Below are 50,888 nucleotides of genomic sequence, written 5' to 3' on the forward strand. Positions count from 1 at the left end.
ACGATTGCAGATTCTTTCAATGAAATTCAGCCACTATTACCGATAAAGTATTCACCGTTTCAAGACAATGCCAATGGAAATCAAGGCTATCTCTTTCCATGCAACGAAGAACTGACGATTAAACTTGTCAAACTAATCGCGGACTTTAACATCTATGAAATTGATGAAGAGCAATTGGAATTCGTTATGGGAACAGTACAGAAAACGGAACACCATTTCCTTACCCCACACCTCGCTGAAACCGAAGCAGAAGAGAAAACTAAAGTACGACTAGGACATCAACGATTCCGAAACGAACTCTCGCCATTGTGGCACAATCAATGCGTACTGTGCGAAATCGAGCTGCCTGAACTACTGCAAGCTAGTTACGCAAAACCGTCTAAAGACAGCACGACTAATGAACGCAGCGATCCAAACAACGGCATCCTACTCTGTCGTAACCACGACGCACTTTATCATAACGGCTGCATGGCAAGATTAGTGCGAATCGGAAGAAGTGTAATAAGCCTTCTTTGAAATGGCATAAGAAGCATGTGTATAAGGAGTAGAGAGTTTTATTCTAAGTCCACTAGCGTGTAGTTGCTAGTGGATTTTTTGTAGGGTTTTGGCTGAAATGGGTCTGAGTTCCGTGAAAAGCTAGGGAGTTATGCGGAAGTCTGGCTGTGTTGCATGCATAGCTATCTCCGTCTGTGGGGTGCACGCGTGTATAGTAGACGATTGACAGAAATAAAATGATAGCCTTCATTCATCTACTGATGAACTGTTTCCTTTATGGGAATGGAAGCAGACAATAGAAAGAATCATCGATTGCGCCATACCTAATTTTTACAAACCAGGCTGTTAAGGCTTTAGAAACATCTGTTAAACAACCGCTCGCTCTATGGATAGGCGGTCCTGTTTCTTTACCTTGTTTGCATTGTAATCAAAAAGTGGACGTCCAAATAGTCTTTGAAAAATGACTTACTGTGACGGTCACATTTGCGTTCTCATTGTAAGTTCATATAATTTGGCTTGCTACACCGACGCATTATACGACATTTCTCCATTAATCTACCGCTTAAGAAATCAATTTCAATATCCAAAAAAGAGCATCAGATTTTTGTTTTTCCGATCCTGCTATAACCGAATGGGTATAACATTAAGTTTTGGCTCCTTATAAATTTTGGTTATACCCACATTAGCAAACGGTATTTTACATTACATAAAGTTCTAGATAATATTAAGGTAAGTTAAGAGTTCGGAAGATATAGAAAATTCCGAATGACCTTTCTCTTTGAAGGAGTTTTTAAAATACAAGTGGAGGAGTGCATATTGTGATAACTAAATTGAAAGCAAAAAAGGTTCAGTATACAAATCCAATCTTCAATCAAATGACAGGGGAAGAAATAAAAGAATATCAATTTAAATTATTGAAGAAACAGTTAAAGTACGCCTATCGCAATTCCGTGTTTTATAAAGCTAGATTTGATGAAATTGGTGTACGACCAGAGGATATTAAAACGTTCGATGATTACTACAAGCTTCCGGTATTTATTAACAAAACGATTGAAAGAGAGACGCAAAAAGAGTCTATGGAACGATATGGACATCCATTTGGTCTTCACTTATGTAGCTCACCTGATGAAGTGGTCTTTACTGGGACAACAAGTGGAACGTCGGGTAATCCGACGTTTACGTACACATTCACAGAACCAGATATAAACTTTTTAAATCGTTATATTGCTCACATGTTAGACTACGGGGGTATTCAAGCAGGTGAGAGGTTATTATTCAGTCACTCTCTGGGGATTTATGCCACATCCTCTATCCTGTGGGGTATACGATCTCATGGAGTGCTACCAATAGATGTAGATGTACGAGCGGGAAGTAAAATGATTTTGGAATATGCAAAAATGACTAAACCAACTGCAGCGATGATGACTCCTTCGTTGGCTGAACATCTAATCGATAAAGCGCCTGAGCAAATTGGTATGGAAGTAGGCGAATTAGGATTACAAGCTATTTTTACAGTAGGAGAAATCGGTGTAGGTGTTCCAGAAATTAAGAAGAAAATTGAAGAAGCGTACGGCTGTCGCATTTATGATTATTTAGGTGAGCTAGGATTTTCATGTGATTCGGACGAATATCATGGCATTCATTGTGTGGCCCCGGATTTAAGTTTATTCCCGAATGACTTAATTGACCCTGAAACAAAACAACCTATTGAAATCTATGATGGCGTAGTAGGTGAGTTAATCGCAACAGAATTTAATTTGAAAGCGCTACCAAGAATTCGATATTCATCAGGAGATATTGTACAAGTTTTCACCAACGAATGTCCTGGATGTGGATTCACTGGAAAAAGGGTGAAATTCATAGGGCGTTCTGACGATATGCTTATCATTAAAGGAGCTAACGTGTATCCATCGGCTATAAAAAGAGTTATATCTAATTTCATACCAGAGATAACAGGTGAATTAAGAATTGTTCTTAATAATCCACCACCTCGAGTTGTGCCACCATTACTAGTAAAACTGGAGCATGGAGGAATTACTGATAGTAAAAAGCTTGAAGATCTGGAGAAGAGAATAAAAAGCGCACTTCATAATGAAGTTAGAGTCACTCCCCATATTATATGGTGCGAACCAGGCACATTGGAAAAGGCTTTAACAAAAACGCCAATTTTTGAAGCGAACTATTAAAAACTAGCATAGTAAAGGTGGAGATTCAGTTGATTATCGATTGTTCAAACACATTACCTGAGTTTCAATTTGAGAGTTCCTTAGAAATTAACCATAAAAATGAAGAGTACAGAAAGTTATTTGGTCAACGATGGGCACGATTAGCAGGATGGTCAAAGGAAGAGTTTATGGAAAAGGCTTCATTAAAGCCTGCGGAAGAAGTTCTGAAAGAAGTCTACGCGAAGTTAGAAACAGACTTCTCAATGGATAAATTTTTAAAAATGCTAAGTGATTCAGATATTGCTTATCATGCCATTCATAATATGGACTACGGACGAGATAGTACAGAAGCTCCGGTTGATCACGACTATATTGCGGGAATTATAAAAAAGTATCCAAATAGGTTCATAGCTTACGCTGGTTTTAATCCGCATAAAGGAATAGAAAGTTTGAAAGTCGTTAGAAAAGCGTTAACGGAACAGGGATATAAGGCTGTAGTCATACCCCCGTATGAACATGGTTTAAAAGCTGATGATAGAAAGTATTATCCGCTGTATGCATTATGTGAAGAATTGGATATTCCGATTTGGATTCATACTTCTATTAATTATTATAGAGAAACATCTGTATTTATTGACCATCCATCAAATTTAGAGGCACCGCTAATGGATTTCAAAAATTTGAAAATTATCGCTGGGCACGGTGGTTGGCCTTGGTTACCCGACATGATGGCGATGCTATTGAAATACAAAAATCTACATGTAGATACTTCTGCTTTTAGACCACGTTATATTGCGGAACCAAATACGGGATGGGACATGTTCCTTCATTATGCTAATAGCTTAATTCAAGATCAAATTGTATTTGGATCAGATTGGTTAACTTTAGGTATTCCAATTAAAGAGTTTATGGCTGAGGTTGAAGAATGGCCATTAAAGGATTCTGTACGAGAAAAGTATTATTGGAAAAACGCAAGTAAATTATTCAAACTTGAATTACCAGTAACTATAACTAGTGGGGGGAATAATGATGAATCATATTCAAAGTAAAGAGCAGTATACGGAGTTAATAGCAAATAAGAAAGCGACGGTCCTATTCTTTTCAGCAGATTGGTGTCCTGACTGTAACTTCATTGATGGGTTTTTCGATGAAATTATGGAGAAAAACAAGGAAGACTTTGATTTCTATAAAGTCAATCCGGATACACAGCAAGAAGTATGTGCAGCAGCTAATGTAATGGGAATTCCAAGCTTTGTAACCTATCAAAATAGTACTATCATTGCTGATATGGTTGGCAACGATAGTAGAACAAAAGAAGAAATTGAAGCGTTTTTAGAACGTTCTAAAGTAGCAAAATAACGAAAAAGTTACATGCTCGATGACTAATAGACTTCGGTTTATTAGTCATTCTTTAAAAGATTCTAGTAGACGGAGGGATTTTATGAGAAGAGGACTATTGTCGGTAGTTGCTGTAAGCTTACTCTCGTTTTTACTTGTTGCATGTACTAATGAAGGAGATTCAAATGCTGGTGGAGAAAGTACTAATAACACGGATGGTAAAGAAAAAACTTTAGTGTTTGGTCGAGGCGCAGACAGTTATACATTAGATCCCCAAAATTCAAATGAAATAGAGACCTGGTTAGTAACAAAGAATATTTATGAGACATTGGTAGAGTTCGAAAAAGAAACGACTGACATTGTTCCAGCGTTAGCTGAAACGTGGAATGTTTCTGAAGACGGAAAAACATGGACCTTTGATCTCCAAGAAAATGTTAAATTCCATGATGGTACAGACTTTAATGCCGATGCAGTTGTGTATAATTTCGAGCGTATGATGGATAAAAATCATCCCAATCGTGATGGTGGGGAATACTCCGTATATCGTGCAATGTTCAATGGTTTTAAAGGAGAAGGAAGTTCAATTGAAAGTGTTTCAGCACTTGACGAAAATACTGTTGAGTTTAAATTGGCAGAACCTCAAGCAACTTTTCTTACAAATTTAGCAATGCATGCATTTGGGATTATTAGTCCAGAAGCATTGAAAAAATATGGTCAAAAAATTAACGAAAATCCAGTGGGTACAGGTCCATTTACATTCGTATCATGGAGCCCAAATGATAATATCACTATTGTAAAAAATAAAGAGTATTGGGTATCTGACTTACCTAAATTAGACAAAATTATTTATAAGGTAATACCAGATAATACAGCTAGATTTACTGCCATGAAAAATGGGGAGCTAGATATTATGGTAGGGTTAAATCCTTCCGACTTAAAATCTGTTGAAGCGAATGCTGATTTACAAGTAACACTACGTCCACCACTTAATGTTGGTTATATGTCAATTAACAATATGAAAGCTCCTCTCGATAATGTAAAAGTCAGACAGGCGATCAATCATGCCGTAGACAAAAAAGGGATTGCGGATGCTTATTTTTACGGTCTTGCAAATCCAGTCAAAAATCTACTACCTTCAACTAGTTGGGCTTATAACGATGAGATTAGTGGTTATGATTATGATTTGGAAAAAGCTAAAGCACTTTTGACTGAAGCGGGATATCCAAACGGGTTTGATCTTGAATTTTCGGTAACATCAAACTCACGGATCTATATGCAGCAACCGACAAAAATGGTTGAAGCAATCAAATCTAGCTTTGAAAAGATTGGAATTAACGTTAAAGTGGTCACGCTAGAATGGGCAACATATCTCGAAAAAATAAGAAGTGGCAAACATTCTGTGGGATTAATCGGATGGGTTGGTGACAACGGAGACCCTGATAATTTCCTTTATTCCACACTTAGCAAAAATAATACGGTTGTAGGATCGGCACAAAACCATATGTTTTATAAAAATGATGAAGTCAGTGATCTATTGTTGCAAGCAAAGGGGATTATGGATCAAGAGGAAAGAACTAAGGTTTATAAAGATGTTCAGAAAATCGTACATGAAGATGCACCCTTTGTTCCATTGGTAGAAGTGAAAGAGGCAGTAGTTAGTGGACCTAATGTGCAAGGGTATTTCCCACATCCAACAGGTGCTGAGAGCATGTTGAATGTTACGCTAGATTAAAAACGATGGAATTTAATAGGAGGGATGAAGGGGATATGACTGCTAAGCCGTTGGAAAACTTGAAAGTACTTGATCTTAGCTGGGTATTCTCAGCTCCGTACGCCACGCTAATGCTCCAGGATTTAGGTGCAGAAGTTGTTAAAGTGGAAAGACCTGTTACGGGAGACCGATCTAGATTTTTACCTCCATTTAAAGAGGACGTAAGCGCTTACTTCTTTATGTTAAACAGAGGGAAGAAGTCAATTTCTTTAAATTTAAAAAGTGAAGAAGGAAAACAAATATTTTTAGACTTAGCTAAACAATTTGATGTTATTGTTGAAAACTTTGTAGCTGGAACGCTAGAGAAGCTAGGTTTAGGTTATCAAGCTTTAAAAGAAGTGAATCCAAAGATCATCTATGCCTCACTCAATGGGTTTGGTAGCGATGGACCTTATTCGCATCTTCCAAGTATTGATGGAATTGCTCAAGCGATGGGTGGTCTTATGAGTCAGAATGGTCTGGAAGGAGGTCAACCATTAAAAACAGGTCCAGCTGTAGCGGATGCTTTATCGGGCGTGTACTTGGCGAATGGAATCTTAAGTGCAATCATCCAAAGAAATAATACTGGGGAAGGTCAACGTATTGAAGTCAGTATGATGGATAGTGTGTTTTCTATTCTTGAAGAGACCGTAATAAAAACGAGTATGACTGGTGAAACGACTTCTGCCCGGGGAAATAAAGACCCTTTCGGTGCACCATGGGATGCTTTCCAAACAAAGGATGACAAATGGATAATTGTTTGCGCAAGTGGTGAAGACCGATTTACGAATATTTTTAATGAAATAGGAAGAGCAGATATTGTGGAAGAGTACAAAGGTGGAGATGCTACCGCAATGTCAAAAAGAGCTCAAGATCTTGATTATTTAAATGAAATTTTTGCGGAGTGGGCACTTGAAAGAACGTCCGATGAAGTTCTAACCTTTTTAAGTGATTTACATGTCCCAGCAGGTGAGGTTAAAGATGTTAAAGACCTCATTAATGATCCTCATTTAATTGGAAGGAATATGGTGGTAGATGTAAAACATCCAAAACTAGGAGATGTTAAATTACCCAATTTCCCAGTTAAGTTCTTTTCTAGCGATATCGGACTTAGAAATGGTGACACACCGATCGAGCCGCAAATAGGTGAGCATAATGCATTAGTCTTACAAGAAATGCTTGGGTACAGTGAACAAGAGATTAACCATTTAGAGTCTAAAGGAATTATTTACACTAAATAATAATGGGGAGATTACACACTTATTTTTCTGGTTATTCAATATTTTGCGCTTTGAATTTTGTTTTATTAGTGAAAAATAAGGATGTAATGCAACTAGAACTGAAAAATGCAGCATTAGAATGTATTTAAAAACTCAACCTAGTTATTAATGCTGTAGGTAGAACTGTTCCTAAACTAGCAGAGGAAGATATCAGAAGGGGGATTCCAGATAGTTATTTCTAAGGAATTCCTCTTCATTTAAAGTAATTACGGCAAATTTTTTATATATAATGCTTCATTCAAAATCATCATCTAACTTGTCTGAATATAAAAATGAAGAGGTTGATAAGTTACTAACTTCAGCTCAACAGACGATGGATCAAGAGGAACGTACGCTTTATATAAGAAAGTACAAGAATTGGTACATGAAGATGCACCTACAGTTCCACTAGCACATATAGAAAGTGCAATGGCTGGTGCTGCTTATGTAAAAGGCTATATTCCACATGCGATAGGCTATGAAAGCTTACAAGATGTCTATATTGAAAAATAAGACTATGAATAGGGGGGCTGTTACATGAAAACATTGCTATCCGTTTCTAATCTTAAGACCCATTTCTTTACAAACGAGGGAGTCGTTCGTTCTGTTGATGGTGTATCGTTCACAGTAAATGAAAGTGAAACAATTGGTATCGTGGGAGAATCTGGATCTGGAAAGAGCGTAACAGCTCTTTCCATAATGAACTTACTTCCTTATAAAAAAGGTAAGATTGTCGAGGGAAGTATAAAGTTTGGAGAACAAGAGCTAGTAGGGCTAAAACCGAAGGAAATGCGAGCGATACGGGGCAATGATATTGCAATGATTTTCCAAGAGCCTATGACAAGCTTAAATCCAAGCTACACAATAGGAAATCAAATTGGAGAAGCAATAAGGCAACATAATACTATCAAACGCAAAGAAGCTAGAAAACGAAGTATAGATTTATTGACAGAAGTAGGGATTCCGCACGCTGAAAGAATGGTAGACGAGTATCCTCATAAGCTTTCAGGGGGTATGCGTCAAAGAGTAATGATTGCTATGGCACTAGCCTGCAAACCAAAATTACTTATTGCTGACGAGCCTACTACTGCTCTGGATGTAACGATACAAGCACAGATACTTGAGCTGATACAAAAGCTGAAAAAGGAAAGTAATACTTCCATACTTATGATTACACATGACCTCGCTGTTGTATCAGAAGTGTGTGATCGCGTAATGGTTATGTATGCAGGTCGGATTGTGGAGGAGGCCAGTGTGAAGGAAATCTTTGAATCACCTTCACATCCCTATACAAAAGGTCTAATTGAATCAATTCCCTCTATTGATGAAGAAGTTGAATGGTTGAAAACGATTCAAGGGAATGTTCCAATTCCGTCACAGATGCCAATGGGTTGTAAGTTTGCTCCAAGATGTCAGTATGCAATTGAACGGTGTAGGCAAGAAGAACCCGAATTAATGGTTTTTGAATCAAGTCAGAAATCTCGCTGCTTTTTAGCAAAGGAGGTAAAAAATGAAACGACCATTATTAGAAGTGAAGAACTTGAAGCTGCATTTTCCGATTGATAAAGGTTTATTAGAAAAGGAACAAAAATATGTAAAAGCAATTGATGGTGTAAATTTCTCGATTTATGAAAACGAAACATTCGGTCTTGTTGGAGAATCTGGATGTGGAAAGTCAACAACTGGCAAGGCAATTATGAAATTGATAGACCCAACTGATGGGGAAGTGATATTTCGAGGCAAAGATATCTCTAAGTATTCAAGAAAAGAAATGCGAAATGTTTATAAAAATATCCAGCTTATTTTCCAAGATCCGTTTGCTTCACTTAATCCAAGAAAATCCGTAGGTAAAATAATAGAAGAACCGTTAATTGTTAATAGTAATTTGGACTCAAAAGCAAGAAAACAACGAGTCCATGAACTTTTAGAGTTAGTAGGATTACATGCTTATCATTCAACGCGTTATCCACATGAGTTTTCAGGTGGACAGCGGCAACGTGTTGGAATTGCACGTGCATTGGCCCTAAATCCTAAAATCATTATTGCGGATGAAGCTGTATCTGCACTAGATGTATCTATTCAATCGCAAGTTTTAAATTTACTACGTAAATTGCAACGGGAGCTTGGGCTAACCTACTTGTTTATATCTCATGATCTAAGCGTAGTCAAACATATTAGCGATAAAATCGGTGTCATGTATTTAGGTAAAATAATTGAACAAGGCACAAAGGATAGTGTGTATGCAAAACCACTACATCCATATACGCAAGCCTTGTTATCAGCATCACCAACGATTAGTTCAGAAAATCGACAAGAAAGAATTGTACTTAAAGGGGATATGCCAAGTCCAGCAAACCCACCCACTGGATGTGCATTTCATCCAAGGTGTTTCGCCGCTAAGCCAGAGTGTAAAATGGTTCAACCTGAATTGCGAGATGTAGGAGATGGGCATTTTGTGGCCTGTCATTTATATAACGAACAGGTCTAAAAAAGGAGGTGTTTGTAAATATGAAATCCTATATAACACGCCGTTTATTACAACTCATTCCAGTTTTACTTGGAATGTCTATTGTTGTATTTGCTATAATCCATGCCATTCCAGGGGATCCAGCAACAGTTATATTGGGAGACCAAGCGACACCAGAAGCCGTTGCGGAGTTGAAAGCTGAGATGGGCTTGGATAAACCAATTACTACACAATATGCTACATACGTAAAAGACATAGTAACTGGTGATTTAGGAACATCCTTAAAAACGAAGAAGCCGATCTCAGAAGAAATAACACCCTATTTAATGGCAACGGTTGAGTTAATGATCATTAGTATGGTTATAGCGATTATTGTTGGGGTCAATGCAGGTATTTTAGCGGCTTGGAGAAGAGCTTCATGGTTTGATTACTCTGCTATGTTGATTGCATTAATTGGTGTGTCTATGCCAGTCTTTTGGCTAGGTTTAATGGAACAATGGATTTTTGCAGAAAAGTTAGGCTGGTTACCGTCGACTGGTCGCATAAATGCAAGGGAACCAGTTGAGGTCATTACAGGAATACTTTTGCTTGATACGACTATTCGGGGGAATTGGCCAGGATTTGTAGATGCGTTTAAACATTTACTATTGCCAGGAATTGCACTTGGAACCATACCTATGGCTATTATAGCTAGAATTACACGATCCAGTATGCTTGAAGTATTAAATGCTGATTATGTTCGTACAGCAAGGGCAAAAGGATTGTCAGAGTTAAAGATTTTATATAAGCATGCATTAAAAAATGCGTTTGCACCTGTACTAACTATTATAGGAATGTTAGTAGGCTTGTTATTGGGAGGCGCAGTACTAACTGAGACTATTTTTGGTTGGCCAGGTATCGGTCGTTATATATATGATGCGATCGGTTCCAGAGATTACCCAGTAATTCAGTCCGGAATCTTAATAGTATCAACCATTTTTGTGTTCGTAAACTTGTTCGTAGATTTACTCTATGCACAATTAGATCCGCGTATTAAGTATCGTTAAGAAGGGAGGAAGGACTGTGGAAACTTCAACAAAAGAAATTCAGCCCTTTGTAATAAAATCTTCAAAAAAACCGCTATGGTTAAAGGGATGGAATAGAATTAAAAGGCAGCGTGCCGCTATGTTTGGTTTAGCGATTGTTCTATTTTTTATTATGGTAGGTATTTTAGCACCGCTTATTACATCGTATCCATTTGATGGTTTTTATCCAGAACGAACATTAGTACCACCTAGTGCAGAACATTGGTTTGGAACGGATGACCAAGGTAGAGATATTTTTAGTAGAATCGTTTACGGTGCAAGAATATCACTTTGGATTGGATTTTTCTCTGTCATCGGTTCGATAATAGTAGGTTGTCTATTAGGACTAATCGCTGGATTTTATGGAAAATGGGCTGACTCCGTTATTTCTCGCTTTTTTGACATTATGCTTGCTTTTCCTAGTATTCTTCTTGCTATTGCAATTGTTGCTATTTTAGGACCTAGTTTATTTAATGCTTTAATAGCGATCGCGATTATTAATATACCTACGTATGGACGTTTAATCCGTTCACGTGTATTAAGCGTGAAAGAGGAAGAGTATATTATGTCTGCAAGATCAACTGGAATGTCCGATATTCGGATTTTATTTCAACACATACTTCCGAATTCAATCACACCAATCATTGTTCAAGGCACATTAGGGATTGCAACTGCAATTTTGGAGGCTGCGGCCTTGGGATTCCTAGGTCTAGGTGCACAACCGGGAGAACCGGAATGGGGTAAAATGTTAGCGGATTCAAGACAGTTTTTAACAGTGGCACCTTGGACATTACTATTCCCAGGCTTTGCAATTATGTTAACTGTTGTTGGTTTTAATATGTTTGGAGATGGTTTACGTGATGCATTGGATCCGAAGATGAAATAAAATCGTTCACTGTAAATATTTCTACGACTGGATTAGATCCAATTGTAGAAATATTAACGTATCACCGACTATAAATACTACTCTAATACATTTCTTTAAACTTTGTATCAAAGGCATTAATAAGTGTATTTACTTCAATAGAAGCAGATTGATTTTTCAATTCAACTAAACCTAAATAGTTACTATCGGGCATATCGAATTGGAAGGGGATGGGAATTATTTCACCTGTTTTAACGAATGGATTATTCAACAGTTCTCCTTCTGTATCTATGGTAATTGCTAATCCTTTTCTAACAGACTCCCTAATAGTTTCAATATTGTTTGAAGTAAATAAAACATCAAAAGGACCAAACTGATTATTAAATTTTTCGAAATACCAATTCATAAACTCAGCATTATACATGACAAATGTATGGTCTTTTAAATTATAAGGAGATATCGACTCAAAAGAGGCTAAAGGTGAATATTGATCTACAAAAACAAAAAATACAATTTTGTAAAAATTGCGAAATTTAACGATATTTTGATGCCTTAGTGTCTTTTCATAAATTGCCAGAATGCCAATATCAAGTTGGTTATTAATTGTAGCTTCAAGAATTTTTAATGAACTCATTTCACGGAATGAAACTTGCTGGTTAGGAAATTTATTTTTTAATTCCGATAATATATCAGGCAAAAATGGTAGATGTAATCCCGATACTAAACCTATTTTTAATTCTTTTTTCTTTAAGTTTTTGAAACTATCCGCATTGAGCCTTAGTTCATCCAACTTAGTCAGTATATCTACAGCATTTTGAATAATTACCTTTCCCTCAGTTGTTGGATTAACGCCTGAAGAAGATCGTTCGAAAATATTAATACCTAATTCGCGCTCTAATCTTATTATCGATTGACTAATGGCGGGTTGAGATACGTGTAACTCCTGTGCGGTTTTAGAAAATGAATTCGTTTTTGCTACGGACGAAATGTACTCTAATTGTTCTATCCTCAAATGATTCCACCTCACCGGAAATTATAAGTTAACCCTTATCTTACCATGCAAATAGTGTCATAGGTAACTAAGTAACTTACAAAGATCATTAAAAAGCTTACTTATAGGTTTTTAGACTAAATTTTGAAGGAGAGATTGAAAAATGGATTTTACACACACTGAAGAGCAGAACATGTTGCGAAGTACAGTTAAGGGAGTTGTTGATCAAGAGATTATGCCCCATATAGGAAAATAGGATCGTGATGGTAAGTTAGATCCAAATATTTTGAAAAGACTGGCTGACCTAGGCATGATGGGTGTTTGCATTCCGAAAAGTTATGGCGGTAGTGGAATGAATTATAACTCCCTGCAATTGTTTGTGAAGAACTGGACCATGGAGACACGACTTTCCGTACTGCAGTATTTGTTCACATCGGGTAAAATAGCCTGTCTATTTTACAGTGGGGAAATGAAGAGCAAATGCAGAAACATTTAGTTCCACAAGCAAAGGGAGAGAAAATCGGTGTGTTTTGGTTAACTAAGTCAGGTGCAGGATCTGATGTAGCCTTGATGCGAACGACAGTTAGAAAAAATGAAGATCATTACATCTGCAGGAGTCGGAATATTTTGATTCCTATATGTGGCATTGTAAATAACTTTTTTAGTATTTGCATACACGGGTGACAAATCGCTAAAGCATTAAGGTATATCAGTATTTACCGTTTACGTAAATTGGGATAATATCTCAAAGGCACCTGGTATCTATGAAGGAACCTGTGAAATACACACTGTGATGCGGGCGGAATTTGTGCTTGGCTACCGAGAAGATAAAATATTAAATAAAATGATGCCTACTTGGAGTTATTATTCATAAAAAAATTTAAAGTGAGGGATAGTTATGTTTATTACAAAGGATCCGGAAGTTGAGCAAATGAAAATGATGGTAAGAAACTATGTTGAAAAAAAAGTAGAACCATATGCACAGCAAATTGAAGATGACGATAAAATTCCTCAACATGTAATAGATGAAGCTAAAGAGCTTGGATTATTTGGTTTAAGTATACCAGAAGAGTATGGAGGCATAGGGTTAAACACAGTTGGTAAAGCCATCATATTAGAACAACTGGGTCGAACGCATAATGGGTTTGTTAGTTTAATTAGCGCGCATACCGGCATTGGAAGTACAGGACTAGTTCAATTAGCTTCTCCTTATTTAAAAGAAAAGTTTTTACCATCATTAGCTTCTGGCAAGAAAATTGCTGCGTTTGCATTATCCGAACCAGGTGCAGGATCAGATGCAACTAATTTATCTACGAATGCAGTAAAGCATGGAGGAAAATGGTTAGTTAACGGAACTAAACATTTTATTACAAATGCACCGATAGCTGATGTGTTTACCGTATTTGCAGTAACTGATAAGGAAAAGGGAGCAAAAGGTGGAATTACTGCTTTTCTTATTGAAAAAGGCTTTCCAGGTTTTACGGTTGGGAAAGTGGATAAAAAAATGGGTTTAAGAGGCTCTTACACTGCTCAGCTCATATTTGATAATTGTGAAGTACCTGATGAAAATGTGATTGGCGAAGTGGGAATGGGTTATATGTCTGCCTTGAAAATATTAGGTGAAGGACGTGTGGGCTTAGCTGCAAGGGCGGTAGGTTCATGTGATAAGTTGATTGAAATGTCAACAGCATATGCGAAAGAGCGTATTCAGTTTGGTAAGCCAATAGCTGATAACCAAGCGATTCAGTGGATGCTTGCAGATATGGCAACTGAAACAGAAGCTGCTCGAATGCTAACGTTAAAAGCGGCGCATATGATCGACAATGGGGAGAAAGCGATAAAAGAAGCTTCAATGGCAAAGTTATTTGCTTCGGATGTTTTTAATAGAGTTGCCGATAAAGCCGTACAGATTCATGGTGGAATGGGCTATGTCGGGGAGTATCCAATTGAAAGATTTTACCGTGATGCACGAATAACGAAGATATATGAAGGAACAAATGAAATCCAGCGTTTGATTATTGCGAGAAAGTTATTGGAAGCATAATTACTCACTAACTGGAGTGTGATAGAAATGGAGAAAGTAGTGAATAAGCCTTGGTTACAGTGGATGACTGAGCGTCCAACATCAACTGAATCTTCAAGATCTATCTATAATTTACTTGAAAATACAGCCGCTACGTATCCTGAACGTACCGCTATTATCTTTCAAGATGAGTTAATAACCTATTCAAGTTTAAAAAAATCAGTAGATAAATTAGCTGGAAAGTGGCGACAAAGTGGATTGAAAAAAGGGGATCGAATCGGTCTAATGATGGCTAATCATCCTCTGTATATAATCACTTACTATGCTGCACATGCATTGGGGCTACTTGTTGTACAGGTTAATCCTTTATATACCACCCGTGAATTGATGAGAATTATAGAGGACTCTCACATGCAGTATATGGTATTTGATAAAACAGCTAGTACAACAGTTCAATTAGTAAGTAAGGAATATACATTTACTCAATGTTTTACAATCGAAAACGAACAAGAAGAATTGGTATCAATTTATTCCTTAATCGAATCGGGTGCCGAGATCCAGACGGTAGAAACAATTAATCCCGATGAGGATGTAGCAGTTATTCAATATACGGGCGGTACTGGCGGTGAGATGAAAGGTGTCATGCTTACCCATTCCAATCTTACTTCCAATGTTGCTCAAGGGTTTGAAATGTATGGTAAAGAAATTACTGAAGAAGAGGTCATTCTAACAGCGACACCTCTATACCATGTCTATGCCATGACAAGTGCCATGAACTTAGGTATTTATATAGGCGCTGCAATACTTTTAATTCCTACGTTTGATGTTCGAAATGTACTTGAAAACATACAAAAGTATAAACCTTCATTCTTTCCGGGCGTACCTAAAATGTACAATGCGCTCATAAGTTACCCTGACGTTCATCAATATGATTTAAGTTGTTTGAAGAATTGTACTTGTGGATCCGCTCCGTTACCTATTGAAATTATTAAGCGGTTTAAACAGTTAACTGGTGTGGTTATTGCTGAAGGTTTTGGTTTATCTGAAGCTTCACCGACTACGCATCGCAATCCACCAGTAGGAAATCCAAAAATAGGTAGTATAGGCATTCCAATACGAGATACGGATTGCAAAATTATAGATGAAAACGGTCAGGCATTAGGTTGCAACCTAGTGGGGGAGCTACTCATTAAGGGACCGCAAATTATGAAAGGTTATTTGAACAATGCAAGTGAAACAAAAAAAGTACTGCAAAATGGTTGGTTACATACCGGTGATCTAGCATTGATGGACGAAGATGGATACTTTTTTATCGTCGGTAGAAAAAAAGAACTCATAATAATCGATGGATTCAATATTTATCCGCAAGAAATAGAAGAAGTCTTATATGAATTTCCTGGCATTCAAGAAGTAGCCGTAATTGGCGTACAAAAATCAAACACTGAAGAACTAGTGAAAGCATTTATTGTACCAAAAGAAGATACAACACTTGATATGGATGCGATTATAGAATACTGCTATCTAAAATTGACGCGCTATAAAGTTCCCAAGCAATTTGAAATTATTGGGGAGCTACCTAGAAATACAGTTGGAAAAGTACTTAAAAGACTACTTACGTAAGATAGTCAGAAGTGGGGGGATGAAATGGAGTCTAGCAAATATGCGCACTATAAATATATTACAGTCCAAGTTAAAGATCGCGTAAGTGTAGTGAAACTTAATCAGCCAGAGGTTAGGAATGCACTAAGTCCAGAAATGAGGGAAGAAATCAGAAGTTTTTTTACGGAAGTTAAAACTGATTCTGACGTAAAAGTAATCGTTCTGACAGGGGAAGGAAAAGCATTCTCTGCTGGTGGTGATTTACGTTCATTAAAAGGAATTACTGCAGAAGCAGGGAGAAAAAGATTGCAAGCAGGCCACGATATGATTTATTCGGTTTTAAATTTAGAGAAACCAGTGATTGCAGCTGTTAATGGGGTGGCAGCAGGTGCTGGTGTTAGTTTGGCATTAGCTTGTGACGTGGTGATCATGTCAGATTCAAGTACGTTTATTCAAAGTTTTGTGAAGGTCGGTTTGATTCCTGATTTAGGTTCTCTTTACTTTTTACCTAGTTTGATTGGTCGACACCGCGCATTAGAGTTGATGCTTACTGGTGGAAAGTTAACGGCAGATCAAGCGTTAGACATGGGAATCGCAAATCATGTGGTGCCTAGTGAAAAATTGCAAGAACAGGTGCAATCAATAGCTTCCGAGTTAGCAAAAGGACCCGCACTTGCAATGGGTCTGACGAAGAGGGTAGCAAATAGAAGTGTGCTGGATGAAATCGGAAAAACGCTAGAACTAGAAGGTTTTGCACAAGCGATGTGCTTTGAATCAGTAGACTTTAAAGAAGGAACCGATGCATTTTTCGAAAAACGTACCCCAGTTTTCAGCTAAGTACATGCTAAAAGAGTGTCCCAATGAGCAAAGATATATTTTCAAAGGTTCATTCAGATATGCTCATTCCTAGTATAGAAAATGAAGGAATTAACATTAAAGCATTGAAAAGTTATCTTACGGCAATAATTTTGAAAATCGTAAGTTAGTGGCATGATAAAAATATTTGATACGCGGGACACGGTGTAGGCGGAATCGAAGAAATTACTGCTACTGTTATTAACCAATTAAGACGAGACTATAAAGAATCGCTATGTAGTAAAATTGCTAAAAAATAATCTAATGAGATGGAGTGGTTTAAATGGGAGAACGTAAAATTAATCAAGTAGCAGTTGTTGGGTCAGGTGCAATGGGGTCACAAATTGCAATGGTTTGTGCATTGGCAGGCTATCCAGTTACTTTGCAGGATATTGAACAAACGAGCATTGATAAAGCGAAGAATTTTCTCAAGGGACAGATGAAAAAGCGTGTGGAGAAAGGAAGATATACGCGTGAAGAAGTTGATCATGCATTTGATAGACTAATTTTCACAACTGATATTCAAAAATTATCAAATGCCAATATTGTTATAGAAGCGATTGTTGAAAAACTAGATGCCAAACGTGAGCTTTTTGAGAAACTGGACAAGATTATTGAGAAAGGAACCATTTTAGCGACGAATAGTTCCACCATTGTGAGCTCAAAGTTAGCAGACGTAGTAAGTCATCCGGAAAATGTTTGCAATATTCACTTCTTTAACCCGGTGCTTGTAATGGAAATGGTAGAAGTGGTGAAGGGTCCACACACATCTGATGAAACCGCATCTGACAGTATGAAGTTTATTGAGAGCATCAAAAAAACTCCTGTGCTATTAAAGAAAGAAATCTCTGGTTTCGTTGCTAACAGAATTTTAGGGAAGTTGATGGATGAAGCACTTTTCCTATATGAGAATGGCTATGCTACAGCTGATGAAATTGACATAGTTTGTAAAAAGGCTTTGAATCACCCAATCGGTCCTTTTGCTCTACTTGACTTAACTGGACTGGATGTAAATTATTTTGTACGCCAGCAACGTTTTGAAGAAAGTGGAGATGAAACTGATCGACCGTCTAAAGTGATTGAGGAAAAAGTAGCAAAAGGCGAACTTGGAAGAAAGTCTGGTAAAGGCTTTTATGAATATGATGAAAATGGAAAGCGAATTGAAAAAAGGGCCATTCATAATACTTGAGCTCGACTAGATGGGAGAATTGCTCTAACATGCATACAAGCTGGCCAGAACAATGCATTGTGCTTCACTAGTTTAATTTAAAGATTGTATCGGGATGCCAGAATTACAAGACTTTATGAACGAACATCGGAAATCGCAAGAGGTATGGGAACATTTTAACTAATAGAAAGTAGGTAAATTAATGGGAAATCCTGTGATCGTATCAGCTGTTAGGTCTGCTATTGCAAAGCAAGGGGGGGCGCTTGCATCCATTCCTTACTATAAGTATGGTGCTGAAGTGCTTAAAGAGGCTATTAGAAGGATTGATCTGGAACCACAAGAAATTGATGATGTGATACTAGGAAACTGTCTGAGTGGCGGAGGTAATGCCGCACGAAGAACGTTATTGGAAGCAGAGTTTCCTGTAGCTGTACCTGGTTTGACGATAGACCGACAATGTGGATCATCAATAAATAGCGTGGCTCTTGCTGCGGATTTAGTACGGGCGGGTCGTGGAACGATATTTTTAGCGGGTGGTGTGGAAAGTATGTCCCGTTCTCCTTATTTACTTATGCCCGCCGAACGTCCGTATGACCGTAAACCTCCAAGTTTCGTAAATAGATCGCTTTCCTCTGATGAAATTGGGGATCCGCCAATGGGGATCACGGCAGAAAACCTAGCAGAGAAATTCAAAATCACTCGAGAAGAACAAGATGACTATGCAGCGGAAAGCCAACGAAGAATGGGGCATGCTATAGAAAATGGATATTTTGATGAACAGATTGTCCCGTTGGAAGTAACTTCAGGAAAAGAGACATGGTCATTTTCTCGTGATGAACATCCGCGTCCCGGTACAACAAAAGAACAGCTTGGCAAATTAAGGCCCGTTTTTAAACATAATGGTTCAGTGACAGCTGGAAATTCTTCGGGCGTTAATGATGGGGCATCCGGACTGATTGTTATGTCTGAAACAGAGGCGGGAAAGCGTGGTTTAGAAGTAATGGCGCATGTTGTCGACTCGCAAGTTGCCGGTGTTGATCCGAATATTATGGGGATTGGTCCTGTACCCGCAGTAAAAGCTTTATTAGAACGTAATCATTTGACAATAGATGACATTGATTTTGTGGAATTAAATGAAGCATTTGCAGTACAAGTGCTTGCCTGTAATCTGGAACTGAATATTCCACGTGAAAAGTTAAATGTGAATGGCGGGGCAATTGCACACGGTCATCCAATTGCCGCAACGGGTGGAATGCTTGTGACAAAAGCAGTATACGAAATGAAAAGAACAGGTGCTAAACGTGCAATCGTATCAGCTTGTATTGGTGGAGGACAAGGGATAGCGTTACTACTAGAAAAAGATAATGGGGTGGGTAAATGAGAACGTATAAAAGTATTTTAGTAGAAAAAAATGACCAACTGGCTTATATCATTATTAACTTACCAGAACAGCGTAATCCATTAAGTAAAGATACTCTAAAGGAAATGAAAGATGCATTAGAAGAGTTAAAGCATGATGAAGAGACGAAATGTATTATTTTTACTGGTCAAGGAGATAAATCATTTGCAGCAGGTGCGGATATCAGTCAGCTAAAAGATCGTGTGCCGTTGGACGTGTTATTACCAGGTAGTATGCAAGAAACGTATGACTATATCGAAGCTTACGATAAACCGACAATTGCGATGATTAACGGATTTGCACTAGGTGGTGGGTGTGAATTAGCTATGGCATGTGATATCAGAATTGCATCGGATAATGCTAAGTTTGGATTACCGGAATTAAATCTAGGGATCATTCCAGGTGCAGGTGGAACTCAACGGATGGCACGTTTAATTGGTAAAGGAAAAGCGATTGAACTCATCTTAACGGGAAAAATTATATCGGCAATTGAAGCTGAAAAAATTGGGTTAGTCTCAGAAGTTGTGCCGCTCGAACAGTTAAGAGGAGCTGTTGAAAAAACGGCTGGGCAAATTTTATCTAAAGGTCCGTTAGCAGTTAAACTTGCTAAAATGGTCATTCACACTGGATTTGATACGGATATAAAAACTGGCCAAATAGTAGAAAAGTTGGCACAGGCAATCTTGTTTTCAACTGAAGATAAAAATGAGGGGACAAGTGCATTTTTAGAAAAGCGATCAGCAGAGTTTATATCTAAATGACCTAATAATTCGCGAATTTCCACTTGTTAAAATGAACGTTCGACAGTTGATTTCAGCGGGGGGAATGATGTCAACAAACAGTATGCAAATTAGAAACAATTCAAGATCGTAAGCGAACTAGCTTAGCACAAGATTTATTTTATATTCCCTGCTTAAGTGTCACATATATACCTCCCATAAGACAATAAAAAATGGATTAGGCATCTTTCATGCCCGATCCATTTTTCATTTTCAACACCAGCCTATATTATGACTGAATTTTACCAGATGGATGGGATGCAAGTACGCCTTGGTATTGTTCCGGTATTGTTTTTGACTAGCTTTCAATTGCCGGTGTAACTATTTCCCATTTCATCTCACTCGTAGGCTTCCTTCGTTTCGCCAAGCGACTGCTTCAGAACTTGGGACTCTGTTTAAGAGCCGTCACACTCAATCAGCTACCATTATTCTCCTGAATATGATTTACTAACTGTATAACCATTATTTTCAACTCTCCTTTACTGGTTGCGTGCGTTTGAGAAGTTCTATGATTGGTACTTCTTATATACACTGAAAACAATGGTTTCTTGTGTTTTCTTCTCTCTATTAACATACTACGTACGGGATTTAACTAGTTCAGGCAAGATCGAGGGCAGTCATGTTGCATAAGTATCGATAACATGTGATTGAATTGTATTTTATTAAAGGAGGTATTTGTATAAAACTTTCGAGGAAGAGTCTATTACCTGTATTTTTTGCCATTTTATTTTTCGCAGGAATTATTCTAGTATCATTAAAGTCGTTTGTTTGGGGTCTATTGCCACTAGTATTATTACTTTTGTTCTTTATGTTAACTACTAAATATCGTTCAACCATTTCTTTGTTTATATTCTTCTTGATTGGTTTATTCCTGTTTCAAATGACAACCCTTTTTATCAATGACTGGGATATTTCCGCGGAATCAAGGATCTTACTAAACAGAAGTTTACTTTTGTTTATACTTGGCGGAACAATAATTTCACTCATGTTATCTAAGCAGAGTATATATTTCTTCACCAAACGACCAGATTGGCAACAACGCATAAAGATGCCATTTCATACAATTAAATTATCAACTTTTTTACTTATTGGGCTATTTGGTTCTAGTACAATATTTGTATCCGTACTTACACCTGAAAAAATAAGTTATTTAAAATCAATTGTAATTTTTGCTATATTGTTCGCCATCCTAAACGCCACGCTCGAGGAACTAATTTGGAGAGGTACTATGTTATCGAGTTTAAAAAGAAATGTTTCCACATGTTACGCAGTTTTAATAACTAGTATTGGATTTGGGTTACTTCACATATCCATTGGAATTCCTGTAATCATAAGCTTACTTTTTTCATTTGGTGGATTTTTCTATGCGATGGTAGTATTAAAGTCTAAGAGTATATACCCATCCATACTTTTCCATATCATTATCAACCTTGGGATGGTTTTCAATGGTTGGATAGTATGAACTTCAAAAAAGGTAGATAAAACTTGTAACTAATGATTGTAGTCAAGGGGTAAGAATTATAGAGAATTTGGGTTACGGCGGTGTAGGAGCGGGATTAATTTATTTCTTAGGAAATAACGTCTTGAAACCTAGTTTTTGATAAAAGGTACTAGGACCCGAAACAATTACTCTCTATAAACATTATAACACCATCTACTTCTTATTTACAGACTACTTTTACACCAACCCATATCTTATACTGTTATAAGCAAGTCAAAGAATATAAGGAGTGTATTTATATGAATGACAACAAAAGTATTTTAGATCCTGGTCCGTTCTTTCATGGTACTAAAGCAAAACTGAAAATTGGTGACATGCTTGAACCTTTGCATTTATCTAATTATCAAGATAAAAAATCTAATTATATATATTTCACTGCAACATTAGAAGCTGCTAAATGGGGTGCTGAATTAGCAAAGTCTACGGAAAAAGAGAGGATTTATATCGTTGAACCATCAGGTGATTTTGAAAATGATCCGAACGTAACTGACAAAAAGTTTCCCGGAAATCCAACACGTTCTTATAGGTCAAAATCTCCTTTGAAAATAGTAGCTGAATTAAGTACGTGGGAAAGACATTCTGATGAAGAGATAAATCATATGCTTTCATTTTTAAAAAAGTTAAGTGAACAAGGGGAAAATGTGATATACGATTAACTTTCTTATTATCAAAACTGTTGCAAAAGGACAGATAAAAAAGATGCCAGGTATCTATCACTATTCCCAAAGTGAGAGTGTTTAATGGATTCAGCGCCATTGCGTCTATGTCGCAAACGGGCATTTATGTTGAACTGGTGATAATTTAAATAGCCAAAGGTTTTGGAGCATTTCTTAAACATTAGGAATGCTTTTATTTTTGTCTAAATAAAATAATAGCAATTCTAAAAATAAATTAATATTCCAAATGGATATATATTTATTGTTAAACAATAAATTATGTAGTAAGATTATCGTGACGATAAATTAAGAGAGGGGATTTCTTTATGAAGAAAGGAACAACAATCTTTTTAAAGATAGCTGTTTTCCTTATTGCGGTTACGGTTCTTGCATTGTGTATATTTTGGTTGCCTTGGTTAGCAAATAATACGGCAGAAATGTATCCAGAGTTTGATTATTTGCAGTATCCAGTTTTGATTAGCCTGTATATAACGGTAATACCGTTTTACCTTGCTCTATTTCAGGCTTTAAAAATTTTAAATTACATTGAAAATAACAATGCTTTCTCAGAACGATCAGTAAATGTTTTAAAGTATATAAAGTACTGTGCAATTACGATAAGTATAGTATATGTGATAGGGAATATCTTTCTTATAACACAAAATGCTTTACACCCAGGAATAGCGATTATTGGATTTATAATTATTTTTACTTCTGTAGTTATTGCGGTCTTCACTGCGGTTCTTCAGAAATTATTAAAAAATGCTTTAGATATAAAGTTAGAAAATGATTTAACGGTCTGAGGTGAAAGTAATGGCAATTATAATCAATATTGATGTCATGTTAGCGAAAAGAAAAATGAGTGTAACAGAACTAACTGAAAGAGTTGGAATCACAATGGCTAATATTTCTATCTTGAAGAATGGAAAGGCAAAAGCGATTCGCTTATCAACTTTAGACGCTATTTGTAAGGCTTTGGACTGTCAACCTGGCGATATTCTTGAATATCAAAGTGATAATGATATTTAAAAAAGGTACCAGGTCCCGAAACAATTTAGAATTGTTTTGAGATCTAGTACCTTTAAGGGCATGCCTATCTACCACGCAATATACCTTTTTCCCGTTTTCGTTCTTTCAATTAGGGTGATAGAAGTCATTTATGCTTATTAAGCAAACGGATTCTTTTGTTCTTCAAATAACCTCTCCTAAAAAATTATTTATAGTATGAATAGTTTATATTTATAGAGCATTTCTATGTAATCAGGAATGCTTTTTGGCTTTTTCTAAAATGAAAAGAATAATTTTTTAACAAGTAAAATATAATGGGTAACGACATATATTTATTGATATTCAATAAATTAGGTGTTAAAGTAATGTTTGCATTAAATAAGTTGAGTGAGGTGTCTTTTATGAAACTAGGAACAACACTATTTTTAAAAATTGCTGTCATTTTAATTGGAATTCCAGTTCTTGCTTTGTGCATATTTTTGTTGCCTCAGTTAGCGAGTGAAGCAAAAGAAGCTGCGGAAAGAGGTTGGGATTTTGCTAATGTGATATACGGAATTTTAATGGTCATGTATATTTCGGTGATCCCATTTTACTTCGCTTTGTATCAAACTTTTAAGCTATTAAGCTATATTGACAAGAACCAGGCTTTCTCAGAGTTATCTGTAAGAACGCTAAAGAAAATTAAATACTGTGCTGTCACAATCAGCGGCTTGTATGTGGTAGCCCTTCCACTCGTCTTTATCATAGCGGAGATAGACGACGCCCCAGGTCTGGTAATAGTCGGAATGATTCCTATATTTTCTTCCATTGTGATTGCTGTCTTTGCGGCTGTTCTTCAAAGACTTTTACAAGAAGCGATTACCATAAAGTCAGAACATGATTTAACGGTCTGAAAAATAGGTACCAAGTCTCCAAACAGTTCAGAAATTTCCTGGGATCTGGTATCTTTAATTAGGTTAAAGAAAGCTTAATGTGTTTATGCTAAATATAGTGTAGAATATCGTTTACTTTACGTTTCACCATCTAGCCATTTTGTTTAGTGAATATTGAAAACTTAAGAATGAGGGGTACGCTTTATGAAGATCCGAAGCATAGATCATGTGGGTATAATCGTCAATAATCTTCCCGTCGTGCAAGCTTTCTTTCTTGACTTAGGTCTTGAAAAGATAGGTGTAGAAAAAGTGGAAGGCGAATGGATGGTACGGATGAAAGAGCTTCATGACGTTAAAGAGGAAGTTGTAACGTTGGAAATTGCAATGTTGCAAGCGGTGGATGGTGAAGCGAATATAGAACTAGTAAAATTTCACACAGCATCAGATAAAAATGACATAAAGTATCCTTTGTCAAATACGCTAGGTATCCGGCATATTGCTTTTGCTGTTGAAGATATTGACGCCATTGTTACCAAATTAAAAAAGAAAGGCGCAGAACTTATGGGTGAGATACAAACATTTGAAAACGCGTATAAATTATGCTTCGTACGTGGCCCAGAAGGAATCATTTTGGAGCTGGCTGAGAACATCAAATGAAAATTGAGGTAGAATTTGAATTGACTTCAATCTCCGAGTGGGTAAGAAAGCTTTTATACACAACTTTATTGCATTGAACTTCAATCATATTGGCAGTATCCATTTAAAAGAAACTTTAATGTTAAGCGAACGGGCACGTTAGTTTAAGAAGAGATCATCACTCGATGGTCTTTTTTTGCACAAAAAAAACGTACTATCGCATGGTTTTAGTGACATATGGTGTAAGAATAGAAACGAAAGGATAAGGAACACCTTTAGCATACTAAGTTGCTATATTTACCATTCGTAACGGGAAGGATTACATAACAACTATGTAACCTATTTAATACTCAACCGTTTAACATCGTAATGAGATAAAACTAATCAATTAGACCCTTTCTTCGAAAGTTAAATTCATCTCCCACTACAAATTATAGACTTGGTTGAATAGTAAAAACCTCGAACTAGAAGGTGTGAATTGTTGATTAGTATAAAATTTGCATTGGAGGTGTAGTAATGGGATTTTTTATAGCTAGCATTGGACTTATAGCAATAATTATAGGGGCGATTGGATTTATTGTTTTACTGATTTTGAAAAAGCCTAAGAAAGTGGCCGCAATAGTAGTCATCATAGGTGTTTTATTGTATTTGATCGGCGCGGTGATTACTCCTCCCGATGAACTTGGGAAATCAGAAACGCTAGAGACAACAGTAACTACACTGAGATAATTGTCTTGGGACCTGGTACTTTTAATTATTACGAGTCTTAGAAAGAAATATCAACATTTTTTCTCTAGTAAAATAAATGAGTAACAAATTTATTCGCAAAATCTATTAAAGTTAATATACAGTTAACTATATTCAAACTATTCGGAATAATATTGACAAATATTTTTTTGTAAGTAAAATGAGAGTTAGTAAAGATGTTCTTGTAATTAAATGCTGGTAAAGAGTCTCCTAAAAGAGCAACACATAAGATACCGAAAAAATAAGCGTTTATTTAGAATGAAGAACGAGTAACTTATGCACGAATGGATGAAAAGGTAACGCATCTAGCAGATTGGTTATCATCTTAAGGAATAGAAAAGATCGATAAAGTAGGCTTTTTCTTAGAGAATGGCGTTACTTTTGTGTAAGTCGAAAATAAACATAACTTTAAAAGAATCTAATTAAGGATCATGCGTAATTTTCAAGAAAATTACCGGATGAAACTCTTTAATTGTAGATTTTGAATTTCACTACTCCTTAAAAATATGATGAGGTGATAAATGATGAATTATAAAAAAATTCTAGTAGAGAAAACGGGAAAGCTTGCCTATATTATTATTAACTCACCAGAGCAACGAAATGCATTGAGTAATGAAACGCTTAATGAAATAAGAGATGCACTGGAGAAGCTGAAAATAGATAATGATGCAGAGTGTATTATTTTCACTGGTAACGGAGAACAATCATTTGCAGCAGGCGCAGATATTAGTCAACTGAAAAATCGCATGCCGTTGGATATACTTGAAAATGGCAGTATGCAGAACCTATATGATTTTATCGAAGCATATGATAAACCAACAATCGCCATGATCAACGGATATGCACTAGGCGGAGGATGCGAGCTTGCTATGGCGTGTGACATTCGAATTGCTTCTGAAAATGCAAAATTTGGCCTTCCAGAATTGAATCTCGGTGTCATTCCAGGTGCTGGTGGAACCCAACGAATGGCTAGATTAATTGGAAAAGGAAGAGCCATTGATTTAATTTTAACAGGAAAAATAATTTCTGCTGAAGAAGCTGTAAAAATAGGGCTGGTTTCGGAAACTGTACCCTTGAATCAATTAAAAGATGCTGTTGAAAGAACAGCATCCCAAATTTTGGACAAAGGTCCACTGGCTGTAAAGCTCGCAAAAGTGGTTATTCATGCAGGTTTTGATACCGATATGAAAACTGGTCAATTAATTGAAAGTTTGGCAAAAGGCATTCTTTTTTCAACAGCAGATAAGAATGAAGGGGCTACTGCTTTCATGGAGAAACGCACTCCGGAGTTTACGTCAAAATAGACTGTTTTTATGTAAGCTTAAAATATAAAACACAAACCTCTTCAGTATATATAATAAACAGCCGCCTTTGCCGATTTTTTCAATCGCAAAGACGGCTGTTTTTTTGGTTTGCTACACATTGCTTGTATGGTCTATGGCCTTGGATGTTACTAAGTTTTTGTTACGTACCTTTCAATTTAGCGGAATACGTTTTCAGTAGTCAGGTTGAGGTGCACAGTGTCCTCGTCGAAATACTGTACCCCTAAGTAATACTTATCTACTCGATAGACATCCAAATGGTTGCCGTAACTTAACACTTCTTTGCCAAATTGTTTTCTGAAAAATGGTCTTAATGACTTTCTATTTCCGTCGAGGTCAGAGGTTCGGAAGATTCCTCGTACTTTGGCGTTTGGTTTTATTGCATAACTTGAATTACTATTATGATAGAATCCATAATTACCAAGCTCTGAAAAATAGAAATTATAGTGTTCGGCTATATCTTGGTAGGCATAAGGATCTTTAACGACTGATTTTAATTTGGAGAAAGACATGCCGAGCGCTCCGGGTACCCATTTCAACTGCCCTTTTTTAGCTAATGAAGCGAACGTGTTGTCAAAATAAGCGACTTCTTTAGCGGAGCCATTTATATACAACTGATAAAACTTCGACTTAAAAGAGCCTGAATGTTTACTTGTAGTAGATCCATCATAAAAGGGACTATATTTTTCTATCCCAATTTCTATAATACTTGGGGATATAAACCGGGAATGCATACTCGCACCGTCTCCATAGAACATCCCATCCATGAATATATCTCCACTTTTGGTAACACCAACCACTTCAACTGATTCCGTCCCTTCTACCCCAGTCTTGTGATAGAAATATGTATCACTGTTTTTGGTAACTGTGAAACTGATCTCATGACTCATTATTCCTCCGTGACCTATCCAAAGTACACGACCATCTTTTTTAATGACCGGTTCTTTACTCGATGTCACATCAATGACTAATGAGTTGCTGAGTTTGATCGGAAATTTTGATTTTTCAGACGACAATGAGTATGCCTTATACACTTTCTCATTACTTTTGGCACTAGCCTTGTTTTCTGTAAGAAACATTAGTAATGTAATGGCGAAAAAACACACTGCCAACATTTTGCTAATCTTATTCATAGGATTCTCCTTCGTAAAACACATTTTAATTGTGATCGTTGAAATTACTTGAACTTTGAGTATTACTTTAACTAATTTCTATGCCGTTTGAAAAATTATACAACTGAATAACCACCTCTTTTCTCCTGATTCAATTATACTACGTTGGATTGAAAAAAGTACCTGTGCATCAAAATTTTATGAATGTTTAAACAAACACGAAAGGTTGACGCGTAGGTACCCTACACTAGGATAAAATCTATAAAATTAAAAAAGGTACTAGGGTCCAAGGCAATTCAGAATCATTTAGGAACCTGTACCTTTAATAAAAGAAACATACTATCAATTTGCATTAATGCAAAAGAAAATGCAATGCTGCAATGGGTGAGTATTATTCCGATTAATCAGTATATTCGAAATCATTCGATTAATAATTGCGATTTTGCAATTAAAAATGTTTGAATTAAGACGTATGCATTGTTATGAGGGGATTTCAAAAGCTGGCACGGTTCTTGCAATGTAAATAGCTACCACTTACGAGGAGGAATAGTATGAAATTATTTGGCGTAGACGTCGGGGGAACATTTACAGACGTATTCTATAATGACACTGAAAAGCAGCATACTTTTATTCATAAGCTTCCTACTACATTAGCTGATCCAGCAATTGGGGTTATAAAAGGAATGATTGAGTTATCAGAAATGAATGGAGTAGCTGTACATGAAATCGATCATATATTTCATGGCACTACAATCGGGACGAATGCAATATTGGAATTTGATGGAGCTAAAACAGGGATGATTACTACAAAAGGGTATAAGGATATTCTGCATATAGGAAGACACCAAAGACCTCAAAACTATTCAATCATGCAGGATATTCCGTGGCAGCATCGTCCCTTGGTTCAAAGAAGAAATCGAAAAACAGTGAGTGAACGAATGGGCCCAGCAAAAGGTGAAATAATCGAACCGTTGAACGAAGAAGAAGTCATCGCAGCTATTCACGAATTAAAAGAACTGGGTGTTGAATCTATTATTGTTGGTTTTCTATTTTCTTACATTAATCCAGAGCATGAAGAAAGGGTAGTGGAATTAATAAAAGAGGAATACCCGGAAGCATTTATAACGACATCTTCAGGTGTGTCTCCTCAGTTTCGAGAGTTCGAGCGATTTACCACAGCAAGTCTAAATGGATTTATAGGTCCAAAAGTGAAAGGCTACATTGATAATTTATCATCAGGTTTAAAAGAAGCGAGCATTACTGCAGATTTGCATATTATGTGCTCAAACGGTGGGGTTGCTACCCCAGAAAACATTGCAGAAAAACCTGTTAATACACTGTTGTCCGGTCCCGCCGCTGGAATCTTGGGAGGAGCCTATGCCGGTGTATTATCCGATCGGAAAAAGCTAATTACTTTTGATGTTGGTGGAACCAGTGCCGACATCGGGATTGTGACTGAACAAGGATTTGGAGAAGCATCGGCTCGGGATACATGGATTGCCGGATATCCGGTCATGGTTCCGATGATAGATATCCACACAATCGGTGCTGGTGGGGGAAGTATTGCCTATATAGATGAAGGCGGGCTATTCAAAGTAGGACCAAAAAGTGCAGGTTCAGTTCCCGGTCCGGCTTGTTACGGGCATGGAGGTACCCTACCAACGATAAGCGATGCAAATGTTGTATTAGGTAGATTAGATCAAGAGAACTTCCTAGGTGGGGAGATGAAGCTTCATGTTGAAGCGGCACATAAAGTCATAGCTGAACTGGCCGAAAAACTAGAGATGACAAAAGAGGAGACAGCAGAAGGTATTTTAACCATTCTAAATAACAATATGGCGAACGCGATTAGAGAAAAAACGATTCAAAAGGGGGCAGACCCTAGAGAATTCTCTTTAGTTGCATTTGGCGGTGCTGGCCCGCTCCATGCTATTGATGTGGCAAGAGAATTGAAAATCCCGGAAATAATTATACCCGCATATCCAGGGATTAATTCTGCAACTGGGTTGCTAACTACAGACTTGAAATACGATGTAATTAAAACCGAATTTATGCTAAGCGACTCTTTAAATCTCTCTATTCTAAATAAGGATTTTCAATCTTTAGAAGAAGGTCTCAAGAAGCAGCTATTGAAAGATTTAGTAGAAGAAGAGAACATTTCAATGCAGCGTTTTGTAGAATGCAGATATATCGGTCAAGGATATGAACTGAGAGTGCCCTTCCCATCAGAAGAATTGACAAATCACAACATTATTGACTGTTTTAACTTATTTCATGAAATTCACAAAAACGAATACGGTCACTCTTTTGAAAGTACTCCCATTGAAATTGTAAATATTCGTGTTGTGGGTACTGGTAAAATGCCTAAGCTAAGAAAAGAAAAAGTGAATGGAAGTAGTGATTTAGGGGCCGCTATTGTTAAAAAAGAACATGTGCTATTTAGACATAAAGGGGAACTTCAAAAAATGGAAACGCTCCATTATCAGCGTGAGTTACTTCCTGCTGGAAAATGGTTGGAAGGACCAGCAATCATCCTTCAAAAAGATACGACGACAGTTATTCCACCAGGCAATCAATTTGTAGTAGAGGAATATGGAAATCTAATTATTAAGGTGGGTGAACAATCATGAGTACGAAGATTAGCAAAGTAATAGATCCAGTTACCATGCAAGTAGTTTTAGGAGCATTGGAGAATGCGGCTATTGAAATGGGACATAAGCTAGCCCGCATGTCCTATTCCAGTATTATTCGCGAGTCAGAAGATTTCGGATGTGCGTTGGTTGACATAAAAGGTCGACAGCTTTGTGAATCTACTCATAGTACTCCGCTTCAATCGGGTCCGATTCCAGGATATGTGAAGGGAATCAGACAAGTTATGGAAGAGAGAGGGGATCAGTTTGAGCCTGGGGATGTTATTTTGCATAATTCAACATACCATGGCGCATCGCATGGACCTGATTTTGGATTGTGTATACCGGTATTTTATGAAAAAAGCTTAATTGGTTTTTCTGTAACTACTGCTCATCATTTGGATGTCGGTGCTTCTACCCCAGGAAGTTGTGGGATTGTTGATGCTGTGGATGCATATGCAGAAGGACTTCAATTTAAAGCGATTAAAGTATATGAAAAAGGAAAAAAGAATACGTTTGTGTGGAATATTTTAGAGGATAATATTCGAAGTTCGGACTTGGTTGTTGGAGACATTGGGGCACAAATAGCAGCGGCAAGAATTGGGGTCGAACGCTATTTGGAAATCATCAATAAATATGGCTTAGAAACAGTAGAAGCTACAGCGGAAGGGTTGACTAACTACTCCGAGAAAATGATGCGCAATGCTATTAACAAGCTTCCAGATGGAGAGTATTACGCAGAAGGATTAATGGATGGCTATTTAGATAGTGATGATCCTACGAAAAAAGATCTAAAGATTGCAGTCACTTTGAAAGTGCAGGGAGATCAGTTGGTTGTCGATTTAACTGGAACATCGCGGCAAATCGATGACAAGCCGATTAATATGCCTTTGGAAGGAACGGTAGATATAGCAATCTATCTAACATTGCGCTCAATTTTATTGGATTCGGAGGATTATGGGAACTTCCCTCAAAACACAGGATTAACACGGCCCATTACAATAATTGCACCAGAAGGAACACTCTGTAACCCTATTTTCCCGGCACCTACAATTGCACGATTTTGCCAAGGAAATGTAGTGGCGGACACTTTAATGAGGGCGTTAGCTGAAGTTGTTCCAAAACAAGTAAGCGCTGGGGTGGGAAATCTAAAGGTATTAGCCATGAGTGGAAAAAAAGGTAAGGACTACTGGGTGTACATGGACATCATGGAAGGAAGCTATGGTGGGCGTTATGGAAAAGATGGGATGGATTCAGTAGACACGCTGTATGCAAATACTAGAAATAACCCAATTGAAGATATTGAATCACATTATCCATTACGCGTAACGAAATACGAGTTGCGCAATCATGATTGTGCTCCGGGAAAATGGCGTGGCGGTATTGGTTCGATAAGAGAAATAACTTTTCTTGAGAATGGAAGCTTTTCACTTGAAGGCGATGGACATAAATACGAACCATGGGGATTTGCGGATGGAAAAGACGGAAAAGTCGGTGATCTTTCCATTCGATATCCTGATGGGACAGAAAAGAAATTACCTTCGAAAATTTCTAATACTACTGTGCAAAGTGGCAGTTCTTTAAAAATGACGGGACCATGTGGGGGCGGTTACGGTAACCCATTAGAAAGAAGTCCCCAAGCTGTCTACGAGGATTATTTAGATGATTATATTTTGATTGAACAAGTAAAAGAAGAATATGGCGTCGTCATTACCGAGGAGGGTACGTTGGACTTAAATGAAACTGATAAACTGAGAAAATCATTGTCTCGGTTATACTAATCCAGTTAAACGGTTATTAAGAAAGGTGCAGTAGAGCTAACCCGAGTCAAGTAAAGACTGTTCCCATTAAGTTAGGATAAACAGTACTACTGCACCGTGAATAACTGCAATTTATTAGTTGGGGTAACTTCTCGCTCTCATATTTTCTTCTTCATTCACCACCAGACGAAAAACGTATTTTCTTATGTGAACGGTCAATCGTCCTCCAGAAATGCCCTGAAAATATTTGGTTTCAGATTCGGTTAAGATCTTTGCACTGCTCAGATTGATCCGAGAATTACCACGTGATTACATGTTGGCAAAGGAGATGATGGTATTGAAGGATAAAGAAAAAGGACTTAGTTTATCCGGTAAAGATATAATGCCTACAACGGAGAAAGAGAAAAGTATTTCAACTTTTGCCTTTTTATTATTATGGATTGGTATTGCCGTGCAACTCGTAACGTTTATAGCAGCTGCACAGTTGTATCCGGCTTTGTCTCCGACTCAAATAATAATAGCTTGTATTATTGGGAATTTGATAGTTGCCTTACTCTTAACATTACTCGGAGATATAGGGATTAAGTACGGTATTCCTTTCGCTGTTTATATAAGAGCTTGTTTTGGATATTTAGGTACACATATTCCTGCTCTTTTAAGAGCACTTCCCGCCATATTCTGGTTTGGATTTCAAACCTGGATGGGGGCCTATGCTTTGAATGTGATTATGGAAATGGTAACCGGATATTCTAATTTAACATTGCTCATTATCGTATTTGGTGCAATCCAAATAATTAATACAGCCATGGGTATTAAATCCATTACAAAGTTTCAATGGCTGGCTGCCCCAAGCATTCTACTAATAGGAATCTATCTTCAATATGTTGTGATGAAAAGTCATAATTTATCATTCACCGAAATATTTTCAAAAAGTGGAGAAGGAGGTTCCTCCATGGGCTATGCGGTCGTTGTTATGATGGGAACCTATATAACAATGGCTCTAAATGCTCCGGACTTTACCCGATTCTTAAAAGTGAATGCCATAAAAGGTGAAAATAACTGGTGGAAATTAAACAAAGGTAGTCTAATTGGCCACACATTCGGTCTAGTTGGGGCTATGTTAATGTTTACAATATTAGGATTAACGAGTGGGGTTGCAACCGGGAATTGGAATCCTATTGATGTAATGGTAGCAACAATTGGAAAAGATAATCCCTTCTTATTAGTAGTTTGTCTACTATTTATAATACTGGCGCAATGGTCGACCAATATTAGTGCTAACCTTTTACCACCGGGATATATAATTGTAAACTTTTTCCCTAGGAAGATATCTTTTGCAACGGGCGCGATTATTGCAGGGACTGTTGGATTATTAATGCAACCGTGGAACTTCGCTGAATATATACCACAAATATTAGTCCTTATCACGGCAGTACTAGCACCAATTGTTGGGATCATGTTTGCAGATTATTATGTATTGAGAAAAAGAACATTAAATATTGATGAGTTATATAAGGTGGACGGACAATATAAATATTGGAATAATGTTAATCCGGCAGCAATCATTGCGTATATACCAGCTGGATTATCGGTCATTCTGTTTCCGGAATATGGATTCTTTACAGCGTTGATTATTGCAGCAGTATTGTATTATGTACTTATGAAGTTTTGGATTTGTAAAATCTATGACCAACCAGAAATTACAAGAAAAGACTTAATTCCATTAGTCCCTGATTTAAACAAAGTGAATGAAATTGAATAGAGGCCATAACTAAAAAACGATTTGGTGATTGACCGAAATAGGCTCTGATTCTTTGTTTACTTAGCAAGTAGCAATGAAGCGTATTTTTGAATAGGGGGAAAAACGATGAGAATTAAAGTTATTAATCCAAATACTACACTAGAGATGACAAAAAGTATTGAACAAGCAGCAAAACATGGTGCTCGAGAGGATACAGAAATACTTGCTGTCAGTCCAAAAATGGGGCCGATTTCTATAGAGTCATATTATGACGAGTATTTGAGTATACCCGGGGTTTTAGAAGAGATAAAAAATGGTGAAGAAGAAGGTGTAGATGCGTTTGTAATTGCATGTTGGGGAGATCCCGGTCTACATGCAGCTAGGGAAATGACAGATAAACCTGTTGTGGGGATTGCGGAGGCATCGTTATATCTCGCTTCTATGCTTGCGGCAAGATTTTCAGTAGTTACAGTATTACCGAGAATCAAAACCATGTTGGAAGAACTTGTAGATTCTTATGGGATGGGTAAAAAAGTCGCGAACATCCGAACAACACCTTTGTGTGTAATAGATTTTGAAAAAGATCCCGAAAGAGGAATGGCCATGTTAAAAGAGGAAGGCAAGAGAGCTATTGAAGAAGATCATGCGGAAGCGATTCTTCTAGGATGTGCAGGAATGGCAGATTTTGCAGATAGTCTAGAGAAAGAGTTCGGTGTACCAGTAATTGATGGAGTAGTAGCTGGCGTTAAATTTGCCGAAGTACTGGTGGATTTAGGTAAAAAAACAAGTAAATTAAAAACGTATAAGTACCCAGAAAAAAAGGAGTACACGGGGATACTAAGTCAGTTTACTCAATAAAGAAGCATGGTTGGTAGAAGAACTAGTAGCACGGTGAAAAGGAGAGTGCACAAAATGCAAACTTCACAAAGGATAAATTCTTTTCGATTATTTCAAAGAGTATTAGCGTTAGGTGAAGTTGGGAGAACGGAAAAGGGTGGAGTCACTCGGAGGGCATTAACTGAAGAAGACAAAAAAGGGCACAAACTCGTTTCACGATGGATGAAAGAAAGTGGAATGACTGTCCGCTATGATAATTTCGGTAATTTAATCGGTTGTAAAGAGGGAACAGAACCGGGATTGTCACCCGTGATCATCGGGTCGCATATTGATTCAGTAAAAAATGGCGGCCGATTTGATGGGATTATCGGTGTGTTGGGTGGAATTGAAATCGCGCAAGTTCTTAAGGAAGAAAATTTCACGCACAAAAGGTCTTTAGAAGTTATTGCTTTTTGTGAAGAAGAAGGTTCGCGTTTTAACGATGGTCTATTTGGAAGTAGAGGCGTCGTCGGAAAAATAACCCAAGAAGACTTGCGAAAAACAGATGAAAAAAATATTACACGTTATGAAGCGCTTTTGAATTTTTCTGATGAGATAGACCCGCAGAAGATCGATCAATCCATCTTGAGCGTGAAAGATGTATTTGTATATTTAGAAATGCATATTGAACAGGGGCCTTTACTTGAGGAAGAGGATTGTGCGGTAGGAATTGTAACGCATATTGCAGGTCCACATTGGATGAATTTCACCATAACTGGAGAAGCGGGGCATGCGGGCACGGTTCCTATGCATTTGAGGAAAGATCCAGTTCCGGCAGCATCGGAAATTATTCTTTATATTGAAAATGTCTGCAGTGATCCCAACATGAAAGAAACTGTTGGAACTGTAGGTATCGTCGAAGTTGAACCAGGAGGAAGCAATATCATTCCAAGTAAAGTGAGATTTTCTCTTGATTTACGGGATATTGATTTGAAGAGAAGAGAAGATCTTTATGAAAAAGTGTGCGGAAAAGTACATGAGGTGTGCGAGAAACGTCAGTTGCAGTGGCGGGTTGATGAAGGAATGAGAGTCCCTCCAGTATCATGTGCACCAAGAGTAACCAATCAGCTGTTAAAAAGCATGGAGTCTTTAGGGTTGCCACAAAAGACAATGGTCAGTGGCGCCGGACATGATGCCATGTTACTGGCGGAGATAGCGGAAATGGGAATGGTTTTTGTTAGATGCAGAAAAGGTATAAGCCATCATCCTGACGAGTGGGCAGATCAGGATGATATTGCAAAAGGTACGAATGTACTCTTGGAATCCGCAAGAGTATTTCTAAATGAATAGGAAAAGGGAGAGTGGAAATATGACTTCACCATCGTCAGAATTGACTCAGGATTCAAGAAGGAATTCCATGGATCCAATTCCGAATAATGAACGAATATTTGGCTTGCCTTCCTACATTGCAATGTGGGTTTCTTCCATGGTAGTAATCCAAATTTTCATTGTAGGGCAATCATTTCTTCCGCCAAGCGGTTCGCTAAATGTTTTGCAAGCGGTCTGGGTTACTATCATATCAGCAATAATTTTATGGGTGTTGTTTGTTTTAAATTCTGCACCTGGAATAAAATATGGGATTCCCTTTATTGTGCAAGCTAGAACATCCTTCGGGTATAAAGGCGCTCGTATTGCCTCTTTGATTCGTGTCATCCCGGCAATATTTTGGTATGGAATCGGCTCGTGGATTGGAGCAAGCGCAATGGTTTTCATCACCGAGACGATTTGGGGGTGGGGGAACATTTGGTTTTTCTTTATATTGTTTCAAATTGCGCAGTCAGCGATTGCCTACTTTGGTATAAAATCTATTAAATGGTTTGATTCAGTGTTATCTGTCGTTGTATTGGGCTTTTTAATCTATATTATGTATCAGATACTCCAGCTTGATAGTCTAAGTTTAACTGAAAATTGGATGTCATCGGGAAGTTGGGGAAAGCCCTTTTTTGTAGCCATCACAGCTTCAGTTGGTGTACTGATAACTGCTTCCATCAATAATGGGGATTTAGGTAGATTTTTAGAAAATAAACCGAAAAATAATTGGATTGGCCATTTTTTCGGAATCGTACCGATGTTTATTTTGATGTTATTAATTGGGGTTTTATCTGCTGCGACCACAGGAATATGGGATCCTATTCAGGCACTTGTTTCTGTCATACCGAGTCCGGCAGTAGCGGTTGCGATGATGATATTTATTGTAGTAGCTCAATTTACAACGAATTTGACGATTAATATCAAACCGCCGGCACTTGTCTTAGTTGAAATGTTTGACATGAAATGGGGGGTGGCTGTAGTTGTTGTTGGCGTGTTGAGTATCGCGACATTCCCATGGTTACTCCTTTCAAGTACGGCCTTTGGTCAGTTTATCGCCTTCTACTCCGCTTTTTTAGGGCCGTTATTAGGCATACTTTTAGCTGACTATTACCTTGTAAGAAAACAGAAGATCGATGTCGAAGAGTATTATAGTCAACAACAAAGCTATAATTGGTTGGGACTTGGCGTGTTGCTAATTAGCGGAATTATAGGTATTATCTTTTTGCCCATCTCATGGATGGTAAGTCTTCCATTAAGTATTATCCTTTATTGGGGTGGTTGCCAACTGAATCCTATTCATAAAAGAACTGAAATGCTCAAACAAGCCAATGAATAGTCCTGAAGATACTACGATTCAACTGAATACAAAAGCATCACCCCAGCTGCATCCTATTGGATGTGGTTGGGGTGTTTTTGTGGCAAGCCAACATAGGGTGGATGCAATTACATCGAGGTGCAATGTATTAAAGTTTAGAATTATGTGAATCTACGGACAATTGATATATAATTATTTGTAATTACTTAACAAGTGGAGGTCGAAATATTGGAGACTTTTATACTAGATTCTGCTGGAAAGAGCTATCGGGCTGACATAAAAAAAGCGGGGGAAATCAACTGTGAAGAAGCAAAGGAACTTGCCCGACTAATAGAAGACAAAGAAACACAATTAGTGAATACCGAGGGAACGAATAGTACGTATTTTATTGGGAATATGCAAAAGAATTGTACAATTGTCTCTAAAATTGATTCGGAACATGCGGAGGAATACATCGTTTCAAGTAAAAGGTACAAAAATTTAAAAGAAGATCTAGAGTCAATTATGAATTCAAGTGGAGAGCTAGTAACCATTGCGAATAATCAAGGGGTTATTGAACGAGTTAGCTCAAACTGTAAAAAAATCATGGGGATTGAAGTGAATGAATTTGTCGGTAAATCAATTTTTGAGCTGGAAAAATCGGGAGTCGTTACTCTGTCATCTACAAAAAAAGTGTTAGAAACATTGAGGGAAGTGACGGTAACCCAACAAACAAAAGGCAATAAGCGTTTATATGTACGAGGGTTCCCAATTTTTAATGAAAATGGTTCACTAGGGAAAATCCTGAATATATCAAAAGATGTAACTGAAGAATCGATATTACGGGAAAGGCTGAAAGAAGCTGAACGCGAAGTAGAACTTTTAATAGAAGAAGTCCATAAAGGACACAAGAACGACAATAGGATCATCGTCAAATCAAAAAAGGTAGAAGAAATATATTATTTATTGAATAAGGTAGCAAAAACGGATGTGACTGTTCTCTTTCTAGGGGAAACCGGAGTGGGTAAAGGCGTTTTCGCCCAATACTTACATGAGACTAGTAATAGAAGGGATTTCCCTTTTATTAATGTGAATTGCAGTGTACTACCAAAGCACTTGATCGAATCGGAGTTATTTGGCTATGTGAAAGGGTCTTTTACGGGGGCAAATCCTCAAGGGAAAAAAGGATTGATTGAAGCAGCTGAAAATGGGACGTTATTTTTAGATGAGATTGGTGAGCTTTCCTTAGAGACTCAAGCAAAGTTATTGCATGTTTTGCAGGAAAAAACATTTACTCCTATCGGAACAACGACGCCAGTGAAAGCGAATGTAAGATTTATTGCGGCTACGAATAAAGATTTAACTACAATGATAGAAAAGGGACAGTTTCGCAGTGATTTATATTACCGTCTTAATGTAGTACCCATTCAAATGCCTACACTTAGGGAAAGAAAAGAAGATATTCCTTTCTTTCTACAGCATTTTTTAGAAGTTTTCAATACAAAATATCAAAAATCCCGCTCCCTATCTCCTGAAGTTATAGATCAATTAACGTATTATAATTGGCCTGGTAATGTAAGAGAGTTGCAAAATATGATGGAAAGATTAATCATTACTTCGTCAAAAAACACAATAGAAATGACGGATTTACCTGCATCAATAGTAGACCAGCAGCATTATGTAAGTATAGAGGCTCTTGAAAATAATTCTTTAAAAGAGAGAATGGATCAGTTTGAAAAACAGATTTTAATCAAAACTTTAGCAAAATCAAAAAACTTAAGTGAAATGTCAACTAGTTTACAAGTGGATATTTCAACTATTAGCAGAAAGTTAAAGAAACACAACATTGCTTTGCGTTAATGCAAAAAAATGCAATATTGCAAAAGGTTGATTCTATGCTTACTAACAATTAAATTCAAAAATTTTGAGAACTTTATTGCATTAATGCAATTTAAAAATAATTGAATGAAGAGGTATGTATTGTTATGAAAGCGTTTTAAAAGTTGGCACCATTCTTGCAATATAAATAGCTAACACAGAAAAGGAGGAATAGTATGGAACTATTTGGCGTAGATGTCGGGGGGCACTACAACAGCCGATCGGAATGATCGAGTTATCAGAAATGATGAAGTTTAAGCTACGGGAAACAGTTATAAGCAATCATTGATTAAGTAGGAAAAAATTGTAATTCAGAATACTTGTATTCCCTCGATCACTTGTAAATTTAATTCAATAGTCATATTACGGTAGGTATTCTCAGGCGCCTAGCATTCTTAGAAAGATTCTTTATTTCAATAAATATAGTTATAAAATGCATGGTAGATAATTGAAATACGAATGATATGTACTGAAAAAATACTATTGAGGTGATTTCGATATGAATAAAGTTCATGAACATAAAAATGAAGAGTCCATCGTTTTTTCTATACTTAATTCAGATGGAGTGATCGTAAATAAAGCTGCTGAACCTAAACTTAATGACAGTGAACTAAGAACCTTAATGAAGAGAATGGTATTCACCCGTGTGTGGGATGAACGAGCCATTAAATTAAACCGTCAGGGAAGGCTTGGATTATGGGCACCTGTTTCTGGTCAGGAAGCCAGTATGGTCGGAAGTGAGGCCGCGCTACGTAAAGAGGATTTTATTCTTGGAAGCTACAGGGATATTCCTCAAATGGTTTGGCATGGGTATCCTTTGTATCAGTCATTCCTTTATTCTAAAGGTCATCAACATGGGGGCCAGATACCGGAAGATGTACATGTACTTATGCCACAAATTATTATTGGGGCACAAATTATTCAAACGACAGGGGTAGCGATGGGCTTTAAACTTCGCAAACAAAAAAATATTGCAATTGCTTATATTGGTGATGGTGGGACTTCGCAAGGAGATTTTTATGAAGGTATCAATTTTGCAGGCGTGTACAAGGTACCGGCTATTTTCTTCGTACAAAACAACCAGTATGCCATTTCTGTTCCGTTAGAAAAACAGACAGCGGCTGAATCCATTGCGGCTAAATCAGCTGCAGCAGGGATTCCTGGAATTCAAGTAGACGGCATGGATGTATTGGCTGTCTATCAAGTAGTTAAAGAAGCTGCAGAAAGAGCTCGGAATGGGGAAGGACCGACTCTAATCGAAGCATTAACCTATCGCTATGGACCCCATACAATGGCAGGCGATAATCCTTCCCTTTATCGAACGAAAGAGGAAGAAGATGAATGGAAGAAAAAAGATCCACTCATTCGATTTCGATCCTACCTGATGAATAAAGGAATTTGGACAGAAGCGGATGAAGAAAGCGCTAGAAAAGAAGCGGAACAAGCAATTTCTGATGGCCTTAAAAAGGCGAATGAAACGCCAAAAATGACGGTTCCAGACTTAATTGACAGTATGTTCGAATAAACACCAGCATATTTGGAAGAACAAAAAAATCCGTTTTCGGCGAAAGGGGGAAAATAGTATGTCTCAAATGACAATGATTGAAGCCATTACAAATGCAATGGACACCGAACTAGCAAAAGATACCAATGTGTTAGTTTTTGGGGAAGATGTTGGCCTTAACGGAGGCGTATTCCGTGCAACGAGCGGGCTTCAACAAAAATACGGTGAAGAGCGTGTGTTTGATACCCCCCTAGGTGAATCGGGAATTGGTGGCTTGGCAGTTGGTTTAGGCCTACAAGGGTTTCGTCCCATCGCTGAAATTCAATTTTTCGGTTTTGTTTTCGAAGTATTTGATTCGATTGCTTCACAAGCTGCACGAATGCGTTATCGCTCCGGGGGAAGATTCACGAGCCCGATTACTTTTCGTTCGCCTTTCGGAGGAGGAGTGAAGACGCCTGAAAATCATGCGGATAGCTTGGAAGGATTGATGATGCAAACGCCTGGATTGAAAGTAGTAATCCCTTCGAATCCGTACGACGCAAAAGGACTGTTGATTTCATCGATACGGGATAACGATCCGGTCATATTTCTGGAACATATGAAATTATATCGTTCTTTTCGAGGTGAAGTCCCTGAAGAAAGTTATACCATCCCACTTGGTCAAGCGAGTGTGGTTCGGAAGGGTAATGATGTGACAATCATCACATATGGTGCCATGGTTCACACCTCATTACAGGCAGCCGAAGAAATTGAAAAAATACGGGGGACTCAGGTTGAAGTGATCGATCTTCGAACAATCCAGCCACTAGATATCGACACGATTATGACTTCAATTGAAAAGACAAACCGAGCGATTGTTGTTCAGGAAGCACAAAAAACTTCGGGAATCGCGGCCGAAGTTATTGCACAAATCAACGAGAAGGGGATTGACCTCTTGGAAGCTCCCGTTTTACGTGTGGCTTCACCGGATACCATCTATCCATTTGCACAGATTGAAGACGAGTGGATTCCTAATCCCGCCCGAGTGATTGAAGCATTGAATACTGTTTTGGATTACTAATTCGACGGATTGAGAGAATCGGAGGTTGGTACATTGGGGACGTTAAAAATGAAACTACCCGAACTTGGCGAAGGGATTTTTGAGGGAGAAATTTTAGAATGGCGTATAAAACAGGGAGACTCCGTAGTGGAGGATGACATTATAGCAGAGGTTCAAAATGATAAAGCAGTAGTTGAACTCCCTTCACCATTCTCCGGGAAAGTGGTAGAAATCAAAGTAGCAGAAGGAGAAGTTTGTACTGTCGAAGATACCATCCTTGTACTGGAGGTTAAGGACGTAACGAACGCAACTTCAGAAAATGTGGTAGAAAATAAAGAACCAGAGCAGGATATGGCTTCAACTACAGTAACATCGGCTGCTGTACCTCCATCTTCAGAAGGTATTCAAGGTAAGCAAACGATAAAAGCTACCCCAAGTGTGCGTAAATTGGCTCGGGAAAAGGGGGTTTCTTTACATTTACTTACACCCACTGGAAAAGATCAGCGAATTACCCGTGAAGATGTATTGGCTTTCGATAAAAATGAACAGAATCGCATTGCTACTACCGACATTGACGATGCGCCTATTGGAAAAAATGAGATAAGTAAAAAGGAACAAAAAATTCCTTCATCGCTTCCTAGTCTGATGGAAGAAGCGTTGGAGGAAAGGAGTCCAATCCGTGGAATTCGTAAGGTTATAGCCAATGCAATGGTGAAATCAGCGTATACAATTCCACATGTAACCATTATGGATGAAGTAGAAGTAGGGGGATTAGTAGCTATTCGTACGAAAGCAAAGTCTTTTGCAGAGGAAAAAGGTGTGCAACTTACGTATCTTCCATTTATAGTGAAAGCTCTCATTGCAGGATTGACCCAGTTCCCGGTGTTGAATAGCTCAATAGATGAAGAAACAAATGAAATTGTTTACAAAAAGTATTACAACATCGGAATTGCAACAGACACGGATAACGGTCTTTTAGTTCCAGTCATCAAATCCGCAGAACGAAAAAATATATGGGCGATTGCTAGTGAAATAAAGGATTTGTCTATGCGCGGACGGGCAGGGAAATTGAATGCAGACGAATTAAAAGGAAGTACAATTACAATAACAAATATTGGCTCAACGGGAGGAATGATATTTACCCCGATTATCAATTATCCTGAAGTTGCCATACTTGGCATTGGGCGCATAACAGAAAAGCCAATCATAAAAAATAAAGAGATTGTTGCAGCCTCTATGATGAACCTTTCGTTAAGCTTTGATCATCGCATCATTGATGGGGCTACGGCACAAAAGTTTTTAAACTATATTAAACAATTATTGGAAGACCCTCGATTGTTAGTGTTGGAAGTTTAGTATAAGGTACCAGGTCCCGAAACAATTCAGAATTGTTTTGGACCTGGTACCTTTAATTATGTGTTCATTTTATTAAAAAGGTACCTGTGTGTGTGAAACAATCATGAATGTTTAAACACACGCGAATGTTTGACACACAGGTACCCAATATTATATTTTAAGATAGTAAGTTAAATAAGAGATATCGTATAGATTTAGAATGAAATTGGCGGGTATACTAAATAAAAAAGTATTATGGAAACATTCATTCGAAAAAAGTACAAGAGGCTTTTTTCTTCTAGCGAGTAGTAAGGAGTTTCGCACGATAAATCCGTCATTATACCACTTCAGGGGGACGAATAAAATGGAATTAGAAAAAAAGCAACTTGAAAAACGAATTTTAGTATCGCAACGGAAACAGCCGGCGGATTTCATTTTACGTAATGCACAGGTTGCTGATGTTTTTTCCCTTCGGTGGATCCAGGCAGACATCGTAGTGACTGATGGAATTATTGTCGCAATAGATGAACACGGTTTATTCGAAGCAATTAATGAAGAAGATGCAGCAGGACGATATGTGATTCCGGGGTTAATTGATGGACATATACACATTGAATCTTCCGTTGTTACTCCGTCTGAATTCAGTAGAATCCTACTTCCTCATGGTGTAACAACTGTCATTACGGATCCACATGAAATTGCAAACGTAGCAGGTGGTAAAGGAATCCAATTCATGATTGAGGATGCTGCGGGTTGTGAAATGGATATATTCTTCATGCTTCCCTCGAGCGTCCCTGCAACCACATTTGAACATGCGGGCGCTGTTTTGCGTGCGAAGGACTTAGAGCCTTTTTTGTTACATTCTTCGGTCTTAGGCTTAGCCGAAGTGATGGATTTCCCTTCCGTTCTAGGTGCACAATCAGATATGTTAGACAAACTTCTAATGGCGCAGGGGGCTAATGTAAAGATTGACGGTCATGGTGCTGGCCTAAATTCGGAGCAAATCCGTGGGTACCGTGTAGCGGGGATTCAAACAGATCATGAATGTGTCACGGCTGAAGAAGCGCTGGATCGTGTCACACAAGGCATGTATGTATTGATACGCGAAGGTTCCGTTGCTAAAAATTTACGTGACGTGCTGCCTGCGGTTACACCTTATAACGCTCGGCGCTTTTTGTTTTGCACGGACGACAAGCATTTAGACGAATTGCTGGTGGATGGAAGTATTGATCATGCTATTCGTCTCGCCATTCAAGAAGGGATGGAACCACTTCAGGCTATTCAATTAGCTACGCTCAATGCAGCGGAATGCTACGGGTTGTCTTCTAAAGGGGCACTAGCCGCAGGATTCGAGGCAGATTTAGTAGTACTAGACGATTTAGAGAGTTTTCAACCAGTGGCGGTGTGGAAGAACGGTGTGAAAGTTGCGAAGGATCAACGTATGTTATCGAAAAAAACAATGAATCCGTCGCCTTCATCCAGTATTACACAAACAGTTAGCCTTCCTTCATTAACCGCAGATGATTTTGCAATCCCTTTTACAAATACGGGATTGGCACATGTAATGGAAATTATACCGAATCAATTAATGACAAATAAAAGAGTTATACAAGTCCCTGTTGAAAATGGAGTATTTATTCCAACTGTCAAAGAGGATTTGTTGAAACTGGCTGTAATAGAAAGGCATCATAGTTTAGGCACGATTGGATTAGGTATTGTACACGGTTTTGGATTGCAAAGTGGAGCGGTTGCGACAACTGTAGCCCATGATTCGCATAATGTAATTGCACTTGGAACAAATGATCGGGATATGATTGTCGCATGCGAAGAGTTACAACGAATCCAAGGAGGATATGTAGTCGTACAAGACGGAAAAGTACTCGCGTCACTTGCATTACCAATTGGCGGGCTTATGACCGATCGTAGTGCGATAGAAACCATTGAAGATTTAGAACGGTTGCATACTTCACTGCATACTCTGAATCCAGCTCTTGACTTTCATTTGTTTGTCACGTTATCTTTTTTGAGTTTACCCGTCATTCCTGAACTGAAGTTGACGGACACCGGTTTGTTTGACGTCAATCTGTTCCGACACATTCCGATTCAGGCGGGCTCTATGGATTGAAATGCGTGAATAAAGGTGCCTGTGCATTGAACTTTCATGAATGTTTAACTAAACACGAAAGTTTACCGCACAGATACCCTATAACGTGGAGGAGGCAACGACTAGATGTCCTATGTGTTATTACTTATCGGATTTGTTTTATTAATAAAAGGAGCTGACTTTTTCGTAGACGGTTCTTCTAGTATCGCCAGGTTGCTTCAAGTTCCGCCGATCTTGATCGGACTGACAATTGTCGCTCTTGGCACCAGCTCACCGGAAGCAACAGTCAGTATTATTGCAGCGATGGCCGGAAATGCAGATGTTGCAGTAGGGAATGTAGTAGGCAGTAATATTTTTAACATTACCATCGTTGTTGGACTCGCCGCGTTTCTATTCCCACTGAAAGTTCAGAGTGAAACGATTCGCAAAGAAATCCCTTTCACTTTGCTGGCAAGTATCGTCATGTTGGTGTTAATGAGTGATATGGCACTGCAAGGCTTGAGTAGTAATATGATCACGCGCAGTGATGGAATAGTTTTCTTACTTTTCCTTTCGATCTTTATGTATTATATAATCGAACTAGGTCTCAAAAGTCGTCAAAATGCCGTGCTAACCCAAGTGACGGAGAATGGTAAATGGGGAAAAAACATTATCATTACGGTAGTCGGACTGGCGGCGATTATATTCGGGGGAGATTTGGTTGTAGATAACGCGACAGAAATTGCGTATTCCCTCGGCATGAGTGAAACATTAGTCGGTCTAACGATTATCGCGATTGGTACCTCGCTACCAGAATTAGTTACATCGATTTCAGCAGCATTGAAAAAAGAAAGTGAAATCGCGTTGGGGAATATTGTCGGAAGCAATATTTTCAATATCTTGTTTGTTCTCGGGGCGTCTTCCACCATTACGCCTATTGCGGTGAATGATAAAGTATTTATCGACGTCATTATCATGATTGTATTGACGTTAGTATTATTGATATTCGCGAGGACAGGCTTAACTATTGGAAAGCGTGAAGGCTTAATGCTCGCTTTAGCCTACATCATCTATCTAGTGTACGTCATTTTACGTAATTGACCACTCTCATATATGTATCCTTATATTTTTAAGGCTGGTACTTTTGATCAATGAAAATAATTGCGTACAGTACAATAAATTATCTTTAGAAATTGATCAAATCTGAGAGTCGCAAAATTGAATAAAGGTACTTGTGCATGGAGCTTTCATGAATGTTTAAACAAACATGAAAGTTTTGCACACAGGTACCCTACACTATAATTTTGTACTATTTGAGACGTTCTGACCATTAATCGGTCAAAGCGTCTTTTTTTATGCTTGATCAACAACAAGTCCAGTAAGATGTTTATCTACTATGTATTCTTCAAATCCGGTCCACATGTATAGTGATTTTTTATATGAATAAATCAATTGGGAATAGCTACGTAGTATAGGATGGCTTGTAATTATTGAATGGAAAAGACTGTGGAAAGTACCAGGTCCTGAAACAATTCAGAATTGTCTTGGGACCTAGTACCTCTATCTATTTTGAATTCTAGCAATGCAAGGTATCAATAGATAGTCATTTTCTTTTCGTACCAGCTCCCCTTAAGTTTGTGTTGCTTTTTTCAACTTTCTTTTCAAACTCAATAACCACAAAGTATTTAGTTTCCCTTACCTTCTCAACACTTATCACTTTTCCGTTACGCCCTTTTATCCTTACACTTTCATCCACGGCCGGTATTTTCCGTGATGCTATATTCAGTAGTTCAATGTTGTTTTCAAAATAATGAATGGCATACATTCTTTACTCCCCTTTTTTAAAATGAGTGTTGGTATCCATTCATTTTATGAAGATGATTGTGATATAGAACGTGGGCAAGTAATTTTGTGTATCTATTTGTTTGTCACGTAGGTATTCTTTTCTTAGACAATCACAAACTTCTACATTTATAAGGCTTAACGTGAATGTATTTAACAGGTACTTAAAATAATGTTTAGCTACACACTAACATCCCATGTGTTGCCACATATACTTTAGACATGTTGAGTGTATGGCTTGGTTGGAATTAGTATTTAATAAGCGGCCAATATGTGAGTTCGCATTTTGGTAATTTTGTTATATGTAACATAGGAAAAAATTACTACAAAACTCTTATAGTAATTAATTGCGAATTTCCAACCGTAAGTTCGGACTTTAAAAAAGAACCAGGTCCCGAAATAATTCAGAATTGTCTTGGGAACTGGTGCCTTTACTTATTTATTTCTTAGGAAATAACGTCTTGAAACCTAGTTTTTAAAAAAGGTTCCAGGTCTGGTACCTTTACTTAGGTGGGCTTATGACCGATCGTAGTGCGATGAAGACCATTGAGGATTTGGAACAATTGCATACTCTGTATCCCACTCTTGACTGTCATTTGTTTGTCACGTTATCCTTTTTGAGTTTACCCGTCATTCCTGAACTGAAGAGGACGGACACCGGTTTGTTTGACGTCAATCTGTTCCGACAAATTCCGATTCAGGCGGACTCTATGAAATGAAAAGGGTGCTCGGTGTGGTGAAGATCGGTACCTTTAATATTGTGTTATTTGGGATGTTCTGACCATTAATTGGTCATAGCGTCTCTTTTTATGCGTGATCAACAACAAGTCCAGTAAGATATTTTTCTGCTATGTATTCTTCAAATCCGGTCCATATGTATATTGAATTTTTTATGAATAAATCAATAGGGAATAGATTGGAAGTTTAGGGTGGCTTGAAATTAGTGAATGAAAAAGCTTATATGGAGCTTGTAATCGACTTACTATCAGTAGAAAATCTATAATTTTCCCACCGACGCCCGCGCGCCAAAAACCGCGGAATTGTCTAAGTACGAGTCGCGGCAGCGGAAATTTTAGACGGAAAATACGTCTTTTTCACTAGTAGTCAAAAGTTTTAACATAGGAAGGGTTTATTGATTTACCTGTTAGTTTGTATGAATGGATTGGAATGGCTTTGGATTTATTTTTATGGATTTTGAATGAATATAATTCTTATTATACGTACATTTGAGCATCCATTTAGTAGGGATCTGGTTCCTCTATTCAATTCAACAAACCATCGCATTCATTCCGATTCTAGCGGGTGCAGTCGCAGGACTGTTAATCTGGCCAGCAATATTGGGAGGAATCTATCACGCTGCAATCCTTCCAATCGTTTTGTTGGAGATGGAACAAACAGGTGTAAGTTTTCTCGGGGCGGTGGATATGGTCGGTTTGGTCATGGTCGCGGCGGGTATTAACTTGGCGAACATTTTATTTCCAAGAGACAAAGGAGAAGCAACCATCGCAGCACCTGGTTTTATGATTAATATGGGCTTCGGGACTTTCGTGGAATCTGCCTATCCGTTCATGTTTTCCAATAAATTTGTATTTGCTGGTGCTATCGTGTCAGGTGGTATCGGTGGAATGATTGTCGGTCTGTTTGATGTAAGAGGAACTGCGTACTTACCGTCATTCGTAGCACCTTTTGCATCTAGTAATGTAATAGGGTTAATTATTGCGATGCTTAGTTCGATGTTATGTGCTTTTATTATTACTACTATAGCTAACAGGGCTGTTAGAGTGACTAAATTATAAGAAGAATGAAAAGGCCTGAAATTGGAATGTAACCGTGAGCGTCCACTAGTGAACACGTTGTTCCTTAGATAAGAAAATGCCTTCCCGACATTTTGTCAGAAAGGTATTTTTCTATTTTTTTAATTGAAAATGATAGTCATTATCAATCGTTTGTTGTATAATGATTTTAGCCTTTTCCTTATTCATTTTTTGTATCAACTCGTTAACACACTTCCACAAAGAATAAGTTTTTACTGCACAAAGAAAGGAAGGTAAAAAATATATACATATTTGGTAATGAACGAAGAGCATCTAAAAGGCATGTCAAACAAATGAAGTTATTCAATTGAATCTCACTAAAAGGAATATACGATATGAACATTTTGGTTAGAAGCGTTAATAATTTCAAGGTATTACTTACTTTATAAAAAGAGGAGTTATTTGTAATGAAAAAGTGGTCATTATTTGTATTTATATTTGCCTGTATGCTAGTTATCTCCGCATGCGGATCGAAAGAAACTGATAAACAAGTGGACAAATCGTCTAGTACTAATAAAGAAGCTGTGGAATCGACAGAAATAAAAATTAAGCATGAACTTGATAATAAAGAAGTTGTCTTGAAAAGAAAACCAGAAAAAATTGTTGTACTGGATTTTGGCGTTTTAGATACGTTGGATTCATTAGGCATTGAAGTTGCAGGTGTTCCACAAAACGCGGTACCTGAGTATTTAAAAAAGTATGCCGGATCTGAGTATGCAAATGTAGGAAGTTTAGTGGAACCGGACTTTGAAGCAATTCATGGAATGAAACCGGATCTTATTATTATCGGGGATCGTCAAGCTGAAATGTATGACGAATTTAAAGGTATTGCTCCAACAATTTACATGAGTATAGACTTCACAAACTATATGGATTCATTTACAAACAATATGGAAACAATCGCAAAAATATTTAATAAAGAAGAGCAAATTGAAAAAGAGCTAAAGGAAATAAATGAAAAAGTCGATTCAATTAAAGAAAAAACAAAAAATCTAGATGCGAAAACATTGATTGTCATGGTGAATGAAGGAAAAATAAGCGCTTATGGACCTGATTCGCGTTACGGTGGATTCATCCATGATGTAGCAGGCTATAAAGCGGTGGATAAGGATATTGAACAAGCAAGATTTGGCCAATCGATTAATTTTGAATATATTACAGAGAAAAACCCAGACATTATCTTTGTTGTCGATCGTAGTGCAGTACTAAATCCTAATCATGTTAGTGCAAAACAAGTGCTTGAAAATGAGCTGTTTAAAAGAACAAATGCCTATAAAAATGACAAAGTGATTTATCTAGATACGGAAGCGTGGTTCTATGGCGGTGGATTGCAATCATCGAAAAAAATGATTGAAGATACAGATGCATATTGGAATTAAATAATTAAAAAGGTACCAGGTCCCGAAACAATTCAGAATTGTCTTGGGATCTGGTACCTTTAATTATAGATAGAAGGGGTGCTTCATGATTTGTAAACTATAGTGGTGAACATACCACCAACTCCATCAGTAAGGTTGTTAGAAATATGATGCGAAATATTAAAAAGTACCTGTGTGAAAAACAATCATGAATGTTTTGTAACTGCTAAACTAAACTGGACAGTTTCTGCTCGATAAAAATGAACACTTTTCGCTCACACATCCTCCTATCAGTTAAACTTAGAGTGTATTTGATAACTGATGAAACGGAGGATAAGAAAGGTGCTGAAGT

At 37.6% G+C, this 50,888-nt stretch carries 42 protein-coding genes and 2 pseudogenes; 41 read left to right on the forward strand and 3 right to left on the reverse strand.

Going from position 1 to position 50,888, the window contains the following annotated elements; genetic code table 11:
- The 11 genes from CSV79_RS10735 to CSV79_RS10780 all read left to right on the forward strand — a co-directional run.
- A partial coding sequence (locus CSV79_RS10735; RefSeq protein ID WP_143560563.1) for an HNH endonuclease signature motif containing protein occupies window positions 1–516 on the forward strand: 516 nt, incomplete at its 5' end.
- 797 nt (window positions 517–1,313) lie between these two features.
- Complete coding sequence (locus CSV79_RS10740) at window positions 1,314–2,681, forward strand: phenylacetate--CoA ligase family protein (protein WP_099689054.1); 1,368 nt, start codon at window positions 1,314–1,316, stop codon at window positions 2,679–2,681.
- Window positions 2,682–2,710: 29 nt separating this feature from the next.
- A complete protein-coding gene (locus CSV79_RS10745; protein WP_099689055.1) occupies window positions 2,711–3,709 on the forward strand; it encodes an amidohydrolase family protein in 999 nt (332 codons plus the stop codon).
- Entirely contained in the window at window positions 3,687–4,019 is a 333-nt protein-coding gene (locus CSV79_RS10750; RefSeq protein WP_233201424.1) for a thioredoxin family protein, read from the forward strand. The genes CSV79_RS10745 and CSV79_RS10750 overlap by 23 nt, the downstream gene beginning before the upstream one ends.
- A gap of 82 nt (window positions 4,020–4,101) precedes the next feature.
- Complete coding sequence (locus CSV79_RS10755) at window positions 4,102–5,730, forward strand: ABC transporter substrate-binding protein (RefSeq protein ID WP_099689057.1); 1,629 nt, start codon at window positions 4,102–4,104, stop codon at window positions 5,728–5,730.
- Between the two features lie 35 nt (window positions 5,731–5,765).
- Window positions 5,766–6,989 (forward strand): CaiB/BaiF CoA transferase family protein, encoded by a 1,224-nt coding sequence (locus CSV79_RS10760; RefSeq protein WP_158232513.1) that lies wholly within the window; start codon window positions 5,766–5,768, stop codon window positions 6,987–6,989.
- A gap of 396 nt (window positions 6,990–7,385) precedes the next feature.
- The gene (locus CSV79_RS17305) at window positions 7,386–7,520 is read left to right on the forward strand and encodes a hypothetical protein (RefSeq protein ID WP_255407437.1); all 135 of its coding nucleotides are present in this window, start codon (window positions 7,386–7,388) and stop codon (window positions 7,518–7,520) included.
- Window positions 7,521–7,544: 24 nt separating this feature from the next.
- Complete coding sequence (locus CSV79_RS10765; protein ID WP_099689059.1) at window positions 7,545–8,570, forward strand: ABC transporter ATP-binding protein; 1,026 nt, start codon at window positions 7,545–7,547, stop codon at window positions 8,568–8,570.
- Window positions 8,518–9,495, forward strand: a complete 978-nt coding sequence (locus CSV79_RS10770) for an ABC transporter ATP-binding protein (RefSeq protein ID WP_099689060.1) — start codon at window positions 8,518–8,520, stop codon at window positions 9,493–9,495. The genes CSV79_RS10765 and CSV79_RS10770 overlap by 53 nt, the downstream gene beginning before the upstream one ends.
- Before the next feature lie 20 nt (window positions 9,496–9,515).
- Window positions 9,516–10,520 carry an ABC transporter permease gene (locus tag CSV79_RS10775; RefSeq protein WP_099689061.1) on the forward strand — a complete coding sequence of 335 codons (1,005 nt, stop codon included), beginning with the start codon at window positions 9,516–9,518 and terminating at the stop codon, window positions 10,518–10,520.
- Between the two features lie 16 nt (window positions 10,521–10,536).
- Window positions 10,537–11,424 (forward strand): ABC transporter permease, encoded by an 888-nt coding sequence (locus tag CSV79_RS10780; RefSeq protein WP_099689062.1) that lies wholly within the window; start codon window positions 10,537–10,539, stop codon window positions 11,422–11,424.
- 82 nt (window positions 11,425–11,506) lie between these two features.
- Here the strand turns inward: CSV79_RS10780 and CSV79_RS10785 are convergent, their stop codons facing one another.
- Window positions 11,507–12,415 (reverse strand): LysR family transcriptional regulator, encoded by a 909-nt coding sequence (locus CSV79_RS10785; protein ID WP_158232514.1) that lies wholly within the window; start codon window positions 12,413–12,415, stop codon window positions 11,507–11,509.
- A 247-nt stretch (window positions 12,416–12,662) separates the two neighbouring features.
- Here CSV79_RS10785 and CSV79_RS17425 point away from each other — a divergent pair.
- The 15 genes and pseudogenes from CSV79_RS17425 to CSV79_RS10860 form a co-directional block, all read left to right on the forward strand.
- A pseudogene (locus tag CSV79_RS17425) lies at window positions 12,663–12,890 on the forward strand (acyl-CoA dehydrogenase family protein); the annotation flags it as partial.
- A 402-nt stretch (window positions 12,891–13,292) separates the two neighbouring features.
- Window positions 13,293–14,438 carry an acyl-CoA dehydrogenase family protein gene (locus CSV79_RS10795; protein WP_099689064.1) on the forward strand — a complete coding sequence of 382 codons (1,146 nt, stop codon included), beginning with the start codon at window positions 13,293–13,295 and terminating at the stop codon, window positions 14,436–14,438.
- Window positions 14,439–14,465: 27 nt separating this feature from the next.
- The gene (locus CSV79_RS10800; protein ID WP_099689065.1) at window positions 14,466–16,037 is read left to right on the forward strand and encodes a long-chain-fatty-acid--CoA ligase; all 1,572 of its coding nucleotides are present in this window, start codon (window positions 14,466–14,468) and stop codon (window positions 16,035–16,037) included.
- 24 nt (window positions 16,038–16,061) lie between these two features.
- Entirely contained in the window at window positions 16,062–16,853 is a 792-nt protein-coding gene (locus CSV79_RS10805) for an enoyl-CoA hydratase/isomerase family protein (RefSeq protein WP_099689066.1), read from the forward strand.
- A 301-nt stretch (window positions 16,854–17,154) separates the two neighbouring features.
- Window positions 17,155–18,060, forward strand: a complete 906-nt coding sequence (locus CSV79_RS10810) for a 3-hydroxyacyl-CoA dehydrogenase family protein (RefSeq protein WP_099689067.1) — start codon at window positions 17,155–17,157, stop codon at window positions 18,058–18,060.
- A 181-nt stretch (window positions 18,061–18,241) separates the two neighbouring features.
- Window positions 18,242–19,420 (forward strand): thiolase family protein, encoded by a 1,179-nt coding sequence (locus CSV79_RS10815; protein WP_099689068.1) that lies wholly within the window; start codon window positions 18,242–18,244, stop codon window positions 19,418–19,420.
- Window positions 19,417–20,199 carry an enoyl-CoA hydratase/isomerase family protein gene (locus CSV79_RS10820; RefSeq protein ID WP_099689069.1) on the forward strand — a complete coding sequence of 261 codons (783 nt, stop codon included), beginning with the start codon at window positions 19,417–19,419 and terminating at the stop codon, window positions 20,197–20,199. The genes CSV79_RS10815 and CSV79_RS10820 overlap by 4 nt, the downstream gene beginning before the upstream one ends.
- A gap of 1,066 nt (window positions 20,200–21,265) precedes the next feature.
- Complete coding sequence (locus CSV79_RS10825) at window positions 21,266–21,679, forward strand: CPBP family intramembrane glutamic endopeptidase (protein WP_233201426.1); 414 nt, start codon at window positions 21,266–21,268, stop codon at window positions 21,677–21,679.
- Between the two features lie 278 nt (window positions 21,680–21,957).
- Window positions 21,958–22,374 (forward strand): NAD(+)--rifampin ADP-ribosyltransferase, encoded by a 417-nt coding sequence (gene arr, locus CSV79_RS10830; RefSeq protein WP_099689070.1) that lies wholly within the window; start codon window positions 21,958–21,960, stop codon window positions 22,372–22,374.
- A 326-nt stretch (window positions 22,375–22,700) separates the two neighbouring features.
- Window positions 22,701–23,177 carry a DUF2975 domain-containing protein gene (locus tag CSV79_RS10835; RefSeq protein WP_099689071.1) on the forward strand — a complete coding sequence of 159 codons (477 nt, stop codon included), beginning with the start codon at window positions 22,701–22,703 and terminating at the stop codon, window positions 23,175–23,177.
- Window positions 23,178–23,187: 10 nt separating this feature from the next.
- Window positions 23,188–23,403, forward strand: a complete 216-nt coding sequence (locus tag CSV79_RS10840) for a helix-turn-helix domain-containing protein (RefSeq protein WP_099689072.1) — start codon at window positions 23,188–23,190, stop codon at window positions 23,401–23,403.
- A 380-nt stretch (window positions 23,404–23,783) separates the two neighbouring features.
- Entirely contained in the window at window positions 23,784–24,275 is a 492-nt protein-coding gene (locus CSV79_RS10845; RefSeq protein WP_099689093.1) for a DUF2975 domain-containing protein, read from the forward strand.
- 183 nt (window positions 24,276–24,458) lie between these two features.
- Window positions 24,459–24,911 carry a VOC family protein gene (locus CSV79_RS10850; protein ID WP_099689073.1) on the forward strand — a complete coding sequence of 151 codons (453 nt, stop codon included), beginning with the start codon at window positions 24,459–24,461 and terminating at the stop codon, window positions 24,909–24,911.
- 495 nt (window positions 24,912–25,406) lie between these two features.
- Window positions 25,407–25,619 carry a hypothetical protein gene (locus CSV79_RS10855; RefSeq protein ID WP_099689074.1) on the forward strand — a complete coding sequence of 71 codons (213 nt, stop codon included), beginning with the start codon at window positions 25,407–25,409 and terminating at the stop codon, window positions 25,617–25,619.
- Between the two features lie 539 nt (window positions 25,620–26,158).
- The gene (locus CSV79_RS10860) at window positions 26,159–26,941 is read left to right on the forward strand and encodes an enoyl-CoA hydratase/isomerase family protein (RefSeq protein WP_369824951.1); all 783 of its coding nucleotides are present in this window, start codon (window positions 26,159–26,161) and stop codon (window positions 26,939–26,941) included.
- A gap of 176 nt (window positions 26,942–27,117) precedes the next feature.
- On the opposite strand, the gene CSV79_RS10865 is transcribed toward CSV79_RS10860, so the two are convergent.
- Window positions 27,118–28,092, reverse strand: coding sequence for a hypothetical protein (locus CSV79_RS10865; RefSeq protein WP_099689076.1), 975 nt, complete (start codon window positions 28,090–28,092; stop codon window positions 27,118–27,120).
- Between the two features lie 530 nt (window positions 28,093–28,622).
- Here CSV79_RS10865 and CSV79_RS10870 point away from each other — a divergent pair.
- From CSV79_RS10870 to CSV79_RS10925, 12 genes are all read left to right on the forward strand, one after another.
- The gene (locus CSV79_RS10870) at window positions 28,623–30,701 is read left to right on the forward strand and encodes a hydantoinase/oxoprolinase family protein (RefSeq protein WP_099689077.1); all 2,079 of its coding nucleotides are present in this window, start codon (window positions 28,623–28,625) and stop codon (window positions 30,699–30,701) included.
- Complete coding sequence (locus tag CSV79_RS10875) at window positions 30,698–32,482, forward strand: hydantoinase B/oxoprolinase family protein (protein ID WP_099689078.1); 1,785 nt, start codon at window positions 30,698–30,700, stop codon at window positions 32,480–32,482. The genes CSV79_RS10870 and CSV79_RS10875 overlap by 4 nt, the downstream gene beginning before the upstream one ends.
- Window positions 32,483–32,798: 316 nt before the next feature.
- Window positions 32,799–34,223, forward strand: coding sequence for an NCS1 family nucleobase:cation symporter (gene ncs1, locus CSV79_RS10880; RefSeq protein ID WP_158232515.1), 1,425 nt, complete (start codon window positions 32,799–32,801; stop codon window positions 34,221–34,223).
- Window positions 34,224–34,328: 105 nt separating this feature from the next.
- Window positions 34,329–35,060, forward strand: a complete 732-nt coding sequence (locus CSV79_RS10885; protein ID WP_099689080.1) for an aspartate/glutamate racemase family protein — start codon at window positions 34,329–34,331, stop codon at window positions 35,058–35,060.
- 54 nt (window positions 35,061–35,114) lie between these two features.
- A complete protein-coding gene (locus CSV79_RS10890) occupies window positions 35,115–36,368 on the forward strand; it encodes a Zn-dependent hydrolase (protein ID WP_099689081.1) in 1,254 nt (417 codons plus the stop codon).
- A 19-nt stretch (window positions 36,369–36,387) separates the two neighbouring features.
- Window positions 36,388–37,725 (forward strand): NCS1 family transporter, encoded by a 1,338-nt coding sequence (locus CSV79_RS10895; RefSeq protein WP_158232516.1) that lies wholly within the window; start codon window positions 36,388–36,390, stop codon window positions 37,723–37,725.
- Window positions 37,726–37,932: 207 nt separating this feature from the next.
- Window positions 37,933–39,543 (forward strand): sigma-54 interaction domain-containing protein, encoded by a 1,611-nt coding sequence (locus tag CSV79_RS10900; protein ID WP_099689083.1) that lies wholly within the window; start codon window positions 37,933–37,935, stop codon window positions 39,541–39,543.
- A 517-nt stretch (window positions 39,544–40,060) separates the two neighbouring features.
- Complete coding sequence (pdhA, locus tag CSV79_RS10905) at window positions 40,061–41,086, forward strand: pyruvate dehydrogenase (acetyl-transferring) E1 component subunit alpha (RefSeq protein WP_099689084.1); 1,026 nt, start codon at window positions 40,061–40,063, stop codon at window positions 41,084–41,086.
- A 58-nt stretch (window positions 41,087–41,144) separates the two neighbouring features.
- Window positions 41,145–42,125: an alpha-ketoacid dehydrogenase subunit beta gene (locus CSV79_RS10910; RefSeq protein ID WP_099689085.1), complete on the forward strand. Its 981-nt coding sequence runs from the start codon at window positions 41,145–41,147 to the stop codon at window positions 42,123–42,125.
- 48 nt (window positions 42,126–42,173) lie between these two features.
- On the forward strand, window positions 42,174–43,460 hold the full coding sequence (locus tag CSV79_RS10915) for a dihydrolipoamide acetyltransferase family protein (RefSeq protein WP_199171911.1): 1,287 nt from the start codon (window positions 42,174–42,176) through the stop codon (window positions 43,458–43,460).
- Between the two features lie 343 nt (window positions 43,461–43,803).
- Window positions 43,804–45,564: an adenine deaminase gene (ade, locus tag CSV79_RS10920; protein ID WP_099689087.1), complete on the forward strand. Its 1,761-nt coding sequence runs from the start codon at window positions 43,804–43,806 to the stop codon at window positions 45,562–45,564.
- 105 nt (window positions 45,565–45,669) lie between these two features.
- Window positions 45,670–46,623: a calcium/sodium antiporter gene (locus tag CSV79_RS10925; RefSeq protein WP_099689088.1), complete on the forward strand. Its 954-nt coding sequence runs from the start codon at window positions 45,670–45,672 to the stop codon at window positions 46,621–46,623.
- Window positions 46,624–47,125: 502 nt separating this feature from the next.
- Here the strand turns inward: CSV79_RS10925 and CSV79_RS10930 are convergent.
- The gene (locus CSV79_RS10930) at window positions 47,126–47,347 is read right to left on the reverse strand and encodes a hypothetical protein (RefSeq protein WP_099689089.1); all 222 of its coding nucleotides are present in this window, start codon (window positions 47,345–47,347) and stop codon (window positions 47,126–47,128) included.
- 529 nt (window positions 47,348–47,876) lie between these two features.
- Between CSV79_RS10930 and CSV79_RS10935 the strand changes: the two are divergent.
- The 3 genes and pseudogenes from CSV79_RS10935 to CSV79_RS10945 all read left to right on the forward strand — a co-directional run.
- Window positions 47,877–48,083: pseudogene (locus CSV79_RS10935) on the forward strand (adenine deaminase C-terminal domain-containing protein); the annotation flags it as partial.
- Between the two features lie 507 nt (window positions 48,084–48,590).
- The gene (locus tag CSV79_RS10940) at window positions 48,591–49,160 is read left to right on the forward strand and encodes a hypothetical protein (protein WP_233201425.1); all 570 of its coding nucleotides are present in this window, start codon (window positions 48,591–48,593) and stop codon (window positions 49,158–49,160) included.
- 425 nt (window positions 49,161–49,585) lie between these two features.
- Window positions 49,586–50,557 (forward strand): siderophore ABC transporter substrate-binding protein, encoded by a 972-nt coding sequence (locus CSV79_RS10945; protein ID WP_099689091.1) that lies wholly within the window; start codon window positions 49,586–49,588, stop codon window positions 50,555–50,557.
- Window positions 50,558–50,888: the final 331 nt, after the last annotated feature.

Origin of the sequence: Sporosarcina sp. P13 (genome assembly GCF_002743055.1) — a bacterium.
GTDB lineage: Bacteria > Bacillota > Bacilli > Bacillales_A > Planococcaceae > Sporosarcina.

What these genes read in the sequence shown, in the direction of transcription:
- CSV79_RS10750 (WP_233201424.1), top strand. Translation starts at nt 3,687, where the DNA reads ATGATGAATCATATTCAAAGTAAAGAGCAGTATACGGAGTTAATAGCA.
- CSV79_RS10755 (WP_099689057.1), top strand. Translation starts at nt 4,102, where the DNA reads ATGAGAAGAGGACTATTGTCGGTAGTTGCTGTAAGCTTACTCTCGTTT.
- CSV79_RS10760 (WP_158232513.1), top strand. Translation starts at nt 5,766, where the DNA reads ATGACTGCTAAGCCGTTGGAAAACTTGAAAGTACTTGATCTTAGCTGG.
- CSV79_RS10765 (WP_099689059.1), top strand. Translation starts at nt 7,545, where the DNA reads ATGAAAACATTGCTATCCGTTTCTAATCTTAAGACCCATTTCTTTACA.
- CSV79_RS10770 (WP_099689060.1), top strand. Translation starts at nt 8,518, where the DNA reads ATGAAACGACCATTATTAGAAGTGAAGAACTTGAAGCTGCATTTTCCG.
- CSV79_RS10775 (WP_099689061.1), top strand. Translation starts at nt 9,516, where the DNA reads ATGAAATCCTATATAACACGCCGTTTATTACAACTCATTCCAGTTTTA.
- CSV79_RS10795 (WP_099689064.1), top strand. Translation starts at nt 13,293, where the DNA reads ATGTTTATTACAAAGGATCCGGAAGTTGAGCAAATGAAAATGATGGTA.
- CSV79_RS10800 (WP_099689065.1), top strand. Translation starts at nt 14,466, where the DNA reads ATGGAGAAAGTAGTGAATAAGCCTTGGTTACAGTGGATGACTGAGCGT.
- CSV79_RS10805 (WP_099689066.1), top strand. Translation starts at nt 16,062, where the DNA reads ATGGAGTCTAGCAAATATGCGCACTATAAATATATTACAGTCCAAGTT.
- CSV79_RS10810 (WP_099689067.1), top strand. Translation starts at nt 17,155, where the DNA reads ATGGGAGAACGTAAAATTAATCAAGTAGCAGTTGTTGGGTCAGGTGCA.
- CSV79_RS10815 (WP_099689068.1), top strand. Translation starts at nt 18,242, where the DNA reads ATGGGAAATCCTGTGATCGTATCAGCTGTTAGGTCTGCTATTGCAAAG.
- CSV79_RS10820 (WP_099689069.1), top strand. Translation starts at nt 19,417, where the DNA reads ATGAGAACGTATAAAAGTATTTTAGTAGAAAAAAATGACCAACTGGCT.
- CSV79_RS10825 (WP_233201426.1), top strand. Translation starts at nt 21,266, where the DNA reads ATGCCATTTCATACAATTAAATTATCAACTTTTTTACTTATTGGGCTA.
- arr (WP_099689070.1), top strand. Translation starts at nt 21,958, where the DNA reads ATGAATGACAACAAAAGTATTTTAGATCCTGGTCCGTTCTTTCATGGT.
- CSV79_RS10835 (WP_099689071.1), top strand. Translation starts at nt 22,701, where the DNA reads ATGAAGAAAGGAACAACAATCTTTTTAAAGATAGCTGTTTTCCTTATT.
- CSV79_RS10840 (WP_099689072.1), top strand. Translation starts at nt 23,188, where the DNA reads ATGGCAATTATAATCAATATTGATGTCATGTTAGCGAAAAGAAAAATG.
- CSV79_RS10845 (WP_099689093.1), top strand. Translation starts at nt 23,784, where the DNA reads ATGAAACTAGGAACAACACTATTTTTAAAAATTGCTGTCATTTTAATT.
- CSV79_RS10850 (WP_099689073.1), top strand. Translation starts at nt 24,459, where the DNA reads ATGAAGATCCGAAGCATAGATCATGTGGGTATAATCGTCAATAATCTT.
- CSV79_RS10855 (WP_099689074.1), top strand. Translation starts at nt 25,407, where the DNA reads ATGGGATTTTTTATAGCTAGCATTGGACTTATAGCAATAATTATAGGG.
- CSV79_RS10860 (WP_369824951.1), top strand. Translation starts at nt 26,159, where the DNA reads ATGATGAATTATAAAAAAATTCTAGTAGAGAAAACGGGAAAGCTTGCC.
- CSV79_RS10865 (WP_099689076.1), bottom strand. Translation starts at nt 28,092, where the DNA reads ATGAATAAGATTAGCAAAATGTTGGCAGTGTGTTTTTTCGCCATTACA.
- CSV79_RS10870 (WP_099689077.1), top strand. Translation starts at nt 28,623, where the DNA reads ATGAAATTATTTGGCGTAGACGTCGGGGGAACATTTACAGACGTATTC.
- CSV79_RS10875 (WP_099689078.1), top strand. Translation starts at nt 30,698, where the DNA reads ATGAGTACGAAGATTAGCAAAGTAATAGATCCAGTTACCATGCAAGTA.
- CSV79_RS10885 (WP_099689080.1), top strand. Translation starts at nt 34,329, where the DNA reads ATGAGAATTAAAGTTATTAATCCAAATACTACACTAGAGATGACAAAA.
- CSV79_RS10890 (WP_099689081.1), top strand. Translation starts at nt 35,115, where the DNA reads ATGCAAACTTCACAAAGGATAAATTCTTTTCGATTATTTCAAAGAGTA.
- CSV79_RS10895 (WP_158232516.1), top strand. Translation starts at nt 36,388, where the DNA reads ATGACTTCACCATCGTCAGAATTGACTCAGGATTCAAGAAGGAATTCC.
- pdhA (WP_099689084.1), top strand. Translation starts at nt 40,061, where the DNA reads ATGAATAAAGTTCATGAACATAAAAATGAAGAGTCCATCGTTTTTTCT.
- CSV79_RS10910 (WP_099689085.1), top strand. Translation starts at nt 41,145, where the DNA reads ATGTCTCAAATGACAATGATTGAAGCCATTACAAATGCAATGGACACC.
- CSV79_RS10915 (WP_199171911.1), top strand. Translation starts at nt 42,174, where the DNA reads ATGAAACTACCCGAACTTGGCGAAGGGATTTTTGAGGGAGAAATTTTA.
- ade (WP_099689087.1), top strand. Translation starts at nt 43,804, where the DNA reads ATGGAATTAGAAAAAAAGCAACTTGAAAAACGAATTTTAGTATCGCAA.
- CSV79_RS10925 (WP_099689088.1), top strand. Translation starts at nt 45,670, where the DNA reads ATGTCCTATGTGTTATTACTTATCGGATTTGTTTTATTAATAAAAGGA.
- CSV79_RS10930 (WP_099689089.1), bottom strand. Translation starts at nt 47,347, where the DNA reads ATGTATGCCATTCATTATTTTGAAAACAACATTGAACTACTGAATATA.
- CSV79_RS10945 (WP_099689091.1), top strand. Translation starts at nt 49,586, where the DNA reads ATGAAAAAGTGGTCATTATTTGTATTTATATTTGCCTGTATGCTAGTT.